The following is a 57,484-nucleotide window of genomic DNA, read 5'->3' as shown; positions in this document are numbered from 1 at the left end:
GGCCCACTAGAATGCTTGAACAACCATATCAAGGTATTAAAACGTGTCGCCTATGGTTTCAGAAACTTCTATAATTTCAGAGAACGAATCTTTTTATACAGAGGAAAGTATTTTAGAAAACTAAAACCAACGACAAACAAACGGCTAGACAGAAGAGCTGCCTAGCCGCTTGTAATATTCTACTGATTTCACTCTACCAACACTAGTTGACAAAGAGCCGTTATGCCTTACTCCCCTATTGGCTAAAACGCCATGGCTGCTACCTAATCGTTCGTTGGCAGCTACTTGTCTTATTTGCTCAGTTCTTCGGTGGCTGCTTGAAGCGCCGCTTGCAATCCAGCTGGATTTTTCCCGCCGGCTTGCGCCATATCGGGACGACCGCCGCCGCCTCCGCCAATTTTCGGTGCGATCTGTTTGATCAAGTCCCCGGCTTTTTTACCTTCTGCCAAGGCTTTGTCGTTCATCGCGACTAATAAATTCGCTTTTTCACCTTGTGCGGTCCCTAAAACTAAAATATCAGAATAGCCTTTTTGCTTCCACTGATCAGCTAATTGACGTAATTGATTCATATCTTTGACACTGACGCTGGCTGTGATCACTGTTAAGCCATTGACCTCTTGGATATTTTTGAAGACATCGCCGGCTTGTTGGTTCGCTAATTTCGTCGCTAGCTGTTCGTTTTCTTTTTGTAGTTCTTTGACTTGTTGTTGCAATTGCTCTGTTTTAGCAACAACTTCTTTGATTTGAGGTGACTTCACGACTTGCGCGATTTGAGTCAATTGATCTTCTTGGTTGCGGAACGCTTCATATGCTTCTTGTCCCGTCAACGCTTCGATCCGACGCACACCGGCTCCGATCCCCGATTCAGAGACGATCTTGAACAACCCGATGTCCTCGGTGTTAGCTACGTGAGTTCCTCCACATAATTCGATCGACCAATCGCCGACATTTACGACCCGAACATCGTGGCCGTATTTTTCACCAAACAAAGCCATCGCGCCCATGTTTTTAGCGGTATCGATATCCGTTTCGATCGTTACGACTGGAATGGCTTCCCAAATTTTTTGGTTGACGATCTTTTCCATTTCTTTTAATTCAGCCGCCGTTACTTGACCGAAGTGGGTAAAGTCAAACCGCAAGTGTTTAGGTGCCACTAATGAACCTGCTTGATTAGCGTGATCGCCCAACACTTCTTTTAGCGCTTTATGGAGCAAATGGGTTGCCGTATGGTTTTTGATGATCTTATTGCGCATACTTTGATTGACTTGTAAGAAATAATTTTTACCTTCTGCTAAGGTCCCTACGACTTCAACTTTATGCAGTGGTTGACCATTTGGCGCCTTTTGCACATCGATGACCTTAGCCACGATCTTACCATCAAGATCAGAAATGATCCCATGATCGGCGACTTGTCCGCCCATCTCTGCGTAAAATGGTGTAGCTTTAAAGATCAATTGCGCTTGACCGTCACTGACATCTGCGACTAAGTCTTCCCCTTTGATCACCGTTAGCAATTCACTTTCCACACTTAAATGCTCATAGCCGACAAACGTACTTTCGACTTTGATGTCTCCCAGTAAAGCGGTCTGCACACCCATTGATTTTTCAGTTGTCCGAGCTGCCCGAGCCCGTTCTTTTTGTGCTTGCATCTCAACGTCAAATCCGGCATGGTCCACGGTTAGCCCGGCATCTTCTGCAACTTCTTCAGTCAATTCGACTGGGAAACCATAAGTATCATATAGTTTGAAAATGATCTTACCATCTAATTGACTTTCATTATTTGCTTTGACGTCTGCTAAAACTTGATCTAACATCGCCAATCCTTCATTGATCGTCTCATGGAAACGCTCTTCTTCAGAACGCACGACTTTTTCAATGAATTCTTTTTGTTCTAAGACTTCAGGATAATAGCTCACCATGATCTCACCGACGACAGGAACTAATTTATACAAGAAGGCTTCATCGATCCCTAGCTTTTTCCCGTGCATGACAGCCCGGCGCAATAAACGACGCAAGACATAGCCGCGGCCTTCATTTGAAGGAAGGGCGCCATCCCCGATCGCAAATGCTAGCGAGCGAATATGGTCAGCGATCACTTTAAAGGAAACATCTGTTGCTTTGTCCTTGCCATAAGTTTTCCCACTTAGTTCTTCAACTTTATGGATGATCGGCATAAACAAATCCGTTTCAAAATTCGTTGGCGCATCTTGGATGATCGAGACCATCCGCTCTAAGCCCATCCCCGTATCAATGTTTTTATGAGGTAGCGGTTCATAGTTGCCATCTTGGGTATGATTGAATTCAGAAAAGACCAAGTTCCAAATTTCCAAATACCGTTCGTTTTCGCCACCGGGATAATTTTCTGGATCATCTGCCGGTAAATCGTTGAATTTTTCACCTCGATCGTAAAAGATCTCTGAGTCGGGACCACTAGGACCTGCTCCTAGATCCCAAAAATTATCTTCAACTTCGACGACATGGTCTTCTGGTAAGCCAACTTCTTCTAGCCAGATCCGTTTAGCTTCCGTATCTTTAGGATAAACGGTCACGTATAATTTTTCCGGGTCAAATCCAATCCAATCAGGTGAAGTCAAAAATTCCCACGCCCAATGAATCGCTTCAGTTTTAAAATAATCTCCGATCGAAAAATTTCCTAACATTTCAAACATCGTATGGTGACGCGCGGTTTTCCCGACGTTTTCGATATCGTTTGTTCGGATCGATTTTTGCGCATTCGTGATACGAGGGTTTTCAGGTACGATGGTGCCGTCAAAATATTTTTTCAACGTCGCCACACCCGAGTTGATCCATAAAAGGGTCGGGTCATTAACGGGCACTAATGAAGCGCTGGGCTCCACCATATGTCCTTTTGATTTGAAAAAGTCTAAAAACATTTGCCGAACTTCGGCACTTGATAAGTGTTTCATCTTCATCCTCTTTTCTAAAAAAAATAAACTACCACTGCAGTCAAGGACGAAAACATTCGCGGTACCACCTTGATTGCAATGATAGTTTGATCATTACCTCTTCAACTCGTTAACGCCGAGTTACGTTTGATGATTAGTCAAAAAGTGCAGGGAGCAACTTAACTGGTCCAACATCCAGCTCTCAACTTTGCTGGACTTTCTGTGGATGGCTTAAGTCAAATCATATCCTGCAAAAAGTATATGCAAAAAATTTCCAAAAGTCAAACTGAAACTTGCGCTAAACTTAAAATACGGTAGTGTGTTTTTTCAGCGATGCACTAAATTTTGACGATGATCGCTTTGCGGTATAAATACTCAGCCGGATCTAAAACTTTTTCCGCAGCTAACAAGTCATTTGGTCGGTAATAGGTCGACAGCGGTAATTTATCCACGACCGGGATTCCGCAACTTTCTAGCGCGGGTCCTAACTTGACGACGCCTGGATCTTCGGTGAGTTCAAAACGTGCCATTCGCGTATCAAAAATCAAGCCGAACATATTCTCGCCATGCATCATGACTTTCAACTTTTTCCCGCGGTATAAATCATTTACATTCAACTCATTGCCCCACCGAAATAAGCGGCGACTGCCAGCACCATTGACATATTCCCACTGGTCTTCAGTCAATAGATCGAAATTTTTCTTCCGCACACTGTTTCGCAAACTAGCATAGGATTGTTCTTCATGACTAAAAACATAGTAATTATCCGTAGTTGGCACTTGTTCGATATACCACCGATTTTTTACTAATTTTGTGACTGGAAATGACCAACTCAAACTTTCAGCTGGTGTCAGTTGTGGGAACAAAGCTGTTTTGATCTCTGCTTCAAAGGTCGCAAACTGATCGGCAGCACCGTGAAAGCCACCTGTGATCGTGTCATAGATCCCCAAGTAATTCGTCCCAGCCGGCAAAGCAAATTTTTGCACTAACATTGGCGGGATCACAACTTTGCGCAATTCTGAGGTATACTGGTTGATGTATTCCGCTAATGCATGAGTGTCTAATAAATTAGCTTGATCACTTAACTGCTGCGGGTTCTGCGCATTTTTTTGCGGTGCTGTTTCTAAGAGCGACAATCCTTTGACCCCAAGATTCCAACCCAAAATCGCATCTTGATTTCCTGGAATGAAAACAAACGGTTCTTCATCGATCAAAAGCTCAAAAGTCTGACATTTGATGCCATAGAGTTCAAACTCTTTTAACTCGATATCTGTCAACCGCATCAAAGGATTGACAAAATACATCAACACTTGACTAAACAAAGTGCGTTTATCTTTTTCATTCAATCGTTTCCAATACGACCAGTCCAGTTGGTCAATAATATTCATACTTTTCTCCCCTACTCCTCTTTGTTATCATTAAGTATACCACTAACTGTTGAAATGAGGAGTCAGATGAAGGAATTTTTTGGTTCTGAAAAATGGCTACAAGCAGCCGCTTTTGCCTTGCGTTATGAAGTTTTCGTCTTAGAACAACAAATCGAACCGCAATTAGAATTTGACGCGTTAGATGATCATACTCGTTCATATTATGTTGCCTTTATAGAGCAAAAACCCGTGGCGACGATCCGTTATCAAACAAGTACTGCCACGACTTTACAGCCAGACCGCCTGTGTGTGGCTAAAAATTTTCGCAAACAAGGTCTCGGTACTCGAGCGCTTTTAACGATCGAAGCCAAGGGTCGTGCTGCTGGTTTGAACCACGCCCAACTAGTAGCTGAAGTAAGTGCGCAAGTTTTTTATGAGCGCCTAGGCTATCATAAAACTTCAAGTCCCTATTTAGCAGATGGCATCTTGTGTATCACGATGCAAAAACAGCTCTCAGATTAAAATTCTGAGAGCTGTTTTCAATTTGACGGCAAACTAGGCTTGCTCGAATTTTTTATGAATGCGTATTTTTTTTGTGTTTCCGAGCACTACGCTGATCTTTTTTGCGTGCTTGACGTCGTTTTTGCTGATTTGATTTTTCGATCGCCCGGTCGATTTTTTTCTTATAACCAGGTTTGACTTTCTTTTTCTTCTTTTTGACTAAACCGATCAAAGTCGGATCAAGTTCGTCTTTATTCTTTTCGCGTTTTTTCCGTCGGTTACGATCATAACTGTCAACGATCTCACCGTTTTTGATCTCTTTTGGTTGGAAAGTCACCCCAAAGTTTTCGATTTGATTGATCAAGTCTTCTTCCCCGGGTGAGTAGAAAGTAATCGCCGTTCCAGGTAATCCATTTCGCCCCGTTCGTCCGACTCGGTGAATGAAAAATTCTAGATCTTGTGGGATCTCCGCATTGATGACATGAGAAACGCCTTCGATATCGATCCCGCGAGCAGCTAAATCGGTGGCTACTACATATTGAAATTCTAAATTTTGAACTTGGCGCATCACTCGTTTTCGCTCACGAGGCGAGATGTCGCCATGGATCTTACCAACTTTTAAGCCTTGTGACTTCAAGTATTCGGTGATCTCGTCCACATGCTGTTTCGTGTTAGCAAAGACGATCGCTAAATAAGGATGTCCCAAAGTCAACACTTGATAGATCAATTGATTTTTTGATTGGCCTTTTGTTTGGATCAACCAATTTTCGATCGTATCAGAAATCACCGCTTTAGCTTTGATCTCTTCAACCACTGGATTATCCATATATTTTTGTAAAAATGGTCGTAGTCTTTCGGGGATCGTAGCTGAAAAGACGAGCATCTGCAACCGCTTCGGCAAGCGACCCGCGATTTGATCGACTTCATGTAAAAAGCCCATATCCAGGGTCATATCAGCTTCATCTACCACGAACGCTTGCGCGGTGTGAACTAAGAGCGCTTTTTCATTCATCATATCTAAAATTCGTCCTGGAGTCCCTACCACGACATGAGGTTGCTGATGCGCTAATTTTTCTAATTGACGTTTTTTATCTGTCCCACCGACAAAGTTCGTTACCCGCAACTCTACTGGTGAAAATTTAGCGATCTGAACTGCGGCTTGATAAATCTGATCCGCTAGCTCCCGACTCGGTGCGGTGATCACCAATTGGACTTCATTTTTAGTCCCGTCTAATCGATCGAACAACGGCAGTAAAAACGTGTGGGTCTTTCCTGAACCGGTTTGCGATTGGCCCACGACACTGCGGCCTTTTTTGATCACCGGGATCAATTTTTCTTGGACTGCAGTTGGGTTAGTAAAACCTTTATCTTTAATTGCCGCTAAAATAAAAGGCTGGAATTGAAATGATTCAAATGACATAGTTTCCCTCTTTCTCTGACTTTCCTGACCGAGAAACGACCGTGCTGATCGTCATGGTCTGACTTGCTTTTTCATGGAATAAACGATCTTTTCGTCTCAGTTGAGCATACAATAAGTTAAAGCCAAATAAAAGCAAAATCGCTAAACTCAACAATAGAATTAACAAATATGCTAGCATCACGGTATGGTTTGGCACCGTCAGATGAGTCAAAGTAAAGTTGAATAAGCGTAAAGTCACCCCCAACATGCCATAAAAAAAGCCATAGCGGATCACTAATTTTTTCAACGAGACACGTTGCCCGTTTTGAGCCGTGACTTTGATTCGAACGATTTTTTTCCCGACAGTAGTTCCACCGGTCACATAAGTCACCCCAACAAAATACAATGCGACTTCTAATAAGAACCAACCAAATGAAGTCACTTCATTCACCGCTAAGTTTAAGTGAAAAGTAGCTAAAAGTAATGTTACGAAAGTACTTACAACGCCGATCACTGACCAGTCGATCACACTTGCGATACTGCGACGCAAAACTGACACATGTCTTCCTTTCACCCACGCTTCCTGATCTAGATCATCCCGGCTTGGTAAGAAAAAGACAAATAGTGGTTCAAAAATAAAACCCAGCAAACCGCCCAGCGTATTATGCAGTAAGTCATTGACATCAAACAAACGATAAGGGCGCGGATAAATAAAATACAAGCCACTCAATTGAGTTAACTCAAAAAAAAGTGACAATAAAAAGCTGGCACCGATCGTTTGTTTGTAAGTGAGTTTAAAATAATAGCGACAGTAGATCCCAAATGGAAACAACAATAATAAATTAAAGACTGGTTCTAAAAAAACACTTTGTTTTAGCGCAGGTAAATAAGTCGCGGGCTGGCTTGGCCGAAAAACAGTCTGCGTCAAAAATTCCTGTAGCGAATGAAATAAACGCAACTCATAACGCGGACCAGTCAATTGCGCGACTACACTCCGAGGTGGCAAAGGCAAAATGACCAGAAAATAAGCGCACAATAAATAAAAGACAAACGAGTACAAGATCAAACTGCGCTTTTTTCCTAATGTCCCGTAACGCCGATAGTAATAGATCAAAAATGGCACCGTAATTGCAAAAGCTAAAAAAGGAAAGATCAGCAGCGCCATTTTGATTGGAAAGGTATAACTTGTCATGCAATCCAACTCCTTTTTTTCACTTTACTAAACTTTGAAAAATTAGACAAATCTTGTCTTTTGGGTTGACTAATGCTAAGTTTTTGTCAACACTGAACTAAAGGAGGTTTTTCAGTTGCTCAATCCATTTTTTGCTTTCGGAATCCCCGTTGTACTCATTATTTTATACAGTATTTTTTACAGTCTGAAAAAACTTAAAAACGCCGATTATCGTCAATTCGTCTTAACTTTGATCTCAGTTTTTTTAACGACTTTCAGCTATCAAGTTTATCGCTACGGCCAATCGATCACCAATCTCAATTCATTAAAAGACTTTAAAGAAACTTTCGGTTACGCCCCACGATTATTGCTCTTGCCACTGCTCGTCGGTCTCTTATTAACGATCTACAACTTTTTCCGCTTGTTTCGGCGATTACAAAAAAGAGAATAGCGACCTGCTATTCTCCAAAACTAAACATTTCGATTTCGACTTCTGACTGATACCGTAACGTATTCAAGTCTAATGTGACCCATTCTTTAGTCGTCATTTGATAATGATTGGCTTCCATCGCTTGTTCGATGAGTCCTAACAAATAGGAATTACTTAACTGAAGCTTCGACTTATCTAATAGCAGATGGACCAAATATGGATTCCGTAAGAGGAAATAATCCTCATTATATTTATATAAGATGACTTGGTACGTTTTTTTCAACAAGGGACAGCGAATCACAAAAAGACCTTCATCGACTTGCGGCAAAACAGACAACATGCGCTCTGGTTTTAATACCACCCGATGCAACATAACAGTGGACCCCCTTCTTACTTTATCAGTATAAAGGGGAAGTACGGTCAAACAAAAGTGATTTGATCGGTCAGACTCTGTTTTTCATTTTCAATTCATTTTAAGCTGGGAAGTTAAAATCTTCCCCACATTCTGAATAAAATTCCAGTAAAAAATCTTGCATGAAGCGGACACGACGGTCGGCTTCTTTTTTGCCGGTCGCTGTATTCATAGAAGCTGGCAATTTAAAAAGCTTTTCATAAAAATGATTGAGTACGGGGCCTTTTTTACGATAAGCGGCTTTAGTCTCAAATGTTTGAGGTGGTTGCTGGGGATCATATAGCGGACTATCAGTATGCCCACCATAATATGCGGTCCGTAAAATCCCGATCGCACCTAATGCATCTAACCGATCCGCATCTTGAACTAGCTGCCCTTCCAAACTTAAGTGGGCTTTCCCAAATTCTAACTCATTTGAAAAAGACAATTGCTCAATGATTGCAAAAAAAGCAACTTGGCGCGTAAGTGACCAACCAAGACTTTTTAAAAACTCAACCAAGTCTTTTCTTGCTGCTACTGGATCTGCAGCGACTTTATCATCGATCACATCATGTAAATAAGCAGTCGTCAACATCAGCTCCATGTCTATCTCCGTTGTATCATGGGCTAATTCTTGAGCGGTTTTAGCTACTCGCTTTGCATGAAAATAATCATGACCTGACGTATCTGTTCCGACTTTTTCTCGACTGTATTGTTGCACTTGAGTTAAAAGATCAGTCATGTGGCTGTTCCTTACGAGGTGGTCGCGTTCCCCAATATTGGAAGAAATCAGTTCGGATCGCACCGTTATAAAGTTTCCGTTTTTTCGTTGCTTTGGCTCCATAAAATTCTTCAAACGCCAAATCACTGGTCAAAATATATTTGCTCCACGTTTTTAAAGGCCGGAAAACTTCGCCCATCTCATGATACAACCGTTGAACGGCTTCTTCATCCCCTAAACGTTCGCCATAAGGAGGATTGGCCACAATGACGCCATATTCTTTTTCAGTTTTGAAATCTTTAACCGCTTGTTGTTTAAACGTGATCGAATCCCCTAAACCGATCTCTGCTGCGTTTGCTTTGGCGATTTCGATCATTTGGCCATTGATATCCGAACCGGTAATATCCAATGTTAGATCATAATCAGCAGCTTGATCTGCCGCCGCCCGAACTTGTTTAAAAACAGCTGGTTCAAACCAATCCCACGCCTCACAAGCGAATTCACGATTGAAACCAGGAGCGATATTGTGACCGATCAAGGCAGCTTCAATACATAAAGTTCCCGAACCACAAACTGGATCGTAAAATGGTCGGTCTTTGCGCCAATTCGTCAACATGACAAGCGCAGCAGCCATATTTTCTTTCAATGGCGCGCCACCTTTTTCCAGCCGATAGCCTCGTTTGAATAAACTAGGCCCCGTCGTATCTAAAGTTACTTGCACATGATCTTTTAACAGTGCGACTTCTAATTGGAAAAAAGCACCCGTTTCTGGCAGCGGTACGCGTGCTGGTCGATGGTAAACTTCTCGTAAACGTTCTACGATCGCTTTTTTTGTGATCGCTTGACAATCAGGAACGCTGTATAAAGTCGATTTGATTGAACGACCGGCAACTGGAAATTCAGCATCAAATGGTAAAAAGTCTTCCCAAGGTAGGGCTTTGACCTTTTCAAATAATTCCTCAAATGTAACAGCATCAAATTCCCCGACGATGATTTTGACCCGATCGGCGGTCCGTAGCCACAAATTAGCCGTCGCGATTGTTTCTTGCGTTCCTTTAAAACGGGCACGGCCATTTTCTACTTGGCAATCGATCCCTAAGTTGCGCAATTCTTTGCCCACCAGTGCCTCGATTCCACTTGCCGCCGTAGCGATCAATTGATATTCTTTCATAATAAACTCCTTTAAGTGTTTTTTTATTTCCCTAAATGACGGCTGAACAGCTTCATTCCTAAAAAATTACGTTCAACTAGCTAGATTCGATAAAAAAAACCTTCACAACAATGTTGGAAGGTTCCCCTGAATGCTGCAATTTTCTGTAAGCCATGTTTTGTACGTCTGACTAACTCAGGGAAGCTAGTCGCGTGGTAATCATCTATCTCCGGTTCTCACCGGCTCTTTCATCGTTCATTTCCTTAGAAAAAGCGCCCCTACCATTGTTTGGGTTGCTCGCTCGAGGGGTTTACCGCGTTCCACCATTTTAGTTTCCCAAAATGCTTCGTCACTGTGGCACTTTTCAAGAATACTCAAGCATAGATCGCTCCGTAGCTTTTTTTTCTGCCGTTACCGTAAAGGTACCTTAGCTTATGGTTTCGCTAAGCACGAACACTACAGACATCGCAGTCTGTGCGAGCATGGACTTTCCTCAGCTAGCGCAAGTCTAGCCGCGATCACCCGAAAATTGCAAAGCTGTTCAAATTAAAATTGCCGTGTCTTTTCATTGTCGTCGTCATCAGCTTGTGAGTAATTATTTTTAAAATCATCATTTGCTGAGGTACGCGTTGCTTGCACGTGCTGTTGTTGGTCTAACTTTTTGCCAAATACTTCGCGCTCTAGATTAGACAATCGTTTCAAAATATCAAAGTTCGTTACTGCCGAACTTTTTGGAACTTCTTTAACCCGCGAAGGTGCTGGTTCCACTGATTTTTCAGCTTGTTGGACTTTAGCTTTCAACTGTTCGTTTTCTGCTTTTAAATCCGCGATCTCTTTGCCGTAAGTCTCGTAATCTTTAATGATATTATCTAAAAATTCATCGACTTCGATCGGATCATACCCGCGCATTTTGGTTTTGAATTCTTGTTCTAAAATGTCATTGGGAGTATAGATTACATCCGCCATTTTGTTCACCTCGTTAACATCATTCAATAGCTTTCTTTTTCATTCTAGCCGATATTTCACGGGAAATCAAACGGAATCGTCAAAGATTGCATTTTCTAAGTCATCCATCGTGATAGATTGGATCGAATAAGGCTTCGTTTCCTGAACTTTTCGAGCAGCTGATAGAAAATATTTCGGTTTTCCCGGAAATTCTTCATCGTAAACGATCAAAGCGCCATCCGTATGGGCTAAAAGAAAAGTCGTCAAATTTTTGAACTGTCCGGGATTTTTATAGGGTTCATGGCTGACTGAATCACAAAAATCAGCTTGTGTTTTAACTTCTGTCAACAGCAATTGATTTTTTTCGTTCCATTGATTCCCATAATCTGCAAAAGGCAAAATCAAAGCGAGTTTTAGTTCAGGATAAGTCGGTTTCAATTCCGCCACGACTTCCCCGGCCCACAATTCTATTCCCAGCCCTCCAGCTACCATCACCCACTCGAGTCCATTTTCAACGTAATTTTTGATTTCGTTTTTTAAAACTTTTTTAATGACTTGCAATTTTGGGTCTTTTTCATTAAAAATCCCCAACTCATAACTTTGATAACCTGTGATATATAATTTCTTGACAGTTTCTTCCATGAAATTAAAACTCCTCTCTAAAAGTCCAGCTTTTTTTGTTATAATACCAATTAGGAGTGTGATGAACGTGGCAATCCACTATCCGAATGGCCAGCCATTCGCCAAAAAAAACCAGACAGCTAAACAACATAAAACAACATTTGCCAATCGTGGCATGAACTTTGAAGAAGCGATCAACGAAAGCAATGTCTATTATTTAAATCATGATATCGCGGTCGTTCATAAAAAGCCAACCCCTTTGCAGATCGTCAAAGTCGATTACCCGAAACGTAGTGCGGCCGTGATCAAAGAAGCTTATTTTCGTCAACCCTCTACTACGGATTACAACGGTGTTTACCGCGGCTATTATTTAGACTTTGAAGCAAAGGAAACAAAAAACAAAGCGTCATTTCCCTTTAAAAACTTTCATGAACATCAGATCACACACATGCGCAAATGTCTAGCGCAAGCGGGAATCTGTTTTGTCTTGCTGTGGTTTTCTAGTTTGAATCGCTGTTTCTTCTTTCCTAGTGATCGCCTGCTTACTTATTGGGACGAGCAAGCGACTGGTAAAAAATCATTGCCTTTAGCGATCATTGAGCATGAGGGCATCGAGATCCCGTCCAAAATCGCACCGCGGATTCCTTATTTGATCGCAGTCGACGAATACATTCAGCAAAGGAGCAACTAACTGATGAAAAGATTCTCCCGAACGAACCAACCAAAAACCAAAAAACACACTAGGCGCTCGCTCAAAACTTGGCAAAAGATTTTGTTAGGGATCGTAGCTTTTTTTTGTCTCTGCTTACTAGCAGGTGTCGGTCTATTTGCTTATTACGCCAATTCCGCACCGAAGCTGAGTGAAAAGCGGCTCGATGCGACCGCTTCATCTAAACTATACGCATTAAACGGTGATTTGTTTGAAGATCTAGGCGCTGAAAAACGCGAAAAAGCAACCAAAGATACGATTCCACAGTCATTAAAAGATGCGATCGTATCCGTAGAAGACCAACGCTTTTATAAGCATGATGGGATTGATCCGGTCCGCATTGCCAGCTCAGCTTTACACAACGTTTCTTCTGGCGGATTGCAAGGTGGCAGTACGTTGACCCAGCAATTGATCAAGCTTTCGTTTTTCTCAACCAAATCAGCTGACCGAAACATCAAACGTAAAGCCCAAGAAGCTTGGTTAGCATTGAAACTAGAAAAGAAAAAATCCAAGCAAGAGATCTTAACGTATTATATCAACAAAGTCTACATGGCCAACGGAATGTACGGCATGCAAACAGCCGCTAAAACGTATTTCGGCAAACCATTAGCTGAATTGAATCTGGCACAGACAGCTCTGCTTGCTGGAATGCCGCAAGCGCCAAATTCATATGATCCTTATTTACACCCCAAAGAGGCGAAAGAGCGACGCGATATCGTCTTGTATACGATGCTAGATAACCAAAAGATCTCGCAAAAAGAATATGATGCCGCCGTCAAAGTACCCGTGCAAACAGATCTGCAGCCACTGCATACTGAAAATCGTGATCGAAAAGTCGTCGACAACTATGTCAAAGAAGTCATCCACGAAGTCCAAGCTAAAACTGGAAAAAACGTGTACACAGATGGCTTAGATATTTATACTAACTTAGATTTAGCGGCTCAAAAACGTTTGTATGAGATCGTCAATACGAATCAATATGTTCAATACCCTGATCAAGATCTACAAGTAGCAGCCACTTTGATGGATGTCGGCAATGGTAAAGTCACCGCTCAGATCGGCGGTCGAAACGTCCCAGATGATGTTTACTTAGGAAATAATCTGGCAGTCAATACCCATCGTGACTTTGGCTCAACCGTCAAACCGATCACCGATTATGGTCCGGCCTTTGAGTTTTTAAAAAAATCAACTGGCACGATGATCAAAGACGAACCTTACAAATACCAGCACACTGACACCGAAGTCAAAAACTGGGACAATCGTTTTATGGGCAATATCACGTTGCGCAAAGCGTTGTATGAATCCCGCAACGTACCAGCAGTCAAGTTATACAATGAAGTCGGTCCCGAGCGCGTTTCAGAGTTTTTAAAAAGACTGGGGATTGAATATAAACAAATTGAACAATCCAACGCCATCTCTAGTAACACAAATGAACAATCTGGCACGAAATATGGTATTTCAAGTGAAAAAATGGCGGCCGCTTATTCTGCGATCGCAAATGGTGGCACTTACTTTGCACCTCAATATGTCAATAAAGTTCGTTACCAAGACGGCACAGAACAATCCTTTGAACCTAGTGGACAAAAAGCCATGGAACCTGGGACAGCTTATATGCTGACTGATGTTTTAAAAGATGTGATCTCACAAGGAACCGGAACGAATGCTCAAATCCCTAATCTTTTCCAAGCTGGAAAGACTGGGACTTCCAATTATACTGACGACGAATTGAAAAAAATCGATAGCACGGAAGCCGACCTTGCTCCGGATGTGATGTTCAGTGGCTTTACCACCTTGAAATCTTTATCGATTTGGACCGGCTATAACGATCGGATGCGTCCAATGAGCGCGAAATCCAATATGATCGCTTCAGATGTGTACCGTCAAATGATGGCTTACCTAGCTGAAAACTTGCCTAATAACGATTGGCAGCTGCCAGAAGATCTTGTACGGGTCGGGAATGAATTGTATTTCAAAGATGCTCCTCAAGATAATGCAGCGCCACAAGTTCCGGCTCAAACACAACCGAAAACAAACAACTATAATCATTACAATAATTATAACAATGGCGGGACTAGTTCAGTATCACCAAGTTATCAAGCGCCTGCCAGTTCTGCCAGTCAATCCTACAATCAAACACCACAGTCCTCTGCACCTACTACTCCAAATTATAATGGTACTGGTGGCGGCAATACGACTAACAACAACGGCAACAATAATTATGTACCACCAACTAATAACGGTGGCACCGGCAACAATTCAGGTAACAATAACGGCGGCGGTGCCGTGACACCTCCAGCTGGCAACAATAATAACGGCAATGCCGGCAACAATCCAGGGGGCAATGGTGCTGGCGGGACGGGCGGTGGTGGAACGCCACCGGCTGGTAACGGCGGCACTGGTGGTAACGGTAACGGCGGTGGCAATACTGGTGGCGGTGCTGTGACACCTCCAGCTGGTAATGGTGGTGGTCAGCAACCTGCTCAATAGAACAATTCTCAATAAAAATGCCTTGTGAGACTACGCTCACAAGGCATTTTTATTATTTTTTCACTTGCGCTTTTTTCATGCGTTCTTTGCCGTCTTGACAAAGATCTAGCAAAGGACAGATCGCACATTTTGGGTTACGAGCCAAGCAATGGTAGCGCCCGAAAAAAATCATCGTATGATGCGTCTTGACCCACAAGTCACGTGGTACTTTTCTCATCAATGTTTCTTCAACTTCTAAGACAGAAGCTTTTAATTTACAGATCCGCAACCGTTTTGAGACCCGCTCGACATGGGTATCCACCGCAATCGCCGGAATACCAAAAGCGTCCCCTAAAACTACATTAGCAGTTTTGCGTCCGACTCCCGGCAAGCGTACCAGTTCCTCGCGAGTCTTAGGCACTTCTCCAGCAAAATCGGTCAGCAGCATCGCTGAACACGCTTTGATATTTTTAGCTTTATTGCGGTATAGCCCGATCGTCCGAATTTTCTCAATCACATCTTCCAGCGGCGCTTCAGCCAACGCTGCTGGGGTTGGGTAAGCCGCAAATAGCGCTGGCGTTGCTTTATTGACGGAGACATCCGTTGCTTGCGCGCTCAAGATCACCGCGATCAACAACTGAAAGGGAGTTCGTGAGCGGAGTTCTCCATGGGCTTCAGGAAACATCGTATACATCCGTTCGATTGCTTCCATCGTTTGTGCTTTACTCAGCATCAGAATTTTCTCCTTCCAACCAATTATACAATGAGACTTTTGGTAATTCTTTCGTTCCCGCAATTTCTTTTTTTTGCATGATCGCTTGATCCCGTCGTTTTTTTTCTTCTAACACTTGCTCTTTTGACTGAATATTTTTCTTAGCCCAATCCAATAAGATCCGTTCCATATAACGGAAACTAAATGCTTGATTTAAGACTGCTTCCCGTAACGCTAAATTGATCAATTCAGGCGAATAATGGTCATCGTTCAACCAGTAACCGACTTCTTGGTATTCAATCGCCGTTAGCGGACGGCCAAACTCCTGCTCGATATTTTGATACATTTGTTTGACCGCTTGCTCTTCAGATTGTTCGGCTTGTTGGAAACTTTCCAATTGTTTCAAATCAGCCAGCTTGTCAAATAAAGGCAGTAAGTTATAACGGTCACTTTGTTTGCCTTCCGCATTTTTCTGCGTCTCGATAGTTAAAAAACCGCCTGCTTCTAATCTTGCCAGCAGCTCATAAACTTGGGCCGGCGTTTGCCCCATCGCTTGAGCAATTTCATTTAGATCTGGAAAAAGATCTCCTGCTTGATTTCGGCTATATAATTGTAACCACAGCATAAATTCAGCTGTAGAAAGACCCAAGTCGTGGTATTTTTGTAAGACGAGATTAGAAAGGACCGTCTGCCCAGCATTTAAATAATCAGGTAACTCTAACAAACTCAAAACCTCCTATCGTTGTTAAGTTTACACGATTCTTTTTTTGAAAGCAAAAAAACACCGCCCAAATCGAGCGGTGTCTAGTGACTGCTGGCAATTTACTCGTTGATCTCAGTTAACGCTTGTTGTGCCAAGATATTCAAGTAATTCCATGGACGGTCAAAATGCGGTTGGAAGAAGAAATCAGCTAACGCGAGGTCTTCAACCGTCATCTTATTTTGGATCGCTAAAGACATCGTGTTTGCCGATTGCGTCACATCGTATTTCGAAATAAATTGGGCGCCAACGATTCGGTTCGTGTCTTTTTCAGAGACTAATTCCATCAAGATCTTTTCAGTCGTTGGCATGAACTCAGGTCGGTAGTTGTCTTCCATCACCGTCACGTTGACTGCTAAGTTGCTGGCAGCTGCCGCTTCTTTTGTCAATCCAGTCGAGCCGATATTCCAACCGAATAGATACAAACCAGAAGTCCCTTGTGTCCCACGGTATTTCATTTTTTTCTCCGTTAAGTTTTGGCCAACTAACATCCCTTGGCGAACCGCATTCGTCGCAAGTGGGATATAGCGTTCTTCATTTGTTGGATTGTAGTGGACAACGGCTGAATCACCTGCTGCAAAAATAGCTGGGTCACTCGTTTGCATATATTCATCGACTTTGATTGCGCCATTTGGTAACATCTCAACTTTACCTTTTAAAAGTTCGGTGTTCGGCCGGAAACCAACACATAAAATGACTAAGTCTGCTTCCACTGTTTGACTGGCTGTGGTCACTTGTTTGACATAGCCATTGTCATCGGCGATAAATTCACTCACATTTTCGCCTAACATTAACGTGATCCCTTGCGCTTGTAATTCTTTTTCTAACAAGTCCGTAAATGGTTTATCTAAATATTTATTTAAAATTCGATCAAGGCCATCGATCAAAGTCACCGTTTTTCCTTTTTCAGCAAAGGCTTCGACCAATTCGATCCCGATGTAGCCGCCGCCGACAACAGCAACTTTTTTCGCGTCATCTGTTTTTGCGATGATCTCTTTTGCTTGGTTATAATTTTTGCACAACAACACATTTTTGCTGTCGATTCCAGGAATTGGTGGGATGATCGGCCAAGAACCGGTAGTCATGACTAATTTATCATATTCAACAGTTGATACTGCTCCACTTTTCAAATCTTTCGCCGTCACTTGTTTTGCTTTTGGATCAATCTCAGTAACATTGTGCTCCATGTGAACGGTTGCGCCTAATTTTGCTAATTCTTCGGGGCTGGAATAAAATAAGCCCGCTGGATCTTTTACGACACCACCGACATATAAAGCGATTCCACAAGATAGAAAAGAAATATTATCATTCCGTTCGAAAACGGTTACTTCAGCTTCAGGATGCGTACTTAAAATATTTTTGATGGCGGCAGTTCCCGCATGTGTACAGCCTACAACTACTACTTTCATAAACAGCCTCTTTTCTTTAGAATAATTATTTGTTGCAAATCATTGCACAAATAGATTATACCAAAATCACTCAATAAAATAAGCTAAACTGCTCACAAATCCGGCTGTTTATCATCATTTTTTCATTTTTTATAACAAAAAAAGAGATGGTAACAACCATCTCTTTTTTGTGAAATTCTCAATTATTTCAATTCGTTCGCAACTGACATATGGCCGATAACGTCAGTGATCCGTTTCAAATCGACGTTCCCGCCAGATACGACAGCAACGACTTTTTTGCCGTTGACATATTTGTCCACTTTACCGGCTAAAATAGCAGCTGTTGCTAAGCCACCGGCACCTTCAACGACGATTTTCGTCCGTTGGATCAAATCTTTCATCGCAAGTTCGATCTCGGTTTCAGAAACTGTGACCATATCGTCGACTAAAGCTTCTACGACGTCAAAAGTCAAGTTACCTGGGTATTCCACCGCACAGCCATCCGCGATCGTTGTGCCTTCTTTATGGCCAACAATCTTGCCAGCTTCATAAGAGGCCGTCATCCCATGGATATTTTCTGCTTGGACACCGATGATATTGATATGTGGATTAAATGTCTTCATGGCAACTGCGATCCCTGAAATCAAACCGCCACCGCCAACGGGTACTAAGACAGTATCTACGTCCCAGATTTGATCAAGAATTTCAAGTCCGATCGTACCTTGTCCAGCCATGACACATTCGTCATCATAAGGCGGGATGTACGTAACGCCAGTTTCTTCAACGATCTTTTCACAGTAAGCCTTAGCTTCATCAAAGCCTGAACCATGTAAAATCACTTTTGAACCATAGCCTTCTGTTGCTTCAACTTTGGCTTTTGGTGCCGTTTCAGGCATGACGATCGTACTTTCGATGCCTAATAATTTAGAAGTCAATGCGACTCCTTGTGCATGGTTACCAGCAGAGACCGCGATGACACCTCTGTCTTTTTCAGTTTGTGACAAATGTGCGATCTTATTGAAGGCACCTCGGAACTTGAACGAGCCAGTCAATTGCATGTTTTCCAATTTCAAGAATACTTGGCCGCCAGTTTGTGCAGTTAAAAACATCGATTGGATCAATGGGGTTACCCGTCCATATTGTTTCACGACATTTTTGGCTTCGTGGATGTCTTCAATTGTTACTGGTAATTTTTCCATGTCTTTGGTCATTACAATACATCTCCCACTTCGGTATAATCGACATCAATCGAATCAGCTAATGCTTTAGAAACGACTTTGCCGTTGTAAATGCTTAAGCCAGAAACTAGTGATTCATCAGCTTTCAAAGCTGCTTCTAAGCCTTTTTCACCGATTTCTTTCAAGAATGAAATATTGCCTTTTGCTAATGCGATCGTAGCTGTACGTGGTGTTGCACCTGGCATATTTGGTACTGCGTAATGGATTACACCATACTTCGTAAAGACTGGATCAGCATGGTTCGTTGGTTTGTCGATCGTTTCAACCGTACCACCTTGATCGATTGCGATATCGACGATAACACTACCTGGTTTCATTGATTCAACCATATATTCTTTAACTAATTTTGGTGGCTTAGCCCCTGGAATCAAGACAGTTGAGATGAAAACATCTGCTTCTTTGATTTTTTCTTCCAAGTTTTCAGTATTTGAAACGAACACATCAACGTTATGATCTTTGTAACGATCTTTTAATTCTTGGATCCGATGTTCATTGACTTCCAAGATAATGACGTGACAACCAATGCCAACTGCCATATCGGCTGCATTTTCAGCTGCGTTACCGCCACCTAAGATCACGATCGTTCCAGCTTCAACGCCTTCAATCCCTGGAAGTAAGATTCCTTCCCCACCGTGTTGTTTTTCTAAATAGTATTGACCTAAGTTAACTGCACGACGACCAGCGATAGCACTCATTGGTTTCAATAATTTCAAGACGCCATCGATGGAAATATTTTCACCAGATAAAGCCGTCACGCCGACTTCCATCATTTTTTCGACACATGGTTTGTTGGCAGCTAAATGTAAGAAGCCCCAAATGATTTGACCTTTTTTGAAATAGTGGTATTCGCTTTCCATTGGTTCTTTAACTTTTACGATCAATTCAGCTGTCCAGGCAGTATCTGTATCGACGATTTTCCCACCTGCTTCAACGTATTGTTCATTTGTAAATCCAGATCCTGCACCAGCATTGTCGTCGACTAAAACTTCATTACCAGCATCGACTAAGATTTTTACGTTTTCGGGTGTCATCCCGACCCGTGCTTCACCTTGTTTTGGATCTTTAATTACTCCAATTTTCACAATTGACCACTCCTATTAACAATTTTGTTTAGTTCTTTTTCAACCATGTTTACTATATCACAGCGTCAAAAAAGAGCCAATGAAAACGATTTTTCTATTATCGTTATTTAATTTTAAATTTAGTAAATCACAGGTATAGACTTAAGAAAAAACACTTTTGCCCATTAGTTTGTACAAAATGTTCACACCAAAAATTTGTGATCAACCATACATTTCAGCGACTTTTTTGAGTCCTTTCTGTTATCTTGAAAATGACAAACTTAGGACAAAACAAAAATATTTGTTCAACTTTAATTTTCTAATCAACTTAATGGATCGCATTCAATTTGCGTCTAAATTCACTTTAAACTTTTCAAACTATATTGAATTACTCAACAAACTATAAAAAAAGACGACCACATTTAGTGATCGCCTAAAAGCGCTTGACAGTCTGGACACAGGCCGTAAACTTCTAGTCGGTGTTCCGTGATCTGATAACCGGTCAATTGGCTAGAAGCCATCTCGACATCTTCTAATCCAGGATAAAAAAAGTCCTCGATCTTGCCACAGTTCGTACAGATCGCATGATAATGTTTGTGGCTGCTGTAATCAAAGTGGCTCGCTGCATCACCGTAACTCATCTCTTGAACTAAACCGATCTCCACAAAGCGTCGCAGGTTATTATAGACCGTAGCCACACTCATGTTAGGAAAACGTTCTTCCAACGCTTTGAAAATCTCATCAGCAGTCGGATGACTATGGTGTTCAATCAAATATTCCAAGATCGCATAACGTTGTGGTGTGATCCGGACTTTAGCTTGCTTTAAATTTTCTACCGCATGCTCAACTGCGCTATTTCCCATGATCGTAACCTCTCTTATTTATAACTTTTATTAAATGATACTATTCTTTGTTAAGAAAAGCTAGCGTTCATTCACAACCCAGCGACTGCACCGTGAAAAATTAAGCTTTACTTGAATAATTCAGTCGACAAATAGCGTTCACCATTATCTGGTAAAATCACAAGCACTTTATCTTGCGGAGTCAATTCTTTAGCAACTTGCAACGCTGCCGCGATCGCAGCCCCAGATGAGATCCCGACTAAAAGCCCCTCTTGTTTAGCACTTTGGCGGGCGGTTTTCATTGCAGTTTCACCAGTGATCGGGATGACTTGATCATATACACTGGTATCTAAAACTTTTGGCACAAAGCCTGCTCCGATACCTTGGATTTTATGGGGACCACTCGCTTCTCCTTCTAAAACCGCTGATTCTTTTGGTTCGACCGCATAGACTTTGATCACCGGATACACTCGTTTTAGTTCTTTACCGACACCTGTGATCGTGCCACCCGTTCCTACGCCGGCGACAAACGCACTCAACCCATTTTTCCCAAATGCATCTGTGATCTCTTTTGCAGTGACTTCTTCATGGACTTTGGGATTGGCTGGGTTATCAAATTGTTCCGGTAAGAACCAGCCATTTTTTTCTGCTAGTTCTTCGGCTTTTGCGATTGCACCTTTCATGCCATCAGCTCCAGGCGTTAACACTAATTCTGCCCCATAAGCGCTCATCAACTTTTGGCGTTCGATACTCATCGTATCAGGCATCACGATGACGACGTGATAGCCCTTTGCTGCCCCGATCATCGAAAGTCCGACACCGGTATTACCTGAAGTCGGTTCGACGATCGTACCACCAGCTTTTAACGTGCCCGCGGCTTCTGCTGCTTCGATCATACTCAAGGCGATCCGATCTTTCACACTTCCACCTGGGTTGAAAGACTCGACTTTAACAAACACCTCAGCCCCATCTTTAGCTAGGCGATTGAGTTTGATGATCGGTGTGTTACCGATCGTTTCTGTAATAGAATCAAAAATTTTGACCACGATCATTCCTCCTATGATAGTTCTTTTCAACTATGATAGCGGAATAATCGTGGTCAAGCGAGGATTTCGACTTATTCAATTAGAAGTTGAGCGTTTGACCTGCAAAAATCACGTGATCACTCAATTGATTTTTTTCGATCAATTGTTCGACCGAAAGATTCTTTTCTTTGGCGATCTGACTTAACGTGTCACCTGTTTTCACGGTGTAAGTCGCAGGTGCTTCAACTTTAGCAGGCTGTGCGGGTGCAGGAGCAGTTGCCGCGGGTGCATTATCAAAACGTGCTAGGTCATATGTTTCGATCATTGAGATCAATTTCGTCCCATAGTCAGGGTCAGTTGCATAATGTCCAGTTAATGCGTTAGCAGCCGTTTGATAATCAGCTGCTTGGCTTTTCCATGACGTTTTATAAGCTTCAGTGTGTAAAAGATCCGCATGGTCAGCAAATGATTCTTCATAACTGTTATACGCAGCAAATGACGCATTTTCAGTCGTCCATTGTCCGTTCAAGTATTCTTTCGTTGCCATTTGAACGGCGGGATCATTCCCGTATTCTTTGACCCCGAATAAATTATAATAAGGAGCTTGTGATAAACCAGAAGAACCGAAACCTGTTTCTAATAACGCTTGGGCTACCATCACCGAAGCGTAGAGATCTTTATCAGCTGCTGCTTTTTGAGCAGAAGTTCCAAATTGCTCGATCAACGCTTGCCGATCTGGAGCAACTTCAGCCGCCTGCGCTTCAACTTGTGCGACTTGCGCCGTTTCTAATAACCCGACTGCTGGTGTGATGATAAAACCTAATACTAATAAAGGAAGTGCTTTGATCAGCATCTCTTTTTTCGTTTGTTTAACCAAATGTTTCGCGCTTCGTGTCTTCTCCTGATTCATCTTATTCCTCCAACAATTTTTTCTAATGAAAATTTATTTCTTGCTTACAGGAAATGAGTATACGGAAAAACAAACCGCAAAACAATGGAATCACAGAAGCTTCATATCATTGCAATTAAAATGAAATATAAGTTACAGTTTTCAAAAATAAACTTCTGAGACATTCGTTATTGAAACAATCAATAAAACGAGAAGCAAGCTTTTCTGAAAACAAAAATCGTTCTTCTAAAACAAAATAAAAAAACTAGCTGGCAGTCAACCAGCTAGTTTTTGCACTAGATTTGTTTGAATGTATCGACCACGTTGTCGACCGTAAAACCAAATTTTTCTAAGACTAAGTCTCCTGGTGCTGAAGCGCCATAATGATCGATACTGATCATTTTACCGTGATCACCAAGATAGCGTTCCCAGCCAAATGAACTAGCAGCTTCGATCCCCAAACGTTTCGTTACGGCTTTTGGTAAGACGCTTTCTTTATATTCGGTTGATTGCGCTTCAAACCGATCAAAGCTTGGTAGCGAGACGACCGAAACATCTTGACCTTGTTCGCGTAAAACTTTTTGTGCTTCGACTGCTAAGTTGACCTCGGAACCAGTTGCGATCAAAATCCCAGCTGGAGTATCTGTTTGGGCTTTCGAGATCACATAGCCACCTTTTTCAACACCGGCTTGGGCGTTGTCTTTGCTACCTGGTAAAACAGGTAAGTTTTGTCTTGATAAAACTAAAAGCGTTGGCTTATCATTTGTTTCCATCGCAACTTTCCAAGCAGCTGTCGTTTCATTCCCGTCAGCTGGCCGGATCACTTGAACATTTACCATCGAGCGGACACTTGCCAATTGCTCAACTGGTTCATGGGTCGGGCCATCTTCCCCAACAGCTACCGAGTCATGCGTCAAGACATAGGTCACAGGTACACCTTGGAGTGAAGACAAGCGGATCGCTGGCCGTAAGTAATCGGTAAAGACAAAGAATGTCCCGCCGTACACGCGAGTCCCGCCATGTAATTGGATCCCATTCATGGCAGCAGCCATCGCAAATTCTCGGACACCAAACCAAATATTACGGCCTTCATACGAACCAGGCTGGAATTCTTTTTCATCGGCAATCGTCGTGTTATTAGAACCAGATAAATCAGCTGAGCCTCCCCAGAAGTTAGGGACTGCTTTTGCGATTGCTTGGATCGCTTCTTTACTAGAAACACGGCTAGCTTGGGCAGTACCTTCTTCATAAACAGGTAAAGCTTTATCCCAATCCGCTGGTAATTTAGCGGCAAAGGCAGTTTTAAATTGTTCGGCTAATTCTGGGTAATCATGCGCGTAGTTTTTGAACATCTCATTCCACGCAGCTTCACTTTGCGCCCCTTTATCTTGGATTGCAGCTTTAAAGCGTTCTGCTACTTCAGCTGGTACGGTAAAATCAGGATATTCCCAACCGTAAACAGCTTTCGCAGCTTTGATCCCTTCAGCTCCGATCGGTGAACCGTGAACTTTATGGGTCCCTTCGTTCGGCGCACCATACCCGATCACTGTTTTCACTTCGATTAACGTTGGTTTTTCAGTTTCAGCTTTCGCTTTTTCGATTGCTTCACTAATCGCTTCTAAGTCGTTGCCGTCTTTGACTAAAATATGTTGCCAACCATAAGCTTCATAGCGGGCACCGACATTTTCAGTAAAAGCTTTAGAGGTTGGACCATCCAATGAGATTTCATTTGAATCATATAAAACGATCAATTTCCCTAATTTTAAATGACCGGCTAACGAGCTAGCTTCTTGTGAGACACCTTCCATCAAGTCCCCATCGCCCACGATCGAATACGTATAATGATCCATCACATTGAAACTATCACGGTTATACGTCGCAGCTAGATGAGCTTCTGCCATCGCCATTCCGACTGCCATGGAAACCCCTTGACCTAATGGCCCCGTCGTTGCTTCCACGCCATCGGTATGATGATATTCTGGATGCCCTGGAGTCAAGCTATCCCATTGGCGGAAATTTTTTAGGTCTTCAATTGAAACTTTGTACCCGGCTAAGTGTAACAAACTATAAAGCATCGCTGAACCGTGACCAGCAGATAAGATGAAACGGTCGCGATTTGGCCAGTTCAATGAAGTCGCAGGATTGATATTTAAATGTTTCGTCCATAAAGCATACGCCATTGGAGCAGCCCCCATCGGCAGACCAGGATGACCGGACTTCGCTTTTTGGATCGCCTCGATACTTAATGTACGAATGGTATTCACGCCTAATTGATCAGTTTTATCGAACAAAATAAAGATCCTCCTTTTTGGTGACAAATACTTTTATTACTAAAATGATTGTAACCGATTTTATAATGCAATGCAATCAGAAGAACCGCTAGTCGAAAATAGCGGTAGTGCGCCGAAATTTTTCAAGTCTGCGCTCTTTTACTCCGTTACTTGCGGTGGTGCAGTCCTTTTTCTTTTTGGATCTGCTTCAATTTTTCTGGCGTGACATCTTTGCCAGCTGGATCTACGATTTTCATGCCTTCGATGTGATGCCGCATCCCTGTTCGGAATTCAGCTAAATATTCTTCCCGCAAATGTTTTTGTTCTTTAACTTCTTCGGGGGTCAATCCGTCTGTCTTTTTCTTTTTTGCTAGTTGATTGATCCGCGCGATTTTTTCATCTGAGATCATCTGAACACCTCGCTTCCGTTTCTCATTATACAACAACCGTCTAAAAAAAAGAAAAGAAAAATAGGCGAACAAACGTTTGAATTATATTTTGGGTTATGCTACACTGAAAAAAAGAAAGAAGGTGCAAGATTTGGCCAAGAAAACAGAAACCAAACAATTAGAAGTTTTGCGTTTTATCCATGAACGCGTCGAAGCAAAGGGCTATCCGCCGACAGTTCGCGAGATCGGCAAAGCGGTCAGTTTATCTTCCACTTCAACCGTGCATGGGCATTTAGCACGCTTAGAAAAAAAAGGGTTGATCCAGCGTGACCCAACGAAACCGCGGGCGATCGAATTGACTGCGCTGGGCCTAGAAAAGATCGGCGTGACCCCGCAGATCATTCCGATGTTAGGCGTCGTGACAGCGGGCGAACCGATTTTAGCGGTTGAAGAAGCAGCCGACTTTTTCCCACTACCGCCTGATCTAGCTAGTGAAGAAGGTAGTTTGTTCATGTTGACGATTCGCGGTGAAAGTATGATCAATGCCGGGATCTATGATGGCGATCACGTTATCGTTCGCAAACAATCTAGTGCCATAAATGGCGAGATCATTATCGCGATGACTGATGAAAATGAAGCGACGTGCAAACGATTTTACAAAGAAGCCGATCACATTCGTCTACAGCCAGAAAACGATCAATTAGCGCCGATCATTTTAAGTGATATCACGATCTTAGGTAAAGTGATTGGACTTTATCGCAATCATATTTATTAAAGCACAAGGCTTGTTATAGGAGAGAGTTATGAAAGCAGTCAAAAGATTTGGTTTAGTCATTGTTTTTTTGTTGCTAGGAACTTTGATCGGCCAGCTAGGTTCAGTTGTCACGATCATTTTCTTTTCGGGACTGTTCATTGTTTGGTTCATGCTGTGGGATGAACGAAAGTATGATCAGGAACACCGGTCAAAGCTCACTCAAAAAGACAGTGCTGAATCACAGACCACAGATGAATATTATTTTGAGGATTATCACTACATCGAACAGATCGATTCTCACCATTAAAAAAGGAAGTTGCGAAAATCGCAACTTCCTTTTTTAATAATCCATCAACGTCAAAATATCGTAACCTTTGATCTTATCGCGCCCGTGTAATTCATCTAATTCGATCAAAAAGGCACAGCCCACGACGACACCACCTAGTTTTTCTACTAAGTCGATCGTAGCTTTCACTGTTCCACCAGTTGCTAACAGATCATCGATCACTAAGACACGTTGGCCAGGTTTGATGGCGTCTTTGTGTAAAGTCAGCACATCTGTCCCGTACTCTTTGTCATATTCGACTTCGATCGTTTCCCGAGGTAATTTTCCTGGTTTTCTGACTGGTGCAAATCCGATCCCTAGTTCAAAGGCGACTGGACACCCAACGATAAAACCGCGTGCTTCTGGTCCTACGATCATATCGATCTGTCTTTCTTTGGCATAGTCCACGATCTGCTTTGTCGCTTCTCGGTAAGCTTCGCCGTCTGCCATTAAAGGCGAGATATCGCGGAACACGATCCCTTTTTTAGGGTAATCTGGAATACTTGCTACATAATCTTTTAAATCCATTTCAAAATCCTCCTAGTCCTTCAACCAGTTTCTTATTGTTTTGATATCACTCAAAAGTAAAAATTTTTCACTTTCGATTTGGTGCAATCGTTTTTGATAGACGTGACTTTCTTCGATTGAACGATTGGCGGGTTGCTCTACTAATTGTAAAACGCCGTCCTCTATTGTAACAAATTTCAAATCAGAAAACACGTGAATCATGAAGACCAGCAGATTTTCTGAGATTCTTAAAAAATTCGAAATATTTTTCAGCTTATAACGAACATCGACCCGCGGATATTTTTGGAAAAATTTGTACAGTGCAGCGAATTGTTGCTGACTAGCCATCCCATTCAAATAAGCTTCTTCTCGACTGTAAAGGAACAAATAAATTCGTTTCAAGGAGCTAGTCGAAACAAGTTCTTTTAAAACTGCACGTTCAGCTGGACAATCTAAGACGACTAATTGTTCGCAGTCCACGAGTTCTTCGATTAATTCCGGCGTATTATCGTACGTAACTACCGCGGCGCGTTTTTCTGGTGGCAAGATTTTTTTGCTGGCGGGATCAAAAGCCAAATAGACGGTCTTTCCCGCTTCAAGTGCTTGCTGCCAACTATATTTTGCTCGCCGATCAATGACTTGTAAGCCTTCGACCTTGAAATCGATCAACTGTAATTGGACTTTCCGATGACCGTTCCATTCATTGATATCTAGATCCCCGACAAACTGCGTGTCCGTTTGCTGGAGTTCTTCAGCTACTTCACCAAAATTAAATGCAATTACATCAAGTTTTGTGTGCTGATCATCGACTAAACAAAATTTCAAATGTTGTTGTTCAGCCCCTAGTTTTCGCATTTCAGTCAACTCTGCAGCCTCAAATAAAAAATGTGGCGCTGGATTATCTGTTCCAAACGGTGCTAACTGTTTCAGCTCTTCCACTAACGCTAGCGATGCATCCTTCAGCGCTAATTTGCCATCGATCATGAGGTTCGTACCTGAATATTGCGTCAATTGATGTTCGTGTAAATACGTATTGACCTGCTGTTGGACAGTTTCCAAGTTGGCGACAGGTAGCGTCAAACCAACGGCAGCTGCATGGCCACCAAAATGGGTGAATTGGTCGCGAAACTCGCCTAAAACAGCAAACAAATTGATCCCTTCCACACTACGACCGGAACCTTTTGCTTGGCCCGTTGTGGAGTCGATGGCGAGTACAACTGCCGGCTGCCCAGTTTGTTTGACGACATTGCCCGCCACGATCCCCAAAATGCCAGGATTCCAATCTGCTTTAGCGATCAATTGAAACGCCGCATCAGGTTCGATCAGCGCTAAAGCTTCTTTAGTCGTCTGTTTAACTAATTGTTTTCGTTCTTCATTGATCGTGTTGAGCTCAGTCGCTAACTGGAATGCCCGTTCTTCGTCAAACGTCGTCAGCAGTTCTACCGCTGGATTAGGATCCCCTAAACGGCCGATCGCATTCAACCGCGGGGCTAAACTAAAACCGATCGCCGTTTCATCAACTTTTTGGAGATCGACACCACTGACTGCCAGTAATTGATTCAACCCAACTCGTTGATTTTGTTTGATCACGCCTAATCCCAATTGGACGATCGTTCGATTCTCATCGGTCAAGGACACTAGATCTGCGACCGTCCCTAAACAAGCTAAGTCCAATAATTCAAAGGGTACTTCTTCTAATAAGGCACAGGCTACTTTGAACGCAACCCCCGCACCTGCTAATTCGCCAAATGGATACTGACCCGCTGGATGACGCGGATGGACGATCGCCAAGGCTTCCGGTAACTCCGGTGGTAACTCGTGATGATCCGTGACGATCACGTCGACTCCTTGTGTATTAGCAAACGCAATCGCGTCATTGCCGGCAACACCATTGTCTACGGTAACGATCAATTGGTATCCTTCAGCGATTTTTTCCGCGAATAATTCTTGGTTGGGCCCGTAACCATGGATGAACCGATTCGGCAACACATAGCCGACATTGGCGCCTAACATCTCAAGTGTCTCGACTAAAATCGCCGTACTCGTGATCCCATCTGCATCATAATCACCGTAAACTAAAATCATTTCATCATTTACGATCGCTTGCTGGATTCGATTGACGGCCCGTTCCATATCATGGATCAAAAAAGGATCATGAAGATCATCGATGGAAGCCGTCAAAAAGTGCTGTAACGTTTTGCTATCATGAATCCCGCGGGACCAGACTAATTGGATAAAGGCTTCACTATAGCCTTGATTTTTCAATTCAGTTTTGAAGTCAGCAGGAACTTCTTGTGGGTTTACTTGCCAATTATACGTTGCTTTTTTCACATGAACACTCCTAACCGAGCCATTATAGCATAATCAAAGCTAATTGACAGCAAGAAAAAATTGGTCACACGAGCTTATTTTTCCCCGTTTCCCCAAAAAATAAGCGGCAAAAAAAGCGAGCACATCGGCGATCATCAAAGTTTAACGCTTATAGGCTAAACTTTACGAGCCGAACTTGCTCGCTATCTTTTTTTGTTCTTTTTCTCGCTGCTTTTTAATCGTAATAATCTAACGGTTTTTGATCTTTTGGAGCTGGTTGTTTCGGAGGCTCAGCCGGGGTTAGAAGCTCATTTTCAACAGGTGTGTCTACTTGTGCTGCCGGCTGTAGTTTTTCCAACTGTTGCTCTTTTTCTTTTAAGGCCGTCTCGTAATTAGCCTTGACTGTCGCCAGTTCATTTTCTTGTTCTCGGCGCATCCGTTCTTTTTCATCCGCTAGTTTTTGTTCATTGTCTGCTTCATAGCTGGCAATTAATTTATCTAACTGTTTGATCTTCTTTTTTTGCTGAAACAGTGTCGTACTGGAAGTCAAAAAAACGACTAACGCGCCAACTAATGCTGCTCCGATAATAATGATGATCAATGGTCCAGAAACTTCCGCAAACCCAAAGTTCACCGGAACTGCTTGATTGTTCATCACGGCGAAGATCACGATGATCAACACTAAGATGAACCCCACGATCACTTTCCACTGTGTCTTCATGAAAATCGCTCCTTATTTAAAATCAAATAGATTACCCGCTAAGTAATCGCCGACTTGCGGGAAGAGCTGATAAATGCGAGCAGCCACTTCCATTACGCGCGGCCGATTGATCTCACGGGTCGCCGTTCCCATTTTGCTGACGATCTCACGAGCCAATTTTTCCGGTTTTAACACGATCGCATCGATCTGTGCCAAATAATTGCCGCTGGGATCGGCTTTATCAAAGAAATTCGTATCGATTGGGCCTGGACAAACGGTGGTGACAAACACATTTTTTGGTTTCAACTCTAAGCGCAATGCATTTGAAAAACCGATGACCGCAAATTTTGTGGCAGAATATACGCTGGATTTAGCTGTCGCCATCTTGCCAGCCATCGATGAAAGATTGATGATGTGACCATGTCCAGCCGCCACCATCTCGATTGCGATCTTTTGGGTGAAATACATCATCCCTAAAATATTGACTTCAAACATTTTTTTCGCTTGCGTCAAGTCAAAGTGAATAAATTCTTCAAATGCGCCAAACCCGGCGTCATTGACTAACACATCCACTGTTCCGACTTCCGTGTAGATCTCATTTAACACATTTTCCACACTGGCCGGATCTGCAACATCTAACTGAAAACCATACGCTGGTTTGCCACTCAGTGATTCACACCGGTTCGTCACAGCTTCTAGTAAGTTCGTGCGACGCGCGCAAGCCACGATGATCGCACCTTTTTTAGCCGCTTGGTAACAGATCTGTTCCCCTAAACCGGCTGAACCACCGGTCACGACTACGACTTTTCCATTTAAATCCATGCTACTATTCCTCCTTCAACGGTATTTCGATCTCATCAAAATCTTTAGCGACTTGCGTATTAGGAAAGACCGCCTGCGCTTCTTTTTCCAATTCATGCGCTGCCTGAGCTAAATAGCGGGCTGAGATATGCGTCAACACAAGGCGCTTAGCCTGGGCTTTTTGCGCCACTTGAGCAGCTTGTTGACTCGTCGAATGAAAATATGCTTTCGCCATCTTCGTCTCCTCTTTACGAAACGTACTTTCATGGACGATCACATCACTGTTTTTAGCTAATTCAATCGACGCTTGCGTATACCGCGTATCACCTAAGATCGTCACGACGCGCCCTTGACGTTTTTCGCCGACGAAATCTTTGCCATCGATCACTTGACCATCTGGCAAAGTGACCGTCTGACCTTGTTTGAGTTTGCCAAACAGCGGGCCTTCTGGAATCCCTAGCGCTCGTAATTTTTCAACTTGGAGCGCCCCCTCATGATCAGCTTCCGTGATTCGATAGCCATAGCTTGCGATCCCGTGCTCTAATAGTCGAGCTTCAACTTTAAATTGCGCATCTTGAAAAACGATCCCTTCTTTGAGCTCGTGATAGCTGATCGGATAACTGAGTTTTGTCTGGGAGACTCGCAAAGCTGTTTTAACGAATTGTTCCACTCCAGGAGGTCCATAAAGTGCTAACGGCGTATCCCCACCTTGAAACGATCGGCTGCTCAGTAGGCCGGGCAAGCCGAAAATGTGATCCCCATGTAGATGCGTAATAAAAATTTTTTCGATTTTACGCGGCTTGATCGTTGTACGTAAAATCTGCATCTGCGTACCTTCACCACAATCAAATAACCAAATGGCATTGCGTTCTGCCAATAATTTCAAAGCTAAACTGCTGACATTGCGGTGTTTAGCCGGAACTCCTGATCCTGTACCTAAAAATTCTAATTCCATCGTTTTCCTAACTTTCTTTTTAAAGTAGTTTTAGTTTATGAGAAACTACGCTCTGATGCAATCTATTATTGCTCGCTGTCACTATCTGTCGGAGCATCCGCCGGTTTTTCTGCGGTAGCCTGTGCTTTTTTTTGTTGAGCTAAGTCTTGGGCTTTTTTGATATCTTCTTCCACCTCAGCTAATTCAAGCCGCGTGATCTCCCCGCCTAATTCATTCATGACGACTTGATTCAAAGGACGATTGTCTTCTTCGTCTGCAATCAAGATCAAGCCGGTCTCACCTTCTCCGATTTTATCGATCAGAAATTTAAAAATACCTTCTGCGTTTTTGACTTCTTTGACATCTTGAGACGCGCCGATCATCCCGCCAGTAAACCAGCCGAGCAAAATTCCGATCGGTCCGCCTAAGATCCCGACTAACATCCCGATCAAGCCTCCGGTCGCACTTTTATTGTTGCCGGTAAAATCTAAAAAGTCTTCAATCGTAAAATTATGCTGCCCGTCGTTCGTATGGGACACGACCGCCATTTGTTCAGCTTTGATCTTTTGTTCCGCAGCTAAACGCTTAACCCGTGAAAAAGCTTGGTAAGATTGTGATTCAAGTTCAAAATTCATGATGATCACTCGTTTGGTCATTTTAGTCACTCCTTATAAAAAATTCGATTGATTTTACTTACTTCCAGTGTATCAGTAATGACGCGGTTTTAAAAATAGGAACGCTTCTTTTAACAGATTTCTTTTTACAACGTCAAGCAAAGCTTCACGAACTCGTTTGGCACTCAAAAAATAAAACGGACAAGAAATAAAGCTAGTTTGTGAAGCTCGACAGGTTTAGACTTGAAATCACCAAAAAATAAGGACGATCGGCAACTGAAGGTTCGATCGTCCTTATTTTTATTAATCTACGAATTCAAATTCAAATTTATCGATCCGGACAAGATCACCGTCTTTGGCACCACGTTTACGCAACGCTTCGTCAACGCCTAATGAACGCAATTGGCGCGCAAAACGCATCACGGTCTCATCGTGATCAAAGTTTGTCATCTTGAATAATTTTTCAATCTTATCACCTGACAAGACCCAAGTCGCATCTGGTTCACGCGTGATCGTAAATTCTGGTTCTTCTGATTGGAAGCCGTATTGCACGGTTTCTTCTTCTGTCTCGTCTTCATATAATGGAAACTCTGGCGTTACCTCCAGCAAATCGGCCGTCGCATTCAACAATGGCTCTAAGCCTTGTTTAGTGATCGCTGAAATCGCAAAAACTGGAATCGGATCAGCAAACTCATCTGGTTGATCTTTTTGCAGTTGCGCTTTAAACGCGCTTAGATTTTCCTCGGCGTTTGGCATATCCATCTTGTTGGCCACGATGATCTGCGGCCGCTCCAATAAACGCAGATCATGTGATTCTAATTCGTGATTGATGGCTTGATAATCTTCATAAGGATCGCGTCCTTCCATCCCACTCATGTCGATCACATGTAAGATGACCCGCGTCCGTTCGATATGTCGTAAAAATTGCGTGCCGAGTCCGACACCTTGTGATGCGCCTTCGATCAATCCAGGCAAGTCAGCTGCGACAAAACTCCGGCCATCACTTGTTTCGACCATCCCAAGATTAGGGACGAGCGTCGTGAAATGATACGCGCCGATCTTCGGCCGAGCCGATGAGATGACCGATAAAATAGTTGATTTTCCGACTGATGGAAAACCGACTAACCCGACATCGGCTAACACTTTCAACTCTAATTCGATTTTACGCTCTTGACCAGGTTCACCATTTTCCGCTAACTCAGGCGCGGGATTTTTAGGTGAAGCAAAGCGAATGTTTCCGCGCCCGCCACGTCCGCCGTGGGCTACGACGAGTTCTTGACCATTTTCAATCAGATCCCCGATCAAAGCTCCGGTGTCTGCATCCCGTACCGTTGTACCTGGTGGCACACTGACATACGTATCTTGCGCACCGCGACCATGCATCCCTTTACTCATGCCGTTTTCTCCCGGAGTCGCTTTAAAATGCCGGTTATACCGAAAATCCATCAAAGTCCGTAAGCCTTCATCGACGACTAAGATGACATCCCCGCCGTGGCCCCCATCGCCTCCTGCTGGTCCGCCGTCTGGAACATATTTTTCGCGTCGGAAAGCGACCATCCCATCGCCGCCTTTACCAGCTTTGACATCGATGGTTACTTGATCTAAAAACATGGACATATTTGTTGTCCTCCTTAGTTTATTTACTTGACTACTGAATCTCCACACTAAACAAAGTCTCATTTATTTTACTATAAACTGCCGGATTGTCCATCGATTGAAGCCTTTACTAAAAAAAATCTTACTGAATCCCCATCCCGTTTCGAACAGAATCTTCTATTTTCACGACCCAAGTGTAATCTTTTGACAAAAAATGCGACACAAGGCACAATAAAAAATGTAAGGAATCAAACGCCATGTTTGGTTAGAAAAAAGGAGGAACTTTTGTTTATGACAGTAAAAGTAGGTATTAACGGATTTGGACGTATCGGACGTTTGGCATTTCGCCGGATCAAAGAAGTTTCAGATGATATTGAAGTAGTTGCAATCAACGACTTAACAAGTCCTACGATGTTGGCTCAATTGTTACAATTCGATTCAACCCACGGCACTTATCCTGGTACAGTGACTGCAACGGAAGATTCAATCGTCGTTGACGGTGAAAAAACTCGTGTTTACGCTGAACCAGATGCAAGTAAAATTCCTTGGGCAAAAGAAAACGGTGTTGATATCGTTTTAGAATGTACTGGATTTTACACTTCTGAAGAAAAAGCAAAAGCTCACTTAGACGCTGGTGTAAAACGTGTCGTAATCTCAGCTCCAGCTGGTCAAATGAAAACGATCGTCTACAATGTCAACGATGATACATTGACAACAGACGACAAGATCATCTCTGCTGGTTCTTGTACAACGAACTGTTTAGCTCCAATGGCTTACTTCTTAAATGAAGAATTCGGGATTGAAGTTGGAACGATGACCACAGTCCATGCTTATACTTCAACTCAAATGTTATTAGACGGACCAGTTAAAGGCGGCAACTTGCGTGCAGCTCGTTCAGCAGCTGATAACACGATCCCTCATTCAACTGGTGCAGCTAAAGCGATCGGCTTAGTTATCCCAGAATTAAATGGTAAATTACAAGGTCACGCTCAACGGGTTCCAGTCGTTGATGGTTCATTGACTGAATTAGTGGCTATTTTGAAAACAAAAGTTGATGCTGACCAAGTCAACGAAGCAATCAAAAAACATACGGTTGATAACCCATCATTTGGTTATGATGATCGCCAAATCGTTTCAAACGATGTGATCGGAACAACTCAAGGTTCGATCTTTGACCCAACTCAAACAGAAGTTACTTCTGCTGGGGATTATCAATTAGTTAAAACCGTTGCTTGGTATGACAACGAATACGGCTTCACTTGCCAAATGATTCGTTTGTTAGAAAAATTTGCTAACTTATAAGCTAAGCATTGAATCCGATAAAGAAGGGTCCTCGTGATCCTTCTTTTTTTGTCAATCGGTAGCTTTTTTTATTTGAAATAAAAACAGTCTTTCCTCCTCGGCTAAAATCCTAAAAAAATTCATAGGAACTCCTTTTATTATTTGATATGATAAATGTGAATCATTCGAAAGGAGCTTATTATGAAAATCAAAAAAATTTTTACTAGTTTAACTTTAGCGTTAGCGATCGTAACGCTGGCTGCTTGTGGTAGCGGCAACAGCAAAACGACCGAATCCACCACCCCGAAAAAAACTACGAAAAAAAAGGTCGATCTGAATCAACTCGCACTCCCTCAACTAGATCCAAAAGTTTCAAAAGACGAATACTTAGTGGAGATGGTCACGACTGCGGGAAACATCAAAATCAAACTGTTTCCTAAGCAAGCCCCGAAAGCTGTCGAAAATTTTGTGACGCACGCAAAAGATGGCTACTACAACAATACGAAATTCCATCGTGTGATCAAAGAATTCATGATCCAAGGCGGCGACCCTAAAGGTGATGGGACTGGCGGCGATAGCATTTGGGGCAAAGGCTTCAAAACAGAAACATCAAAACAACTTTACAATTTGCGCGGAGCTCTTTCCATGGCGCGTTCTAGTGATCCTAACAGTAACGGCAGTCAATTTTTTATTGTCCAAAACGATCAAAATATGAGCGATGGTCTAGCAAAGCAATATTATCCTGATAAGATCATCAATGCCTATAAAAAAGGTGGCTCACCTCAATTAGATGGTGAATATGCTGTCTTTGGTCAAGTTACGGAAGGTTTAGATGTCGTAGATAAGATCGCAAATGGTGAAACCGAAGACAATGGTTCCGGTGAAGATTCTCAACCAAAAGATCCGGTCAAAGTCACAGAGATCAAAATTTTGCAAGAACCTGAAAAATAAAGCTTAACATCAAAACCACTCGCGTAAACGAGTGGTTTTTATTTTTGACTTGACTCACTATCGTCTGTAAAACCACTAGCGGGCTTGGTTTTCTTTTACCGTAAACTCGACTAAATTGATTTTGATGACCGCCGTTTTAGCGAGCATTTTTTCCGGTAGCTCAAACTGATCTCGTTGAGTCAATTGAGCCAATAATAAGTGTAACCCGTGGCGTTTTTGCGCGGTCGTTTCAACTAGTTCCGCGGTGCCAAAGCCCAGTAAACTTCGGTAAGCATAGGAATAATGGCAACCAACGTTCCCGCCAGAAATCAATTGATGCCGCTGGTCCATTTCGACTGCAACATGTGGATCACGTTGCAGCAAGGTGATCTTTTTCCCCACTGGCGCGCCATGAAAATAAAGACATAACTGGTCGCCTTGCCATTCAAATGCAAAATTTACCGGCACGATATAAGGAAATGGCTCGTCTTGAAACGCGACCCGCATCACCTCACACTCTGTCAATAACGTTTGGATCACAGCTCTATCGGTAACCGCTCGTTCTTTTCTTCGCATCTGATCACTCCTACATTAAAATTTTATGATAAGTTCTTTTTTGAGTTAAAAAAACTGAAAACCGTCATTTCAAGCTTAGTTGAATCAGTAGATAAAACCTTTATTTAACAGCGTTTTCCACCTTTTTTTCCTAGCTTTTTTGCGCTAAAATACCTTTTGGAAACAACGAAGAATATTTTATGAAAATTTGAAAGGTGTGTCTTGTGTGCTTACTGCCGTCGTTTTTGATGTCGATGATACGATCTATGACCAGCAACAACCGTTTAACGCTGCGCTAAAAAAAATCTTTCCGCATGTTTTAGCCACTGATTATAATTCATTATACAAAAATTTCCGCTTTTATAGCGATCAAAATTTTTGTAAAGTGACCGCTAATGAATGGACGTTGGAACAAATGCGTTCATATCGGATCGCCCAATCGCTGGCAGATCTTCATTATCCTGTGATCTCAGGTAAAATGGCGCTACTTTTCCAAGCGACTTATGAACAAGAATTGGAGCAAATCCAAATGCCAGAAGCGATCAAACGCTCCTTAGATTTTTTGAAAGCAAACGATATTTCCCTGAATATCATCACGAATGGTCCGACTGAACACCAATATAAAAAGATCCAACAGCTGAATCTATTGCATTGGGTGGACAAAGAACACATCATCGTCTCGCAAGAAACCGGCTATGAAAAACCTGATGTCGAGATCTTTAAATTAGCCGAAAAACAATTTGGTCTTGATCCAGCGACTTGCTTGTATGTCGGAGATAATTTTTCTAATGATGTCATCGGTTCTAAAAAAGCGGGTTGGCAAGCGTTGTGGTTCAACCATCGCAAGCGGCAAACTACTCACGCGGGTCTGCAAGATATCGAGGTCACTGAATTTGACGCGATCTACCCCGCCTTCCAACAATTATTCGCGTAACAAAAAAGGCATGCGGCAATGAATAAAAAATAAGGTGGGTCTAAAATAGATCGTTTTTTGCCCGGAGTCTTCACCTTATTTCCAAAAAGAGCTAGCTCATGACATTAGACATTTTTAAACTAAAACAAGGAGTGAGACTTGAATCAAGTCTCACTCCTTGTTTTTTTATGGTTGCGTAATGTTGCAACTATTCGTTTTCTGCTTTTTGCTCACGTTCTTGGCGCCGATATTTTTCCATCTTTTGACTAAACAATGCACCATTTGAAGGCGGTGTATACGTGATCGCATTGGCTCCCGCTTCGATAGTTTCACGAATCGTCTCTTCATCTGGTCCGCCGGTCGCCATGATCGGCAGCTCAGGGTAGCGTTCACGAAAATAGCGAACTGTTTTGGCAGTATCTTTGGCCGCGGAAATATTTAAGATTTTCACCCCAGCTGCTAATTTTTCATCGATTTCAGAATAGATCGAAGTGACCGTGCTGACGATGGGGATATCTGTGACATTTGAGATCGCTTTGATGGTTTTCACCGGAGTGGGTGCATTGACCACGACCCCGATACTGCCCTGCGCTTCCGCAAAAATACTCATGAATGCCGAGCACTGACCGTGCGTCAAGCCGCCACCGACGCCCGAAAAAACTGGAATGTCGGCGGCTTCAATGATACATTTTGTGATCGCGGGATGCGGTGTAAACGGATAAACGGCGATCACCGCATCAGCATCCGTGTTGCGGATAATCGCGATATCTGTCGTAAAGATGATCGAACGCAATGTTCGGCCAAAAAATGAAATACCGCTGGCTTCACTGATCACTTGCGGGACTTTCACAATATCTTGTCGTAATTCGGTGGTGATCTCTGGTATAAATTTTGCCAAGTCGATCGCTCCCTTTCGAAAATAAGTTCCTTTCCCTTATTTTACTATTAATGATCGTATTGATCCAAGTGATAGGTTTCGATCACGTTGATGATTTTTTCCGCATACCCAGGATCAGTCGCGTAACCAGCAGTTTGCAACGCTTGCGCAGCCACTTTATAATTTGGTGCCGTGACGACTTTTTCATATAAACCAGGATTCCAATTGGTCCCATTTACAAATAGTTGTGTGTGGTCATCCATCGATTCGTTCCAGCTTTTGTAAACTCGAAAGTCCCCATTGATCGTGATCCACGCTTCATTGACATACTCTTGCGTTTCCAAACTGACTTTTGGCGCATCCCCATAAGCTTTGACGCCAAACAGATTATTGTATTGACTCGCTAAACTAGACTGCCCCCAATTGGACTCTAGGATCGCTTGGCCTAAAATGATGCTCGGTAACACGCCATAGCCTTGTTGCAATTCTTTGGCATGGGGAGCTAGAGTCGCGATGAATTGTTCATGATCCATCGTCTCCGCATGCGTCTCCGGGGTTGGCGTTGCGCGTTCAGACAACACGTGTAAAGAAAAAGCGAAAGCCACCACTAATAAAATGATCCCACCCAATACGAGGGGAAGCGAACGCGGAGACTTTCGTTTTTGATATTTTTTTTTCGGCATAGATCCTCCTATTTCAATTTGTTCAAATACTCTTCTAAAGTCAGATTATGCTTAGTGATATATTGGGCATTCTTTTTACCGACATAACGAATGTGCCAAGGCTCATACGTGATCCCCGTAATGTCTTCGCAATTTTTAGGATAACGGATGATAAAACCGTACGTCGGAGCATTTTTGGCGATCCACTTCGCTCCCGGTTCATTCCCATAAGCCGCATCCAACACTTGGGTCGGGTAGTTATTGTACCAATTTTGATCCACCACATCGAGGGCCAGACCGGTATGATGCTCACTGTAACCGGGGACAGTGATCGTCTCTTTCGTTTTTTTCGTCGCAGCTTTTTCACTTAAACCATCGCTGGACATCAAGGCATAGACATTATTGTCAAAAACTTCTTGCTGTGAAGCGACCGAACGAAAGGCTGAGATCACGACTAAAGGAAAACCCGCTTTAGTTGCCGCAGCGGAGAAAGCTTCATAAGATTTAGCGATCCGCTGATCGACTTGGTGGCTCCCATCCGATAAAAGGGCGAGCTGATCGTCTTTTAATTCGGTCTGGATCTTATCTTTTGGTCCAACCAATGTGAGATCCCAATCAGTTGGTTTAGCACTTGGCAGATCAGATTTTTCGCTTTTTTTCTTCGCGGCTTTTTGTGTCTGATGAGAACTTTGGGTCGTTTGCTCAGTGGTCTGAGTCGTTGTTGCTTTTTGGTCGGCTCGACTAGCTCCTGGACTAAAAAAGAGCGAGTAACCTGTCAACCCAAACATGATGACAACGGACAATAAACCAATTATTTTCTTCAACTAAAAAATCCTTTCTCTATTCGGTGATCGAGGTATACGTCTCTGTGAGGTTCTCATTGACCCAATCCAACAGCGCCGTTTTTTTCTGGGTGCTTTCGATTTGCCGTTGCACACGAGCAGGTAAGCGGAAACTTAAAATATCGCTATAGCCCCACGTCTGGTAATCGATCGTCACGCGCAGATCGATATAATCTTGCTGTTCCTCGTCATTTTTGTTTTTGTAAGGGATCAGCTCAACTTCTGCCAGACCGCTCGCGATCCATTTTTGGGCCACAATCGTCTTCATCTCCCGATATTCTGCCACTGCAGTTTGACGCTTTTCAGGAAATAGAAATGTTTGGCGCAACACTTTTTGACTCAGCATCCATTCATAATCGGAAAATAGATTTTTGATTTTTTGATTGGCCTCAGGACTCAACGGATTATTGCCGGCCTTCCATTCTTCCCAATCACTTTTAGCAACACCTAAATACGTTTGGCAAAATTCTTCTTCGGTCTGAAACTGTTCTAAAATAGCATGTAAGATCAAATCTAAATATACTTGATTCACGAAAATCCCTCCACTCTTATTTTACTGATTTACTCAAGAAAAGACAGTTATTCTCGAAAATAAGAAAAACTTTTAATAAATCAACTGGTTCTATTATCACCAAAAAACAGGCTGCTCGTCAACTGTCGACTAGACATGGCTAGCTATATTTTCATTTTTTGGGTAAAATTAAACTAAACGTTTAAAGGAGGGAAAGCCGATGCAGATCGGACGTTTCAGGATCGGGATGCGAACTGGCAAGACGGCGCTTTCTGTTTTGATCTGCATTTTACTGTTTCACATCGCAGATCGCGGAACGCCATTGATCGCCGCGCTATCCGCTGTTTTTTCACTCCGACAAGACCTCAACACCAGTGTTTCATTCGGTCGCTCGCGAGTCTTAGGTAATTCGATCGGCGGCGGCTTTGCCATGCTTTATTTTTATGTTCAATCCGTCTTCCACAATTCATTTTATGTCGAACTGCTGTTACTGCCTGTGATGGTAGCCTTAGTCATCATCATTTCTGACGGGATCGGCAATAATACAGGGATCGTTTCAGCGATCGCCACGATGCTCATGATCTCGTTTAGTATTCCAGCTGGTGAGTCGAGCTGGTACGCATTGAATCGAGTTTTAGATACGTTTATTGGAACGATCGTTGCGATTTCTTTAAATGGCGCGATCACTCCTAAGACCGACGAAAAGGAACGCGAGATCAAAGAAGATTTGATCGAATTGAAAAAAAAAGAAGCCGACTTGGCCAAAATGCTTTACCAAGTCCGGCGTCAAATCAAGGACCAGTCAACAGATGACTGATCCTTTTTTGATTGCTTTTTATTAAAATTTACGGCTTTTACTCGCGCAGTTTAATCGTTTTCTTTCAATGCTTCGATCATGTTGATCTTTTTCAATTTAAAGTACATGATTACCCCTACGATCGCAGCAAAGAGCAACGTGATCAAACTAGCGTACAGATAGCTCTTTAAATGAATCTCTGGTGAGAACATCGTCAGATCGACTTCCACTGTATTCAAAACATAGCGGTGCTCTAATTTTCCTAAGAACAAGCCTAAAATGATCCCGATGAGTGTCAACAAAATATTTTCCCGATAAACATAGGCGACGACCTCGGAATCGTAAAAACCTAATACTTTGATCGTTGAAAGCTCGCGGATGCGTTCGGAGACATTGATATTAGTTAGATTATACAAGACGATGAACGCTAGTAATCCAGCAGCGATGATCAAGACCCAAATGATGACATTCAAACTTTTGATCGTATCAGCCAATGCATTTTTCGATTTTGATAAGAAACTGACATTGATGACATTGGGATTTTTCATCAGCTGGTCGGCCATCTGACCTTCTGCTTTAGAACTTGGCTGGCGGTCAAACAATAATAGATCGGCATTGTACCGCGGCTCCGAACCAAAAACGTCTTGATAATATGCCGCATTCATATACACAAAATGACCGACATAATTTTCAACGACCTCTTCGATCACCACTTGATGAACGAGTCCTTGCGCATCTTTCAATGGTAATTTATCGCCTCGCTTCAAATCGAACAACTCCGCTAGTTTTTCACTGACTGCCACCCCTTGACTACTCAAGCGATACTCTTGTCCGGTCTTGCGATCATTTAACAAGACGAAATCTTTAAAATTACGCGCATCTTCTGGCGCATAGACACTGACTTCTTGATCATTATGCCCCGGCTTTTCAACAGTAAAATTAAGTGCGGCAAGCGGCAAATGATCTTTAAATCCAGGTAATGTGCGTAGTTGTTTTTCGTACGCTGTCGCTTGTTTTTCACTCAATTCTTGTTTAAAGGTCGTCGTGGCTTGGTAATGCCAGATCTTATTGAACTGGATCGTCACGATATCACTGATAGAATCTCGCAAGCCAAAACCGGTGATCAGCATCGACATACAACCAGCGATCCCTAAAATCGTCATGAGCATTCGAGCTTTGTACCGGAATAAATTCCGCAAGGTCACTTTTTGCATAAAGGATAAGTGACGCCATAAAGGACCGATCCGTTCCAATAAAATTCGTTTGCCGGCTCGAGGCGCTTTGGTCCGCATCAACGCAGCAGGTGCCGATCGTAAATCAAACCGTAACACTAACAACGCCGCGCCAACTGAACAGATCAACGCCACCAAAACTGCGATGGCGACATAGACCCAATGCCAATCGGTCACAAAGTTCGGTAAATTGTACAACTGACCATACGCGTTGAAAATGATTCGCGGTAAGCCATACGTTCCGACTAATAACCCTAAGAGCGTTCCGATTCCGCCAGCTAAACTTGCATAGAGTAAATATTTTTGGGCGATCTCACCATTTTTATAGCCTAATGCTTTCAATGTCCCGATCTCGCCGCGCTTTTCTTCCACCATCCGCGCCATCGTCGTAAAGGTGATCAGTGCTGCGATCAAGAAAAAAATCACTGGAAAAACAGTTGCTAACGAAGACACTCGTTTCGCGTTGTCTTCATATTCGGTATAACCAGGATTTTCTTTTCGAGTCTGATAAATGTACCGCCCGGGCTTCAATTGTTTTAAAGCTGCTCGTTGTTGCGCGATCTTTGCTTTGATTCCAGCTGAATCGACTGGATTTTCGACTTTCGTCTGCTGTTCCAGATTTTTTTGGCCGTCATCATAGGCTTGCTGCGCTTGATCGATCTTTTCTTGAGCTGATTTCAACTGAGTTTGCGCATCTTGTTGGCTCTTGGTCAGGTCCGCTTTTGCAGTATCTAATTGCTGGGTGCCAGTAGTGATCGTTTGATTCAACTGGTCGATCTCTTGGTTCAATTGATCAATCTGACTTTGCGCATTATTCGCTGAATCCAATGATTTTTGCGTAGCTGCCACTTGTTGATTGATCGTTTGTTGCTGTTGTTGGAACTGCTGAACTTGTTGTTGCGCTTTCGTTACAAGTTCGGCTAGCTGTTGATTGAACGCTTGCGGATCATTTTGATCTAATTGACTGACTCCGTTTTTGAGTTCGTTTAAATTTTGATCATTCAACGGCGTCTGTAAATTCGCTAGCGCGCTATTGATTTGATTTTGATCCAACTGCTGACTATCTTTTGTACTATCAGCTAAAGTTTGCAAACCATCATGGACTTGTTGCGCATTTTTCAAATGATTCTCGATTGTCGTTTGCTGCTGTTGTTGCTGAGTCAAATGCGTTTGAGTTTGATTTTTATTCGTCAACTCATTTTGTTTTTGTGTTTTTGCTTGCTGCTTTTCTGTTACCTTTTGTTTTTGTTCATCCAGATAACGTTGCCGATCATCGACTTGTTTTTGAGCGGCATCATTTTTTTCTTGGTATTCCGCTTGTCCAGCGGCTAATTCACTTTTAGCTTGATCCAAACGTTTTTTAGCGTCATTTAACGCTTTGGTTCCTTCTTGCCGCGCTTTATCGAGTGCTTTTTGTTGCGCGGCCTCGGCTTGTTTCAACTTTTCTTCCGTATTTTTGATCCGTTTCTCACCCGCAGCTTTGATCGCAGCAACGCGTTTTTTCGGATCATTCGCCGTCTCTTTGACTAAAGCGTCTTGATCTGCTTTGACTCGCCGATCATACGTATTGGTATACGCCGTCACGTGAGTTAGATCGTGGTAGCTCACTAAGACTTCTGGAAAGATCGTCTGCGGAAAATTCGCTTGGTTGATCACCGCAAAATAATCGATTGAACCTTTCCCGACTTTTGTATTGCCACGGGATGTATTTTCAATGTAATGGGGACTGTTGACAAATCCCACGACTCGATATGAATGCTCTTTTAGATCATTGTCGTCTTGACTGCTGATCGTAAAGGTATCGCCGATCTGATAATAATTGCGCTCATAAGCTAACTGATCCAACGCGATCTCGGTCTTTTTTTGCGGCAAACGTCCACTGACGACTTCGTAACGATTCAAGACTTGTTTTGACTCATAGCCAAAAAAGCGGACGACTTGATTTTTCGCTGATAAATTAATGTCTTTATAGTAATTGGCTTGCGCTGTTTTGACCTTAGGATTGTCTTTGATCGAATCCAGATCACTCGTTGTCATCCCCATCGTGGACGTGACATTGCTATCAGCTAAATGCTTCGTTTTAAAATACTGATCAGCTGTCTCCAACATATCTGGACCGGTACTGCTGAGGCCGATAAAAAAAGCCACACCGAGAAAAATGATTCCTAAAATCGATAAAAAGCGCGTCTTTGATTGCCCGATCTCGCGCCAATTACTCTTGTGTAATGCTCGTTTTTTCATCTCACCCCTCCTACCACTGGATCTCTTCGACCGATTTTGGTGCAGGGTTCAACGTCTGCTTACGCACGCGTGCATCGTTGATCTGGATCACGCGATCAGCCATTGGTGCGATCGCAAAATTATGCGTGATGATCACCACAGTCGTTCCATTTTCTTTTGCGGCAGCTTGTAAGATCGCTAAAATTTGTTTACCGGTCTCGTAATCCAAAGCGCCTGTTGGTTCATCGCACAATAATAATTTTGGTTTTTTCGCTAGCGCACGAGCGATCGTTACCCGTTGCTGCTCGCCACCTGACAATTGACTGGGAAAATTATCCATCCGTTCCCCCAGTCCGACAGAACGTAAGATCTCTTCTGGGTCCAGTGCATCAGGGACGATCTGAGAAGCCAATTCAACATTTTCTTTCGCCGTCAAGTTAGGAACTAAATTATAAAACTGAAAGACGAACCCTACATCATCCCGTCGATAAGTCGTCAGCTCCTTATGTTTGAATTGTGCGATGTCTGTACCGTCCACGATCACTTGGCCGTCATCACACGTATCCATTCCACCTAAAATATTTAAAACGGTCGACTTACCTGCACCGCTAGGACCCAAAATCACCGCAACTTCGCCTTTTTCAACGGTAAAATTTATTTTTTCATTCGCATGGATTGTCGTCTCGCCCATTTTGTAATATTTACTTTCATCGATTACTTCAATATACGCCATTGCCATCCTCCCTTTTTCTTTCCCTACCTTAATAGTTTATCATAATTTGACTAATTATCGCACAGTCTTCCCTACTAAAAAATTCCACTTCTTGCTTACGAGAACAAAAAAGAAAAAGGAGTAAGACATTTAGTATGTCCTGCTCCTAATTTGTTATCTGATTCCGATCAAGGTTTGTCTTCCGTACGCGTTAAACGCAACTCCTTCATCTTTCCAACCTAATTTGAGCAACTGATCTCGTTCACTCATAGCGAGCGTAAAATGATGGGTACCGGTGACAGCATTCGGATTATACAAACGATAAACAGCCTGACCATCTTCTCCTGCCGTGTTAAAGGCCAAATCATCAGACAGCCAGCCATGCTGTACTAAGTAGCTGACCTCATTGTCATCCACTGTGTAATGGTGATCTCCTGCAACTGGATTATAAACTCTTTTAACCGTTGCGAGCGCATCACTTCGATTAGCTGCTACATGAAACGCGACACCTTCAGCTTTCCAACCGATCTCTGATAACGTGATCGATTCTGGCAGACTCGGGGTAAATAAATGTTCACCAGAATTCGGATTATAAAGCCTATAAATCGGCGCATCTTGAATCAAGTGATCCGCTTTGAGTTTGCCTTCCCCTTGATTTATTTCAGAATTAGCTGAGGTCGCAGCCGCCTGAGCCTGCAGTACACCGCCAAAAGAAATGATTCCAACGAACAAGTTGAAAAATAAGAGCATAAAACCAAACTGCTTTTTCATTTTAAATCCTCCTTGTGCTAACAACTGTTACAAGAACTAGTTTACTCCTTTAACCAGCTAAAGCGAACCTCTTTTCGCACTATCTTTTGTTACGCTTCAAACCAAAAAAGATCACATAGCTTTCGCCACATGATCTTAGTGTTCCGCTTTTAAAACGTGTCTGATCGTTCGAACTAATTTTCAATTCCTTGAATTAAGCGTGGTAGCGTTCGACCCCATCCAAATAAGTTGCAGTCAGTTCCATCGTTGGTTCTAACACGATAAAATCAGCCGCACGTCCTTTTTTGATCATCCCGCATTTATCATCGATCTTACAGCTGACTGCTGGTACATACGTTGCCATCATGACAGCTTCTTCTGGTGTTGCGATATCCCAATCCACAACATTTTTGATCGCTTCTTTTAATTTCAAAATACTTCCCGCTAAATTTCCTGATTCAAGCCGAGCGGTTCCATCTTTTACTACGACTGGAAATTCACCTAGATTATAGTTTCCATCCGGCATCCCGCCAGCCATCATACAATCGGTGATCAAGGCCACTCGATCACGGCCAATCTTATCCATCAAGATCTCTGCCGCTTGAGGATGAACGTGATGACCATCACAGATCAATTCAGAAAAAGTATGTTTCAACGTCAGCAATGCTCCAACCATTCCTGGTTCGCGATGATTCAAACCGCGCATCCCATTATAGGCATGGACGAATACACTTCCGCCAGCTTCTACTGCTGCTTGCGCTTCTTGTAACGTCGCATTGGAGTGACCTAATGAAACGACCACGCCTTCAGCAGTCACCGCTTTGACAAACTCTGCCACACCTTTTCGTTCTGGTGCTAATGCGATTTTTTTGATCAATCCGCCAGAAGCAGTCTGCCATTCATGAAATGTCGCTAGATCAGGATCGCCAAAATAACTTGGATTTTGTGCACCTTTATGTTCTTCGGTGAAAAAAGGTCCTTCAAAGTAAATGCCTTGGATCTTCGCTCCGTCAACTTCTTGATAAACTTGACCGATCGTTTCGGCGACATCTTTTAACCGTTCTTTAGAAGACGTCAATGTGGTCGGTAAAAAGCTCGTCACCCCACACGACAACAAGCCTTCAGACATTTTTTTGATCCCGTCTGCGTCATTGTCCATCACATCATGATTTTTAAAGCCGTGGATGTGGGTATCCACTAAACCAGGTGCGATCCACTTGCCTGTTTGATCGATCACCTGCGCGTCTTTTTCTGGCAACTCAGCATAATAATCACCAAACACACCATCCGTGATCTCTAAATAGCCAGCTGCTTTCGTGTCAGAATTTAAAAAGAATTTATCCGCGTAAATAAAAGTTTTCATCTTAGGCTCTCCCTTTTTAACTTGATTACTTTAAAAGTACTCTTCTTTTACGAAGAAGTCAAGAATGGTGTAGACCATTATTTAAGTTTCAGCCGGTTTTTGTAATTTTTGCTGCAGCACGTTCAATTCATTGACTTGATAATACGTTTGCACCCGCTGGCTAAAAGATAAACCGCACGCGATGACTTGGGCCGCTTCGGTCAAACGTCCAGCTTTGACTAAAAAATTGCCGTAATTGACAAACAACAACATCAACTCGATCCGTTCACTACACTCCGCTTGTGTTTGAAATAAAAAATACGCTTGTTGAAAGAATTTTTCCGCTAGAGCTGGCTCGGCTAACTGGACGCACATTTTCCCCGCCCACATCAATAATAAGATCTGACTATCGCTGACGGCCAGCGATTTTTGTTCGGCCGTTAACGCCAGTGCAGTCTGGGTGATCGCCAAAGCTTTTTGCGGATCTTTCTGGCAATAAAAAGCACACACCGCTTGAAAAAACGCCAGCTTTTTCCGTTCACTGACTAAATACACGCAAGGGATCAATTGATTCAGTTGTTCTTCTAATTGAATAAACTGTTGCTGCCGTAAATAAAAAAACAACCGGCAAAATTGACGTTCATTTCGACCCGCACTTCTTTCTGAAAGTAGTTGATCGACTTTGATTCCCAAACGTTGACACAGCTGTTGGGTCACGATGATATTCGGGATCTCTTCATCATTTTCAATTCGACTCAAAACACTTTGAGAACAAATCTCCCGAGATAATTCTTTTTGTGTCAAGCCTTGTTTTTTACGCAGGATTTTCAGCAGCTGGCCGATGGATTCCATTTTTTCCCCTCCAAATATGCGAACTCACATTTAGTTTACTGGATAGGCTCACAATAAGCAATATGCGCTGGAAGTTTCCACCTTTTACATTTTCCGATGCTTAGTATATGATAGGAAAGGAAAGAAATTTAAGGAGGGATTCCATGGAGACCCAAGAAGGACTCTTAGTTAAAACGGTCCTGTTACAAGAACGACCCATGATGCTATCCTTTATGCTATTAGAAAATGGCAAGACGATGACGGAATGTATCATCAAAGACCGCTACCTTTCAAAATATATCTTTCGCTTGCCTAATAAGAAATATTTTCTCCAAGTCAGCGGCAAACGAAATAAGCGCAACCAATTAGTCGTCAAGCATATTATGATCGAAAATATCGATGAATATATCAAGATCATTGGGACACCAGAATAAAAAATCATCAGGAACACTTTTACCTTATTATGTTTCGTAAATATAAAAAACCGTCTAAGCTTCACGATTAGACGGTTTTTAACATGCTCTTATTCTCATTATCTATTCTGCGCTTTCCTCTATACTTACGCCAATCAACTCCATAAACGCCTTTGTAGTATATTGCTTGGCATCAGGTTGTGGAACTAAGTAATTTGGACGAGTGTCTGTATAGATTTCCATCTCCACATGAAAATCATCTAAATCGTGAAATGCACCAGCAGAAAAACTAATTTCACCAGTCTCCTTGAATCGATAACACAAACTCGAACCACATTCGGAACAAAAACCACGTTCTGTCCATTCAGAAGAATCATAGAATTTCAAAAACTCTTTTCCCCCGATGATCACCTCATCTTTTGGTGCTCCCGATAAAGAAATCATGGGCCCACCGAAAAAACGCTGGCACATTGTGCAGTGACACATCCCAACAGTCTTTTTTTCTGGCTCTGGCATTTCTATCGTGATTTTCCCACAAAGACAACTACCTTGAAGTGTCATTTGTTTCACTCTCCTTTTTATATCAACTACTTTTACATCGGTTTTAGATTTTTTTCCAAGCGTGCACTTAGCCAAGCTAAACGCTTTTGTTGACCAGCGGGTGTTTTTGCATCGAAGTACGCCCGAGTATAAGTTTTTTGGATAGATGGCGGCATTTTTACAAAATTTTCATAGGCTAAAGGATTAGCTTGTAACAGTTGGGCGACTGTTGCAATTTGCTTAGGAGAAATCGCTGAAGGTTTGGTAGCTTTTTGCCACTGACCATTTTCTTTGGCTAATGCTACTTGCTTGATTCCATCCTCGTGCATTTTATTTTCGCTGATCAACTTTTCAGCTAGTTGCTTATTCTTTAATGACCACTTACTATTTGGTCGACGAGCCGCAAAGTATTTACAATAAGATTTCTCATCGATTTTCTTCATCTGACCATCGATCCAACCATGACACAACGCTTCTTCTAACGCCTCATTAGCCGAAAGAGTTTCAGGTCCTCCGGCTTTGCCGAACACAAGCCAGACTCCACCACTTTCACCTCCATTTTCTTCTAACCAAGCACGAAAACCTTCACGAGTTGAAAAAGTCAGTTTCTTTTCCATTTCATAAGCCACCTCCAGACTTGTCACATTTATTATACCATTCCATTAACTAGCATTTTCTTCACAACCCGTTGCTTTCATACTTCTATTTTACAGGATTCTTTACAAAGTAAAAAGTGTGAGGAAGACTTGTACATCAATCTTTCTCACGCCAAATATTTTATAATCCTTCAATGTTCAAAAGAGACGTTAGACCTGAAAAGCCAGATCTAACGTCTCTTTTTGACTACTTACATTTGAATGCGGACGATGGGAGTCGAACCCACACGAGCTTGCGCTCACAAGACCCTCAATCTTGCTTGTCTACCAGTTCCAACACATCCGCGCGACCTTTTTTAGAATAGCGATTTTTCGGTCACTTGTCAACCACTAAACGATCGTCGTGTCATAAACATAGGTGATGTCACCGTTGAGACTCGCGATGCCGCGAAAGAATTTTTTGTCTTCTTGTTTTAACCACGCTTCTCGAAATAAGAAAAATTGTTCCCGACTGACTTCGATTTTTTCGATCGTTCCGTCACGTAGTTGTTTTATTTGCTCTTCAAAGGGATTCATCTGCATACTCCTTTTTACTGTTGTTAAAAATAGTAGGAAGAAAATCCTTCCTACTTATCTTTAAAGTATTTACTTTCCGCCAACGTATTTTCTTCCATGATCCCACTTAATGAACGTTCCAAACGCTGGGTGCTATGATTTTTTTTCGGTTTCGGCACTTCTTCTGCGGTGGTGAACAACAAATAAGAAGTCGGCGTTTTGTGTAAGCCTGCCAAGATCTCATTGGCTGAGACCTGCTCAACTTTTTCTGGGATCAGCGACTTTGGAACTCGGGTCGGCGCAAAAGGGGTGCCACTGCGCGTTGGGCGAGTCGATTTTGCAAAGTCGACCACTGAACGCTTAGTTACTGGACGAGCTACTTTTGAAGTGTGACTTGCCTGAGCAGTTGGCCGGTGTTCTGCCTGCCGATGGTCTAAACGTTCCGCTTGCCGAGTCACGCCTTCTGTTCGAATCGAGCGACGGCCAGTAGTGGGTTGACTTTTTTTACGATCCAAGACTTGACGCGCTTCTTTAGTAAACGAATGCTCCGTCAAAAAATCATCCCGACCGCCAAATAGATCACGTTTGGGTTGATTCAAATTCAACTTAACACCTTTTGCATCATCATAGGCGGGAAAATGGGCTTTTGAAAAATCTTTTTTAATCATACGATCATCCTTATCTCTTTTTCCTTCCTAGTGTAGCACAAATTGATTAAAAAAAGTTTGGCGAATCAGTGATTGAAACGACTTTTAAACAAAAAAACAGCGTGGCAAAAAGTAGTTGCTCCTCACTTGAAGCGAGCTACTCTTGCCCCTGCTTTGTTATGGTGTAACGACCGCACTGACAAAAATCTCTTCTGCCGGTTGGACGACTTTTCCTTCGATCGTACGGTGCAACACATTGTAATCTCCAGTGTATTTTCGCGGACTGATTAGCTCGTCTACAATGATCTTTTGCGGAGTGTCACTCACATTGATCAAATAAATCGTATACGCGTCCTCTAAGTAGCGAATGATCCCAAAGATCTCATTGTGTTCTGAATAAAATGGGAAAAAGGCGCCACTTTTCATCGCGTCATATTTTTTCCGCCGCTCGATCCATTTTTGACAGCTGGTAAACAACGTTTCATCAATCGCGTGCCACGGGAAAAATTTTCGATTCTCAGGATCCCGACCACCAGTCACACCGGCTTCATCGCCATAATAAATACAAGGAATTCCCGGCATCATAAACAATAGCCCCCACGCTTTCGTCAGCTTTTCCACTGATCCACCCAGCATCGTCAAAATCCGCTCCGTATCGTGGGTCCCGATATTATTCAACTGGTTATAATAAAAATCAGATGGATAATTTTCTTGATAACGGACCATTTCATGACAGATCGCTCGGAAACTTCGACCTTGATTCAAAATATCTAAGATCTGGTTTCGCAGCGGATAATTCATCACCCCTTGCAGATGATCCCCAAAAACATACTGCCGCCGTTTATCATAGGCGACTTTATTCGAAGCATCTTCCCACACTTCTCCAATCAAAACCATATTGGGATAGCCGGAAAGATTTTTCCGAATGCCGGCAATAAATTCATCGGTCAATTCATCCGCAACATCTAGCCGCCAACCATCAATTCCTAAATCGTTCCACTTCGCTAACACACTATCGACATCGCCATAAATAAATTCTTGAAAGGTCGGGTCGCTCTTATCGACTTCGGGTAAATCGGCGATGCCCCACCATGATTTATATTCTTTTGGATAGTCAGTGAATTTGAACCAAGAGCGATAGCGACTGTCAGGATTCCAATAAGCCCCGACATCTTTTCCATAATCCCCCGCCAAATTGAAATAGCGACTATTTTTCCCGACATGGGAGAACACGCCATCTAAAATCACTGAGATCCCTGCGTGATGCAGCTTTTGTAAAAGATCAATAAAATCGGCTTCCGTTCCTAGCATGGGATCGATCTTAAAGTAATCATTCGTATCATATCGGTGATTGCTAGTCGCTTCAAAAATCGGATTCAAATAAAGCGCTGAGATCCCCAGTTCTTTCAAGTAAGAGATTTTTTCGGCGATCCCTTTTAAATTACCGCCAAAAAAATCCCAGCGAATGACATTGTCTGCTTTGTCGCGAATATAAAGCGGATCATCAGTTAACGTTCCATAAAGAAATGAATTTTTCTTAGGCGCATTCACCTTTTGATCTGGATTGCCATTCCAAAACCGATCGGGAAAGATCTGATAAAAAACGGCTTCCCGATACCAAGCTGGTGTGACTTCGGCTTTTTCATAACACGTCAACTGATAAGAGGCGACCTCTGATTCATGGTTATAAATCTTGCCTTCGCCGCCTTGGTCTTGACTGCCATAAAAACGGGTGAACTGCACACCGTTCGAGCCTTCTTGGACGATTTTGAAATAATAAAAATACAACCCACTCCCTTGATCAACAGTATAAGAACAATGATACAAGTCTTCTTGAAAGTCTGTCATCGGGTAACTAGCCAGTCCCAGCTGACCATCTTCTTTTCGGATCATCAACTGGACACTTGCGATATCTTTGACTGGCACCGACAACCAAAAATCAACTTTTTTTCCGATTTTAACGGCGCCGAAAGGTTTTTTGTAACGCTCGAGCCACGGATTATAATAAATACGTTCCATGTTGTGCCCCCCGTTCAGTCACGTGAGCAAAGACGGGTTCGATCTGCCAAATATCATCCGCATATTTTTTCACGGTATAATCGGCTGAAAAACGACCAGCATTAGCAGTGTTGATCAGACTGATCTTTTTCCAACGTTGACGATCTTTGTACGCTGTATCGATCGCATGTTGGGCGATGCAATACGCTTTGAAATCCCGTAAGACGAAAAATTCATCATTGTATTTCAACAACGAATCATAGATCTCTTGGCCTTCACTGTAAATGTTCGGGATCGAACCATCGACAAATGCATCCACGACTTTTTTCAATACAGGGTCGCTGTTGTAGACATCACTTGCCACATAATTTTGCTCATCATAATAGCGATAAACTTCTTCTTCAGTCAAACCAAAGATCGCGATATTGTCATCTCCTACCGCATCACGAATCTCGATATTCGCACCATCCAACGTCGCGATCGTTACGGCACCGTTTAACATCAATTTCATGTTTGAAGTCCCCGAAGCTTCTTTTGAGGCTAATGAGATCTGTTCACTGACATCAGCTGCTGGGATGATGATCTCAGCTAGGCTGACATTGTAATTTTCTAAAAAGACGATCTTCAATTTATCGTTGATCGCTGGATCGCGGTTAATCATGTTAGCCGTTTCATTGATGACTTTGATCACAGATTTGGCATAGTGATAGCTTGGCGCAGCTTTAGCTCCAAAAATGAAAACCCGCGGATGGATATCAAGGGCTGGATTTTCTTTTAGATCAAAATATAGCTTCAAGATGTGCATCAAATTCAGTAATTGGCGTTTGTAAGCGTGGAGCCGCTTGATTTGCACATCAAAGATTGCAGCAGGCGAAACCACTACGCCAGTTGTTGCTTCAATGTATTCAGCTAAGCGGACTTTATTTTGATGTTTGGCATCAGCTAAGCCATCTAATACTTGTTGGTCTGTTTGATAATTCATCAACCAGCGCATATCTTCTGGATTTTTATGCCAAGACGTTCCGATTGCTTGATCGACGACTTTGGTCATTTGTCGGTTTGCCAGTTGGCCCCAGCGCCGTTCTGCGATCCCATTTGTTTTATTATTGAAGCGGTCGGGATACAAGATATAAAAATCATGCAAGACAACAGCTTTCAACAAATCAGAATGCAGTTTTGCCACCCCATTAGTCGAATGCGAGCCAATGATGGAAAGGTTGGCCATATGAACTTGATCGCCTTGGATGATACGTGTCCGTTCAATCAAATCAAAAGGATGCACGCCAGTCATTTCTTGTACGAAACGCCGATCAATCTCTTCAATGATTTGTAAGATCCGCGGACAAACATCTTTTAACATCCAAGTTGGCCATTTTTCCAACGCTTCAGCCATGATCGTATGGTTCGTGTAACTCATGACTTTCACCGTCACGTCCCACGCTTTTTCCCAAGGCATTTTTTCTTCATCAACTAAGATCCGCATGAATTCAGCCACACACATTGCCGGATGCGTATCATTGATGTGAATGCCAACGAATTGATTGATCTTTTCAAACGGTTCATTTAATTTCTGGTAGTGACGAATGATACTTTGAATCCCTGCTGACACGAAGAAATATTCTTGTGATAAACGTAATTTCCGCCCAGCTTCATTGGAATCATCTGGATATAAGACCGAAGTCAGATTTTCGATTTTGCGTCGATCGTCGATATTTCGGTACTTGTCCTCTTCTTCTGCTGGGATCTCCGCACTCCACAGACGCATCGTGTTGACGGTATCATTTTCATAACCGACCATTCCCGTGTCATAAGGGACAGCCCGCACGATGTCGCCGCCTTCATAAACCGGTTCCAATTCTCCCGTCTCATCTTCTTTTAAATAAACATTCCCACCAAACCGAATGTTGACAGCTTTACTTTCTTTTCGAACTTCCCAGAGGTTGCCTTTGTTCAACCATTCATCTGGTAATTCTACTTGATAACCGTCGATAAAACGTTGTTTGAACAACCCATATTCATACCGGATTCCATTTCCGTTACCTGGTAAAGCCGTTGATGCGATCGAATCCATAAAGCAAGAAGCCAGTCGACCTAAGCCACCATTTCCTAGTGCCATATCTGGTTCCATCTTAACGAGTTCTTCCAGTTTGATCCCGAGTTCAGCTAAGCCTTCTTCAACCGTATCTAACCAGCCCATGTTCAATAAATTACTTTTCAACATCCGCCCGGGTAAAAATTCGATCGAAAAATAATAGACTTGTTTTTGTTTTTGGTTGCGGTAATCTTGCCACGTTTGTTGCCATTTTTCCGCATAAGCCGCGGTCATGATCGAACCAAGTGTCTGGTACAATTCATTGGCAGACGCATCCTTGACCTCCATCGCATATTTTTCGGCTAAGCGGCGCGTAAATCGCTGCTTAAACTCCTCTTTTGTAATCGTCATTTCTCTTCCCAACCCTTCATTTTCTTTATTGACCGTAACGCAATCATAAAATCCATTTATTTCATGATTGCGTTGCGGAATAATTTAAAACAGACCAAAATCCTACGCTTGGATTTTGGTCCGTTCGTTTAGCTTAATTGTTGATAAAGCTCTAAGTACCGGGTACTTGAAACATCCCAACTAAAATCTTTTGCCATTGCGGTTTTCATTAACTTTTGCCAAACAGCTTGGTGATTTTGATACAAGTGGATCGCTTGTTCCAAAGCTTGCATCAAATAATAAGACTGGTAATTATTAAAGCCAAAGCCAGTTCCTTCGTGGGTCACAGGATTAAAAGGTACGACGGTATCTTTCAAGCCGCCGATCTCATGAACGATGGGCAATGTCCCATAACGCATCGAGATCATCTGAGATAACCCACAAGGCTCAAACGCAGAAGGCATCAAGAACATATCCGCCCCAGCATAAACGCGTTGGGCTAGTTTCACATCAAAAGTGATATTGATGCTGGTCTTTTCCGGATATTTTCCGCCAAAGTAACGGAACCCATTTTCAAAGTCATGGTCACCGGTCCCGATCAACACGACTTGCACGTCAGCTTGCAATAGATTTTCAAGTTCAGCTAAAACTAGATGGAACCCTTTTTGATAAGTCAAGCGGCTGATGATTCCGATCATTGGAACATCTGCGCGAATCTCCAACCCCAGCTCTTTTTGCAAACGCGTTTTGTTTTCGATTTTTTTCTTCAAATGCTTCGCGTCAAACTTCTCATAAATCATTGGATCATTGGCTGGATCATACATCTCATAATCGATCCCGTTTAAGATCCCGCTCAATTTACCGCTTTCCATTCGTAAAATCACATCAAGTCCCGAACCAAATGCCGGCGTTTTGATCTCTTCGGCATAAGATGGACTGACCGTCGTCACCCGATCGGCGTATAAGATCCCCGCCTTCATCCAGTTGACGCAATCGTTGAACTTGATCGTCCCGTCTTCATACCGCTCAGATCCCATACCAAACAGATCCCATAAGATCTCTTCGCCAAACTGACCTTGAAATTCGATATTGTGGATCGTCAGCACCGTACGGATCTTTCCAAAGACATTGATCCAGTTATATTTTTCTTTCAAAAGAAACGGAATCATCGCCGTGTGGTAATCATTGACATGGATCACATCAGGAATGAAGTCGACTTTTTCCAGCATCTCAATGATCGCCATTTGGAAAAAAGCAAACCGTTCGCCATCGTCATAATCACCGTAAAGGTTGGGGCGATTGAAATAATACATATTGTCGATAAAGTAATAGTCAATGCCGTTTAGTTTCAAATATTTGATCCCGCAATATTCTTTGCGCCATCCGACATACACATCAAAGTGTAAAAGATCGACACATTGATCGCGATATTGTTGCGCCATCTTACTAAAATATGGTAAAACGACGCGGATCTCAGCACCTTTAGCGTTTAATGCTTTGGGGAGGGCGCCTGCCACATCCCCTAAGCCTCCTGTTTTAAAAAAAGGTGCACATTCCGCTGCTGCGAACAAGACCTTCATTAAGCTTCGCCTCCGTAGACATCACTGATCACGTGACTGTCTTTTTTGATCACGACTGGTTTTTCTTTTGAACCGATGATCTTCACACCAGGTTCGACGACGACATTTTTGTCTAAGATGGCATATTTAATGATCGCATTTTCTTTGATCTTAGCATTTGGCATCACGACAGCGCCTGTTACCTCAGCGCCTTTTTCAATCAAAGCACTCCGAGAAAATAGCGAATCGCTGACTTTGCCTTCAACGATACAACCAGTTGCAAATTGTGAATTTTTCACTTCAGAAGTCGGCGCGTAATACGTCGGCATCTCATTTTTTAATTTTGTATAGATCTTTTGATTGGAATAAAGCAATGACGTGAATTTTTTCGAATCCAACATCGCCATA

56 protein-coding genes, 1 tRNA gene and 1 other RNA gene (1 of these 58 running past the window's edge) are annotated in these 57,484 nt (G+C 42.7%); 12 read left to right on the top strand and 46 right to left on the bottom strand.

Features of this window, described 5'->3' with window-relative positions; genetic code table 11:
* Positions 1–165: transposase (locus GVJ38_RS03820; RefSeq protein WP_200849450.1), on the top strand; the 165-nt coding region annotated here is incomplete at its 5' end.
* A gap of 125 nt (positions 166–290) precedes the next feature.
* Here the strand turns inward: GVJ38_RS03820 and alaS are convergent.
* Entirely contained in the window at positions 291–2,927 is a 2,637-nt protein-coding gene (gene alaS / locus GVJ38_RS03815; RefSeq protein ID WP_159721847.1) for an alanine--tRNA ligase, read from the bottom strand.
* 317 nt (positions 2,928–3,244) lie between these two features.
* A complete protein-coding gene (locus GVJ38_RS03810; RefSeq protein WP_159721846.1) occupies positions 3,245–4,294 on the bottom strand; it encodes a DUF7278 family profilin-like fold-containing protein in 1,050 nt (349 codons plus the stop codon).
* 66 nt (positions 4,295–4,360) lie between these two features.
* Here GVJ38_RS03810 and GVJ38_RS03805 point away from each other — a divergent pair, with 66 nt between their 5' ends.
* Positions 4,361–4,795, top strand: coding sequence for a GNAT family N-acetyltransferase (locus GVJ38_RS03805; protein ID WP_159721845.1), 435 nt, complete (start codon positions 4,361–4,363; stop codon positions 4,793–4,795).
* Between the two features lie 52 nt (positions 4,796–4,847).
* Here GVJ38_RS03805 and GVJ38_RS03800 read toward each other — a convergent pair whose 3' ends face one another.
* Entirely contained in the window at positions 4,848–6,194 is a 1,347-nt protein-coding gene (locus GVJ38_RS03800) for a DEAD/DEAH box helicase (RefSeq protein ID WP_159721844.1), read from the bottom strand.
* A complete protein-coding gene (locus GVJ38_RS03795) occupies positions 6,184–7,365 on the bottom strand; it encodes a VanZ family protein (RefSeq protein ID WP_159721843.1) in 1,182 nt (393 codons plus the stop codon). The genes GVJ38_RS03800 and GVJ38_RS03795 overlap by 11 nt, the downstream gene beginning before the upstream one ends.
* A gap of 115 nt (positions 7,366–7,480) precedes the next feature.
* On the opposite strand from GVJ38_RS03795, the gene GVJ38_RS03790 reads away from it, so the two are divergent.
* The gene (locus GVJ38_RS03790) at positions 7,481–7,795 is read left to right on the top strand and encodes a hypothetical protein (RefSeq protein ID WP_159721842.1); all 315 of its coding nucleotides are present in this window, start codon (positions 7,481–7,483) and stop codon (positions 7,793–7,795) included.
* 7 nt (positions 7,796–7,802) lie between these two features.
* Here GVJ38_RS03790 and GVJ38_RS03785 read toward each other — a convergent pair whose 3' ends face one another.
* From GVJ38_RS03785 to GVJ38_RS03760, 6 genes are all read right to left on the bottom strand, one after another.
* Positions 7,803–8,147 carry a hypothetical protein gene (locus GVJ38_RS03785; protein ID WP_159721841.1) on the bottom strand — a complete coding sequence of 115 codons (345 nt, stop codon included), beginning with the start codon at positions 8,145–8,147 and terminating at the stop codon, positions 7,803–7,805.
* Between the two features lie 100 nt (positions 8,148–8,247).
* Positions 8,248–8,907 carry an HD domain-containing protein gene (locus GVJ38_RS03780; RefSeq protein WP_159721840.1) on the bottom strand — a complete coding sequence of 220 codons (660 nt, stop codon included), beginning with the start codon at positions 8,905–8,907 and terminating at the stop codon, positions 8,248–8,250.
* Positions 8,900–10,057 (bottom strand): THUMP domain-containing class I SAM-dependent RNA methyltransferase, encoded by a 1,158-nt coding sequence (locus GVJ38_RS03775; protein WP_159721839.1) that lies wholly within the window; start codon positions 10,055–10,057, stop codon positions 8,900–8,902. Before GVJ38_RS03775 ends, GVJ38_RS03780 begins: the two co-directional genes overlap by 8 nt.
* A 141-nt stretch (positions 10,058–10,198) precedes the next feature.
* Positions 10,199–10,566, bottom strand: an RNA gene (gene rnpB / locus GVJ38_RS03770) — RNase P RNA component class B.
* A gap of 16 nt (positions 10,567–10,582) precedes the next feature.
* Positions 10,583–11,002 carry a cell division regulator GpsB gene (gpsB, locus tag GVJ38_RS03765; RefSeq protein WP_159721838.1) on the bottom strand — a complete coding sequence of 140 codons (420 nt, stop codon included), beginning with the start codon at positions 11,000–11,002 and terminating at the stop codon, positions 10,583–10,585.
* A gap of 66 nt (positions 11,003–11,068) precedes the next feature.
* Positions 11,069–11,623: a DUF1273 domain-containing protein gene (locus GVJ38_RS03760; RefSeq protein WP_159721837.1), complete on the bottom strand. Its 555-nt coding sequence runs from the start codon at positions 11,621–11,623 to the stop codon at positions 11,069–11,071.
* Between the two features lie 67 nt (positions 11,624–11,690).
* Between GVJ38_RS03760 and recU the strand changes: the two genes are divergently transcribed.
* Together recU and GVJ38_RS03750 are read left to right on the top strand one after the other, a co-directional pair.
* Positions 11,691–12,293, top strand: coding sequence for a Holliday junction resolvase RecU (recU, locus tag GVJ38_RS03755; RefSeq protein WP_200849449.1), 603 nt, complete (start codon positions 11,691–11,693; stop codon positions 12,291–12,293).
* Between the two features lie 3 nt (positions 12,294–12,296).
* Positions 12,297–14,798 carry a PBP1A family penicillin-binding protein gene (locus tag GVJ38_RS03750; protein WP_200849448.1) on the top strand — a complete coding sequence of 834 codons (2,502 nt, stop codon included), beginning with the start codon at positions 12,297–12,299 and terminating at the stop codon, positions 14,796–14,798.
* A 52-nt stretch (positions 14,799–14,850) separates the two neighbouring features.
* Here the strand turns inward: GVJ38_RS03750 and nth are convergent, their stop codons facing one another.
* From nth to GVJ38_RS03700, 10 genes are all read right to left on the bottom strand, one after another.
* A complete protein-coding gene (nth, locus tag GVJ38_RS03745) occupies positions 14,851–15,510 on the bottom strand; it encodes an endonuclease III (protein ID WP_159721835.1) in 660 nt (219 codons plus the stop codon).
* Entirely contained in the window at positions 15,500–16,213 is a 714-nt protein-coding gene (locus tag GVJ38_RS03740) for a DnaD domain protein (protein WP_159721834.1), read from the bottom strand. Before GVJ38_RS03740 ends, nth begins: the two co-directional genes overlap by 11 nt.
* 98 nt (positions 16,214–16,311) lie before the next feature.
* Positions 16,312–17,658 carry an FAD-dependent oxidoreductase gene (locus GVJ38_RS03735; RefSeq protein WP_159721833.1) on the bottom strand — a complete coding sequence of 449 codons (1,347 nt, stop codon included), beginning with the start codon at positions 17,656–17,658 and terminating at the stop codon, positions 16,312–16,314.
* A 182-nt stretch (positions 17,659–17,840) separates the two neighbouring features.
* A complete protein-coding gene (gene tdcB / locus GVJ38_RS03730; protein ID WP_159721832.1) occupies positions 17,841–18,848 on the bottom strand; it encodes a bifunctional threonine ammonia-lyase/L-serine ammonia-lyase TdcB in 1,008 nt (335 codons plus the stop codon).
* Entirely contained in the window at positions 18,848–19,957 is a 1,110-nt protein-coding gene (ald, locus tag GVJ38_RS03725; protein ID WP_159721831.1) for an alanine dehydrogenase, read from the bottom strand. The genes tdcB and ald overlap by 1 nt, the downstream gene beginning before the upstream one ends.
* A 401-nt stretch (positions 19,958–20,358) precedes the next feature.
* Positions 20,359–20,799 (bottom strand): Fur family transcriptional regulator, encoded by a 441-nt coding sequence (locus GVJ38_RS03720; RefSeq protein ID WP_159721830.1) that lies wholly within the window; start codon positions 20,797–20,799, stop codon positions 20,359–20,361.
* Positions 20,800–20,906: 107 nt separating this feature from the next.
* Positions 20,907–21,824 (bottom strand): cysteine synthase A, encoded by a 918-nt coding sequence (gene cysK / locus GVJ38_RS03715; protein ID WP_159721829.1) that lies wholly within the window; start codon positions 21,822–21,824, stop codon positions 20,907–20,909.
* 79 nt (positions 21,825–21,903) lie between these two features.
* A complete protein-coding gene (locus tag GVJ38_RS03710) occupies positions 21,904–22,713 on the bottom strand; it encodes a glucosaminidase domain-containing protein (RefSeq protein ID WP_159721828.1) in 810 nt (269 codons plus the stop codon).
* A gap of 275 nt (positions 22,714–22,988) precedes the next feature.
* On the bottom strand, positions 22,989–24,983 hold the full coding sequence (gene tkt / locus GVJ38_RS03705; protein WP_159721827.1) for a transketolase: 1,995 nt from the start codon (positions 24,981–24,983) through the stop codon (positions 22,989–22,991).
* A gap of 146 nt (positions 24,984–25,129) precedes the next feature.
* Entirely contained in the window at positions 25,130–25,372 is a 243-nt protein-coding gene (locus GVJ38_RS03700) for a DUF896 family protein (RefSeq protein WP_159721826.1), read from the bottom strand.
* Between the two features lie 130 nt (positions 25,373–25,502).
* On the opposite strand from GVJ38_RS03700, the gene lexA reads away from it, so the two are divergent.
* Both lexA and GVJ38_RS03690 read left to right on the top strand, forming a co-directional pair.
* Entirely contained in the window at positions 25,503–26,126 is a 624-nt protein-coding gene (lexA, locus tag GVJ38_RS03695) for a transcriptional repressor LexA (protein WP_200849446.1), read from the top strand.
* A gap of 28 nt (positions 26,127–26,154) precedes the next feature.
* Positions 26,155–26,412 (top strand): hypothetical protein, encoded by a 258-nt coding sequence (locus tag GVJ38_RS03690; protein ID WP_159721825.1) that lies wholly within the window; start codon positions 26,155–26,157, stop codon positions 26,410–26,412.
* Between the two features lie 33 nt (positions 26,413–26,445).
* Here GVJ38_RS03690 and GVJ38_RS03685 read toward each other — a convergent pair whose 3' ends face one another.
* The 7 genes from GVJ38_RS03685 to obgE form a co-directional block, all read right to left on the bottom strand.
* A complete protein-coding gene (locus GVJ38_RS03685; RefSeq protein ID WP_159721824.1) occupies positions 26,446–26,958 on the bottom strand; it encodes an adenine phosphoribosyltransferase in 513 nt (170 codons plus the stop codon).
* 12 nt (positions 26,959–26,970) lie between these two features.
* Positions 26,971–29,268, bottom strand: a complete 2,298-nt coding sequence (gene recJ / locus GVJ38_RS03680) for a single-stranded-DNA-specific exonuclease RecJ (RefSeq protein ID WP_159721823.1) — start codon at positions 29,266–29,268, stop codon at positions 26,971–26,973.
* A 214-nt stretch (positions 29,269–29,482) separates the two neighbouring features.
* Positions 29,483–29,968: a LapA family protein gene (locus GVJ38_RS03675; protein WP_159721822.1), complete on the bottom strand. Its 486-nt coding sequence runs from the start codon at positions 29,966–29,968 to the stop codon at positions 29,483–29,485.
* 12 nt (positions 29,969–29,980) lie between these two features.
* Positions 29,981–30,769, bottom strand: a complete 789-nt coding sequence (locus GVJ38_RS03670; protein ID WP_159721821.1) for an SDR family NAD(P)-dependent oxidoreductase — start codon at positions 30,767–30,769, stop codon at positions 29,981–29,983.
* Between the two features lie 4 nt (positions 30,770–30,773).
* Positions 30,774–31,703, bottom strand: coding sequence for a ribonuclease Z (gene rnz, locus GVJ38_RS03665; protein WP_159721820.1), 930 nt, complete (start codon positions 31,701–31,703; stop codon positions 30,774–30,776).
* A 65-nt stretch (positions 31,704–31,768) separates the two neighbouring features.
* Positions 31,769–32,338, bottom strand: a complete 570-nt coding sequence (locus GVJ38_RS03660; protein WP_159721819.1) for a DUF1269 domain-containing protein — start codon at positions 32,336–32,338, stop codon at positions 31,769–31,771.
* A gap of 261 nt (positions 32,339–32,599) precedes the next feature.
* Entirely contained in the window at positions 32,600–33,913 is a 1,314-nt protein-coding gene (gene obgE / locus GVJ38_RS03655; RefSeq protein WP_159721818.1) for a GTPase ObgE, read from the bottom strand.
* Between the two features lie 270 nt (positions 33,914–34,183).
* Between obgE and gap the strand changes: the two genes are divergently transcribed.
* Together gap and GVJ38_RS03645 are read left to right on the top strand one after the other, a co-directional pair.
* Complete coding sequence (gene gap, locus GVJ38_RS03650) at positions 34,184–35,194, top strand: type I glyceraldehyde-3-phosphate dehydrogenase (RefSeq protein ID WP_159721817.1); 1,011 nt, start codon at positions 34,184–34,186, stop codon at positions 35,192–35,194.
* 180 nt (positions 35,195–35,374) lie between these two features.
* A complete protein-coding gene (locus GVJ38_RS03645; RefSeq protein WP_159721816.1) occupies positions 35,375–36,124 on the top strand; it encodes a peptidylprolyl isomerase in 750 nt (249 codons plus the stop codon).
* A gap of 75 nt (positions 36,125–36,199) precedes the next feature.
* Here GVJ38_RS03645 and GVJ38_RS03640 read toward each other — a convergent pair whose 3' ends face one another.
* A complete protein-coding gene (locus GVJ38_RS03640) occupies positions 36,200–36,679 on the bottom strand; it encodes a pyridoxamine 5'-phosphate oxidase family protein (RefSeq protein WP_159721815.1) in 480 nt (159 codons plus the stop codon).
* Positions 36,680–36,884: 205 nt separating this feature from the next.
* On the opposite strand from GVJ38_RS03640, the gene GVJ38_RS03635 reads away from it, so the two are divergent.
* Positions 36,885–37,592, top strand: a complete 708-nt coding sequence (locus tag GVJ38_RS03635; protein WP_159721814.1) for an HAD family hydrolase — start codon at positions 36,885–36,887, stop codon at positions 37,590–37,592.
* A 187-nt stretch (positions 37,593–37,779) separates the two neighbouring features.
* Here the strand turns inward: GVJ38_RS03635 and GVJ38_RS03630 are convergent, their stop codons facing one another.
* From GVJ38_RS03630 to GVJ38_RS03615, 4 genes are read right to left on the bottom strand one after another with little or no spacing between them, the layout of a single operon-like run.
* Positions 37,780–38,469, bottom strand: a complete 690-nt coding sequence (locus GVJ38_RS03630; protein ID WP_159721813.1) for a hydrolase — start codon at positions 38,467–38,469, stop codon at positions 37,780–37,782.
* A gap of 47 nt (positions 38,470–38,516) precedes the next feature.
* A complete protein-coding gene (locus tag GVJ38_RS03625) occupies positions 38,517–39,131 on the bottom strand; it encodes a glycoside hydrolase family 73 protein (protein WP_159721812.1) in 615 nt (204 codons plus the stop codon).
* 8 nt (positions 39,132–39,139) lie between these two features.
* Positions 39,140–39,934 carry a M15 family metallopeptidase gene (locus tag GVJ38_RS03620; RefSeq protein WP_235032800.1) on the bottom strand — a complete coding sequence of 265 codons (795 nt, stop codon included), beginning with the start codon at positions 39,932–39,934 and terminating at the stop codon, positions 39,140–39,142.
* A gap of 16 nt (positions 39,935–39,950) precedes the next feature.
* Entirely contained in the window at positions 39,951–40,484 is a 534-nt protein-coding gene (locus GVJ38_RS03615) for a hypothetical protein (RefSeq protein ID WP_159721811.1), read from the bottom strand.
* Between the two features lie 199 nt (positions 40,485–40,683).
* Between GVJ38_RS03615 and GVJ38_RS03610 the strand changes: the two genes are divergently transcribed.
* A complete protein-coding gene (locus GVJ38_RS03610; protein WP_159721810.1) occupies positions 40,684–41,280 on the top strand; it encodes an FUSC family protein in 597 nt (198 codons plus the stop codon).
* Between the two features lie 50 nt (positions 41,281–41,330).
* Here GVJ38_RS03610 and GVJ38_RS03605 read toward each other — a convergent pair whose 3' ends face one another.
* The 5 genes from GVJ38_RS03605 to GVJ38_RS03585 form a co-directional block, all read right to left on the bottom strand.
* A complete protein-coding gene (locus tag GVJ38_RS03605; protein WP_159721809.1) occupies positions 41,331–44,732 on the bottom strand; it encodes an ABC transporter permease in 3,402 nt (1,133 codons plus the stop codon).
* A 10-nt stretch (positions 44,733–44,742) separates the two neighbouring features.
* Positions 44,743–45,444 (bottom strand): ABC transporter ATP-binding protein, encoded by a 702-nt coding sequence (locus GVJ38_RS03600; RefSeq protein ID WP_159721808.1) that lies wholly within the window; start codon positions 45,442–45,444, stop codon positions 44,743–44,745.
* Between the two features lie 153 nt (positions 45,445–45,597).
* Positions 45,598–46,194 carry a hypothetical protein gene (locus tag GVJ38_RS03595; protein WP_159721807.1) on the bottom strand — a complete coding sequence of 199 codons (597 nt, stop codon included), beginning with the start codon at positions 46,192–46,194 and terminating at the stop codon, positions 45,598–45,600.
* Positions 46,195–46,387: 193 nt separating this feature from the next.
* A complete protein-coding gene (gene nagA, locus GVJ38_RS03590) occupies positions 46,388–47,536 on the bottom strand; it encodes an N-acetylglucosamine-6-phosphate deacetylase (RefSeq protein ID WP_159721806.1) in 1,149 nt (382 codons plus the stop codon).
* A gap of 81 nt (positions 47,537–47,617) precedes the next feature.
* The gene (locus tag GVJ38_RS03585; RefSeq protein ID WP_159721805.1) at positions 47,618–48,367 is read right to left on the bottom strand and encodes a helix-turn-helix domain-containing protein; all 750 of its coding nucleotides are present in this window, start codon (positions 48,365–48,367) and stop codon (positions 47,618–47,620) included.
* A 143-nt stretch (positions 48,368–48,510) separates the two neighbouring features.
* On the opposite strand from GVJ38_RS03585, the gene GVJ38_RS03580 reads away from it, so the two are divergent.
* Entirely contained in the window at positions 48,511–48,780 is a 270-nt protein-coding gene (locus GVJ38_RS03580) for a hypothetical protein (RefSeq protein ID WP_159721804.1), read from the top strand.
* 102 nt (positions 48,781–48,882) lie between these two features.
* On the opposite strand, the gene GVJ38_RS03575 is transcribed toward GVJ38_RS03580, so the two are convergent.
* The 9 genes from GVJ38_RS03575 to glgD all read right to left on the bottom strand — a co-directional run.
* Positions 48,883–49,320, bottom strand: coding sequence for a GFA family protein (locus GVJ38_RS03575; RefSeq protein WP_159721803.1), 438 nt, complete (start codon positions 49,318–49,320; stop codon positions 48,883–48,885).
* 32 nt (positions 49,321–49,352) lie between these two features.
* On the bottom strand, positions 49,353–49,916 hold the full coding sequence (locus GVJ38_RS03570) for a YdeI/OmpD-associated family protein (RefSeq protein ID WP_159721802.1): 564 nt from the start codon (positions 49,914–49,916) through the stop codon (positions 49,353–49,355).
* Between the two features lie 241 nt (positions 49,917–50,157).
* Positions 50,158–50,241, bottom strand: a tRNA-Leu gene (locus tag GVJ38_RS03565).
* Between the two features lie 44 nt (positions 50,242–50,285).
* Positions 50,286–50,471 carry a hypothetical protein gene (locus GVJ38_RS03560; protein ID WP_159721801.1) on the bottom strand — a complete coding sequence of 62 codons (186 nt, stop codon included), beginning with the start codon at positions 50,469–50,471 and terminating at the stop codon, positions 50,286–50,288.
* A 50-nt stretch (positions 50,472–50,521) separates the two neighbouring features.
* Positions 50,522–51,118 carry a hypothetical protein gene (locus GVJ38_RS03555; RefSeq protein ID WP_159721800.1) on the bottom strand — a complete coding sequence of 199 codons (597 nt, stop codon included), beginning with the start codon at positions 51,116–51,118 and terminating at the stop codon, positions 50,522–50,524.
* Between the two features lie 156 nt (positions 51,119–51,274).
* Entirely contained in the window at positions 51,275–53,116 is a 1,842-nt protein-coding gene (locus GVJ38_RS03550; protein ID WP_159721799.1) for a glycoside hydrolase family 13 protein, read from the bottom strand.
* Positions 53,097–55,532 carry a glycogen/starch/alpha-glucan phosphorylase gene (locus GVJ38_RS03545; protein ID WP_442896006.1) on the bottom strand — a complete coding sequence of 812 codons (2,436 nt, stop codon included), beginning with the start codon at positions 55,530–55,532 and terminating at the stop codon, positions 53,097–53,099. The genes GVJ38_RS03550 and GVJ38_RS03545 overlap by 20 nt, the downstream gene beginning before the upstream one ends.
* Before the next feature lie 134 nt (positions 55,533–55,666).
* Complete coding sequence (gene glgA, locus GVJ38_RS03540; protein ID WP_159721797.1) at positions 55,667–57,097, bottom strand: glycogen synthase GlgA; 1,431 nt, start codon at positions 57,095–57,097, stop codon at positions 55,667–55,669.
* Positions 57,097–57,484, bottom strand: partial view of a glucose-1-phosphate adenylyltransferase subunit GlgD gene (gene glgD / locus GVJ38_RS03535; protein ID WP_159721796.1) — the end only. 764 nt of this gene lie beyond the right edge of the window; only the last 388 of its 1,152 coding nucleotides appear in the window; its start codon lies beyond the right edge, outside the window; its stop codon occupies positions 57,097–57,099. The genes glgA and glgD overlap by 1 nt, the downstream gene beginning before the upstream one ends.

Origin of the sequence: Enterococcus sp. CSURQ0835, assembly GCF_902706605.1 — a bacterium.
In the GTDB taxonomy this organism is placed as follows: Bacteria; Bacillota; Bacilli; order Lactobacillales; family Enterococcaceae; genus Enterococcus_A.
This window is presented reverse-complemented; position numbering and strand designations above follow the sequence as displayed.

Excerpts from the sequence above, each read along its gene's own strand:
- alaS (WP_159721847.1), bottom strand. The coding sequence starts at position 2,927 with ATGAAACACTTATCAAGTGCCGAAGTTCGGCAAATGTTTTTAGACTTT.
- GVJ38_RS03810 (WP_159721846.1), bottom strand. The coding sequence starts at position 4,294 with ATGAATATTATTGACCAACTGGACTGGTCGTATTGGAAACGATTGAAT.
- GVJ38_RS03805 (WP_159721845.1), top strand. The coding sequence starts at position 4,361 with ATGAAGGAATTTTTTGGTTCTGAAAAATGGCTACAAGCAGCCGCTTTT.
- GVJ38_RS03800 (WP_159721844.1), bottom strand. The coding sequence starts at position 6,194 with ATGTCATTTGAATCATTTCAATTCCAGCCTTTTATTTTAGCGGCAATT.
- GVJ38_RS03795 (WP_159721843.1), bottom strand. The coding sequence starts at position 7,365 with ATGACAAGTTATACCTTTCCAATCAAAATGGCGCTGCTGATCTTTCCT.
- GVJ38_RS03785 (WP_159721841.1), bottom strand. The coding sequence starts at position 8,147 with ATGTTGCATCGGGTGGTATTAAAACCAGAGCGCATGTTGTCTGTTTTG.
- GVJ38_RS03780 (WP_159721840.1), bottom strand. The coding sequence starts at position 8,907 with ATGACTGATCTTTTAACTCAAGTGCAACAATACAGTCGAGAAAAAGTC.
- GVJ38_RS03775 (WP_159721839.1), bottom strand. The coding sequence starts at position 10,057 with ATGAAAGAATATCAATTGATCGCTACGGCGGCAAGTGGAATCGAGGCA.
- gpsB (WP_159721838.1), bottom strand. The coding sequence starts at position 11,002 with ATGGCGGATGTAATCTATACTCCCAATGACATTTTAGAACAAGAATTC.
- GVJ38_RS03760 (WP_159721837.1), bottom strand. The coding sequence starts at position 11,623 with ATGGAAGAAACTGTCAAGAAATTATATATCACAGGTTATCAAAGTTAT.
- GVJ38_RS03750 (WP_200849448.1), top strand. The coding sequence starts at position 12,297 with ATGAAAAGATTCTCCCGAACGAACCAACCAAAAACCAAAAAACACACT.
- nth (WP_159721835.1), bottom strand. The coding sequence starts at position 15,510 with ATGCTGAGTAAAGCACAAACGATGGAAGCAATCGAACGGATGTATACG.
- GVJ38_RS03735 (WP_159721833.1), bottom strand. The coding sequence starts at position 17,658 with ATGAAAGTAGTAGTTGTAGGCTGTACACATGCGGGAACTGCCGCCATC.
- tdcB (WP_159721832.1), bottom strand. The coding sequence starts at position 18,848 with ATGACCAAAGACATGGAAAAATTACCAGTAACAATTGAAGACATCCAC.
- GVJ38_RS03720 (WP_159721830.1), bottom strand. The coding sequence starts at position 20,799 with ATGGGAAATAGCGCAGTTGAGCATGCGGTAGAAAATTTAAAGCAAGCT.
- GVJ38_RS03710 (WP_159721828.1), bottom strand. The coding sequence starts at position 22,713 with ATGAATCAGGAGAAGACACGAAGCGCGAAACATTTGGTTAAACAAACG.
- GVJ38_RS03700 (WP_159721826.1), bottom strand. The coding sequence starts at position 25,372 with ATGATCTCAGATGAAAAAATCGCGCGGATCAATCAACTAGCAAAAAAG.
- GVJ38_RS03690 (WP_159721825.1), top strand. The coding sequence starts at position 26,155 with ATGAAAGCAGTCAAAAGATTTGGTTTAGTCATTGTTTTTTTGTTGCTA.
- GVJ38_RS03685 (WP_159721824.1), bottom strand. The coding sequence starts at position 26,958 with ATGGATTTAAAAGATTATGTAGCAAGTATTCCAGATTACCCTAAAAAA.
- GVJ38_RS03675 (WP_159721822.1), bottom strand. The coding sequence starts at position 29,968 with ATGAAGACACAGTGGAAAGTGATCGTGGGGTTCATCTTAGTGTTGATC.
- GVJ38_RS03670 (WP_159721821.1), bottom strand. The coding sequence starts at position 30,769 with ATGGATTTAAATGGAAAAGTCGTAGTCGTGACCGGTGGTTCAGCCGGT.
- rnz (WP_159721820.1), bottom strand. The coding sequence starts at position 31,703 with ATGGAATTAGAATTTTTAGGTACAGGATCAGGAGTTCCGGCTAAACAC.
- GVJ38_RS03660 (WP_159721819.1), bottom strand. The coding sequence starts at position 32,338 with ATGACCAAACGAGTGATCATCATGAATTTTGAACTTGAATCACAATCT.
- obgE (WP_159721818.1), bottom strand. The coding sequence starts at position 33,913 with ATGTCCATGTTTTTAGATCAAGTAACCATCGATGTCAAAGCTGGTAAA.
- gap (WP_159721817.1), top strand. The coding sequence starts at position 34,184 with ATGACAGTAAAAGTAGGTATTAACGGATTTGGACGTATCGGACGTTTG.
- GVJ38_RS03645 (WP_159721816.1), top strand. The coding sequence starts at position 35,375 with ATGAAAATCAAAAAAATTTTTACTAGTTTAACTTTAGCGTTAGCGATC.
- GVJ38_RS03640 (WP_159721815.1), bottom strand. The coding sequence starts at position 36,679 with ATGCGAAGAAAAGAACGAGCGGTTACCGATAGAGCTGTGATCCAAACG.
- GVJ38_RS03625 (WP_159721812.1), bottom strand. The coding sequence starts at position 39,131 with ATGCCGAAAAAAAAATATCAAAAACGAAAGTCTCCGCGTTCGCTTCCC.
- GVJ38_RS03610 (WP_159721810.1), top strand. The coding sequence starts at position 40,684 with ATGCAGATCGGACGTTTCAGGATCGGGATGCGAACTGGCAAGACGGCG.
- GVJ38_RS03605 (WP_159721809.1), bottom strand. The coding sequence starts at position 44,732 with ATGAAAAAACGAGCATTACACAAGAGTAATTGGCGCGAGATCGGGCAA.
- GVJ38_RS03600 (WP_159721808.1), bottom strand. The coding sequence starts at position 45,444 with ATGGCGTATATTGAAGTAATCGATGAAAGTAAATATTACAAAATGGGC.
- GVJ38_RS03595 (WP_159721807.1), bottom strand. The coding sequence starts at position 46,194 with ATGAAAAAGCAGTTTGGTTTTATGCTCTTATTTTTCAACTTGTTCGTT.
- nagA (WP_159721806.1), bottom strand. The coding sequence starts at position 47,536 with ATGAAAACTTTTATTTACGCGGATAAATTCTTTTTAAATTCTGACACG.
- GVJ38_RS03585 (WP_159721805.1), bottom strand. The coding sequence starts at position 48,367 with ATGGAATCCATCGGCCAGCTGCTGAAAATCCTGCGTAAAAAACAAGGC.
- GVJ38_RS03580 (WP_159721804.1), top strand. The coding sequence starts at position 48,511 with ATGGAGACCCAAGAAGGACTCTTAGTTAAAACGGTCCTGTTACAAGAA.
- GVJ38_RS03575 (WP_159721803.1), bottom strand. The coding sequence starts at position 49,320 with ATGACACTTCAAGGTAGTTGTCTTTGTGGGAAAATCACGATAGAAATG.
- GVJ38_RS03570 (WP_159721802.1), bottom strand. The coding sequence starts at position 49,916 with ATGGAAAAGAAACTGACTTTTTCAACTCGTGAAGGTTTTCGTGCTTGG.
- GVJ38_RS03560 (WP_159721801.1), bottom strand. The coding sequence starts at position 50,471 with ATGAATCCCTTTGAAGAGCAAATAAAACAACTACGTGACGGAACGATC.
- GVJ38_RS03555 (WP_159721800.1), bottom strand. The coding sequence starts at position 51,118 with ATGATTAAAAAAGATTTTTCAAAAGCCCATTTTCCCGCCTATGATGAT.
- GVJ38_RS03550 (WP_159721799.1), bottom strand. The coding sequence starts at position 53,116 with ATGGAACGTATTTATTATAATCCGTGGCTCGAGCGTTACAAAAAACCT.
- glgA (WP_159721797.1), bottom strand. The coding sequence starts at position 57,097 with ATGAAGGTCTTGTTCGCAGCAGCGGAATGTGCACCTTTTTTTAAAACA.